Genomic DNA, 55455 nt, shown 5'->3' on the forward strand with positions numbered 1-55455 from the left:
TGTGAGATGCGAATGCTTGGTCGCTTCACACCTCACCCGGAGGTCTTCGTCATGGTCCAGCAACCACGCCGTACCTAACGTCCGTGGTCAGTACAGCTAGCCCGGGTCAGCCGCCGAGGATCGCGGTGAGCGCCTTGCGGTGCCGGGTGTACGCCGCGCGGCCGGCGCGGGTGATCCGGTACGACGTGGTGCCCCCGCGTCCGCGACCCTCCTTGGTGACCGCCACGTAGCCGGCCTTCTCCAGCGCCGACATCTGCTTGGACAGGTCGGAGTCGCTGACCTGCAGGTGCTCGCGCAGGAACGGGAAGGTCACCGTGCTGGCCGTCGAGAGGACCGCCATGGCGGCCAGCCGCTTCGGGGCGTGGATGACCGGGTCGAGCTCGTCGAGGCCGCTGGTCACGAGAGCCGTTCCCGCACACGCGCCGCGGCGGCGCCGTACGACTTCTCGTGCAGCCACAGCCCGGTGGTCGCCAGCACGAACATCAGTGCCGAGGCCCAGCCCCAGCCGGCGGCGTGGCCGGTCGTCCACACGGCGCCGAAGATCAGCGCCGCGCCCACGAAGTACAGCGCGAACATCGGCCCCATCCCGCGCGGGGCGCGACGCAGCATCGACGGCATCGCGCCGCGGTAGCCGGCATACCACGCGCAGAAGGTCCCGAGCGCCCCGATGAGCACCACGAGCAGCACGAGCGCGCTCGGCAGGTGGTCCTCGGTCAGTCCCTGCATGCCGGTGATCCCGGCGAACCACGCACCGGCGGCCGGGAAGTACCACGCCGGCGTCGGCGGGTAGTCGACGTACGGCGCCGCCTCGGCCCGCTCGAGCTCGCGCAGCAGGTCCTGGTCCGGGTTCGTTTCCATGGTGGAAAGTTATCCGATCACTTTCCGGATTGGCAAGTGTCTGGTCCGCTCGGACCGCCCGCGCGGGTGGTGCGTGAGTGTCGGGGGAGCGGGGTACTGTCGCGGCACCAGCGAGATCGGGACCGAGGGAGGCGCGGCATGGGCAGGACGCACCTGGGTTGGCCGGTGCTCCGCCAGCTGCTCGGCTCCGACCCGCTCGGCCGCGGCGTCGCCGCCCGCTCGCGGCAGACCGACGCCACCACCGCCCGCACCGAGACCGCGGACCGGGTCGCGAAGAGCGTCTGCCCCTACTGCGCCGTCGGCTGTGCGCAGAAGATCTTCGTCAAGGACGAGCAGGTCGTCCAGATCGAGGGCGACCCCGACAGTCCGGTCAACCGCGGCCGCCTGTGCCCCAAGGGCGCGGCCAGCAAGAACCTCGTCACCAGCGAGCTGCGCCAGACCAAGGTCCGCTACCGCCGGCCGTACGGCACGGAGTGGGAGGACCTCGAGCTCGACGTCGCGATGGAGATGATCGCCGACCGGGTCGTCAAGGCGCGCAACGACACCTGGCAGGACCTCGACGACCAGGACCGCAAGGTCCGGCGGACGATGGGCATCGCCAGCCTCGGAGGGGCGACCCTCGACAACGAGGAGAACTACCTCATCAAGAAGCTCTTCACCGCGATGGGCGCCATCCAGATCGAGAACCAGGCGCGGATATGACACTCCGCCACGGTCCCCGGTCTGGGGACCTCGTTCGGGCGCGGCGGCGCCACAGGATTCCTCCAGGACCTGTCCAACGCTGACTGCATCGTCATCCAGGGCTCGAACATGGCCGAGGCCCACCCCGTGGGCTTCCAGTGGGTCATGGAGGCGAAGGCCCGCGGGGCGAAGGTCATCCACGTCGACCCGCGGTTCACCCGCACCAGCGCGCTCGCGGACACCTTCGTGCCGCTGCGCGTGGGCAGCGACATCGCGTTCCTCGGCGGGATCATCAACTACGTCCTGGCCAACGAGCTGGACTTCCGCGAGTACGTCGTGGCGTACACCAACGCCGCGACCATCGTCAGCGACGAGTTCGGCGACACCGACGACCTCGACGGGCTGTTCTCCGGCTTCGACCCCGAGACGCGCACCTACGACCCGGAGTCCTGGCAGTACGCCACGCAGGAGGACGACGGCCAGGAGCGCCAGGACCACCGGATGCAGCGGGAGACCGCCGCGGGCATGCAGCACGAGACGCACGGGATGAGCGTCGACGGCGACGTGCAGCGCGACGAGACCCTGCAGCACCCCAACTGCGTCTACCAGGTCCTCAAGCGGCACTTCTCGCGCTACACCCCTGAGGTCGTGGCGAGCACGTGCGGCGTCAGCGAGGAGCAGTTCCTCGAGGTCTGCAAGACGTGGACCGAGAACTCCACCCGTGACCGCACCACCGCGCTGGTCTACAGCGTCGGCTGGACCCAGCACAGCGTCGGCGTGCAGTACATCCGCACCGGCGCGATCCTCCAGCTGCTGCTGGGCAACATGGGCCGCCCCGGCGGCGGGATCATGGCGCTGCGCGGCCACGCGAGCATCCAGGGCTCCACCGACATCCCGACCCTGTTCAACCTGCTCCCCGGCTACCTGCCGATGCCGAACGCCGAGGAGCACCAGTCCCTCGACCAGTGGGTCGACGCGGTGCGCCACCCCGGCGCGAAGGGCTTCTGGTCCAAGGCCGGCGCGTACGGCGTCAGCATGCTCAAGGCCTGGTGGGGCGAGCACGCGACGGCCGAGAACGACTTCTGCTTCGACTACATGCCGCGGATCACCGGCGACCACGGCACCTACCGCACCGTGCTCGACATGATCGACGGCAAGGTCAAGGGCTACTTCCTGCTCGGGCAGAACCCCGCCGTCGGCTCCGCGCACGGCAAGGCCCAGCGCCTGGGCATGGCGAACCTCGACTGGCTGGTCGTGCGCGACCTGTTCGAGATCGAGAGCGCGTCGTTCTGGAAGGACTCGCCCGAGGTCGCGACCGGCGAGATCGTGCCCGAGGAGTGCCGCACCGAGGTCTTCCTCATGCCGGCCGCCTCCCACGTGGAGAAGGAGGGCACCTTCACCCAGACCCACCGGATGCTGCAGTGGCGGGAGAAGGCCGTCGAGCCGCCGGGCGACTGCCGCAGCGAGCTGTGGTTCTTCTTCCACCTCGGCCGGATGATCCGGGAGCGGCTGGCCGGCTCGACCGAGGAGCGGGACCGCCCGCTGCTGGAGCTCACCTGGGACTACCCGCTGCTCGGAGAGACCCAGGACCCCGACGCCGAGGCGGTTCTCAAGGAGATCAACGGCTTCGAGGTCGCCACCGGTCGCCCGCTCTCGACCTTCACCGAGATGACCGACGACGGGTCGACCGCCGGCGGCTGCTGGATCTACACCGGCGTGATGAAGGACGGCGTCAACCAGGCTGCCCGCCGCAAGCCCGGCCGCGAGCAGGACTGGGTCGCGGCCGAGTGGGGCTGGACCTGGCCGGCGAACCGGCGCACGCTCTACAACCGCGCCTCGGCCGACCCCGAGGGCCGCCCGTGGAGCGAGCGCAAGGCCTACGTGTGGTGGGACGAGGAGCAGCAGCGCTGGACCGGCCACGACGTGCCGGACTTCGAGGTGACCAAGCCGCCGACGTACCGACCCGAGCAGGGAGCGGACGGCATCGAGGGCATCGCCGGCGACGACCCGTTCATCATGCAGGGCGACGGGAAGGGCAGCCTCTACGTGCCGCAGGGGCTCATCGACGGGCCGATGCCGACGCACTACGAGCCGGTCGAGTCGCCGTTCCGCAACCCGATCTACGGCCAGCAGGCGAACCCCACGCGCAAGGAGTACCCGCGCCAGGACAACCGCCTGAACCCGAGCCCGCCCGAGGACGGCAGCGAGGTCTTCCCCTACGTCTTCACCACCAGCCGGCTGACCGAGCACCACACGGCGGGCGGCATGAGCCGGTACGTCGCGCGGCTCGCCGAGCTGCAGCCGGAGATGTTCGTCGAGGTCAGCCCGGAGCTGGCCGCGGAGCGCGGGCTGGAGAACGGCGGCTGGTGCCACGTGGTGACCGCGCGCGCGGCGATCGAGGCGCGGGTGCTGGTGACCGAGCGGCTGAGCCCGCTGCGGGTCGAGGGGCGCACCGTGCACCAGGTGTGGCTGCCCTACCACTGGGGCACGGGTGGCCTGGTGACCGGCGACTCGGCCAACGACCTGTTCGGCATCTCGCTGGACCCCAACGTCCTGATCCAGGAGAGCAAGGTGGGCACCTGTGACGTCCTTCCGGGCCGTCGCCCGACCGGCCGAGCGGTGGTGGACCTCGTGACGTCCTACCAGCGGCGCGCGGGCGTCCACGACGACCACACCGTCCCGATCGTCACGACCGGACCGGGGGCGGCCGGCGACGACGAGGGCGACCCGACCGGCGGCGGGGGAGGCGCACAGTGAGCTGGACGATCAGCGAGAACTCCTTCTGGGGGCCGCTCGACCCGGCGGCCGACGCCGGCTACCCCGAGGACCGGCCCAAGCGGAAGGGCTTCTTCACCGACACCAGCATCTGCATCGGGTGCAAGGCGTGCGAGGTCGCCTGCAAGGAGTGGAACGACGTCCCGTCGGACCACTTCGACATGACGGGCACGTCCTACGACAACAGCCACTCCCTCAACGCCAACCAGTGGCGCCACGTCGCCTTCATCGAGCAGCCCAAGCGGCTGGTCACCGAGGGTGCCGGGCAGGACACCGGGCTGCGCGGGACCGTCGACCTGGGGATGCCGACCGTGCCGCCGACCGGCGCCCCCGAGCAGCTGGCCAACGGAGCCGACGACCGGCCCGACTTCCGCTGGCTGATGTCCTCCGACGTTTGCAAGCACTGCACCCACGCGGCGTGCCTGGACGTGTGCCCGACGGGCTCGCTGTTCCGCACGGAGTTCGGCACGGTCGTGGTGCAGGACGACATCTGCAACGGCTGCGGCTACTGCGTGCCCGCCTGCCCGTACGGCGTCATCGAGCGGCGCAAGGCCCCCGACGGGGCCAAGAACGTCGGCATCGCCCAGAAGTGCACGCTGTGCTACGACCGGCTCGACGCGGGCAAGACGCCGGCGTGCGCGCAGGCCTGCCCGACCCAGTCGATCCAGTACGGCGACGTCGAGGAGCTGCGCGAGCGGGCCAACAAGCGGGTGGAGCAGCTCCACGACGCCGGGATCATGGACGCCCGGCTCTACGGCAACGACCCCGAGGACGGCGTCGGCGGCACCGGCGCGTTCTTCCTGCTCCTCGACGAGCCGGAGGTCTACGGCTTCCCGCCGGACCCGGTGGTGACCACCAAGGACCTGCCGGACATGTACAAGCGCGCGATCGCGGCCGCGGGCACGCTGCTCGCGGGCGCGGCGCTCGCCTTCGTCGGGAGGCGCGGATGACCACCGGCCGCCCGACCGGGCCCGAGGGCGACCCGACCGAGGACGCGCACACCCACGACCAGGTCAACGCCGCGAGCGACCCGCTCGGCGCCGAGGGCGACAACGCCGTCGGCCGCGAGGGCCCGCAGGGGGTGCGGTCGCAGACGACCGCCACGGTCGGCACGCGCGGCGGTGCGCGCGGCAGCGGTGAGGGCGGCTCCGGTCGCCGACGGGGTGGTCGCCGCGGCGGTGGTCGCGGCGGCGACCGGTCGATGGTGCCGGAGGCGGAGTTCACCTCCTACTACGGCCGGCCGATCGTCAAGCCGTCGCCGTGGGAGGCCGACATCCCGGCGTACCTCTTCGCCGGCGGGCTCGCCGCCGGCTCCTCGCTCCTCGCCGCCGGGGCGGACCTGACCGGGCGGCCGGTCATGCGGCGCTCGGGGCGGCTGGTCTCGATCGGCGCCCTCGGGTTCTCCATGGTGGCGCTGGTGCACGACCTCGGCACGCCGAGCCGGTTCTACAACATGCTGCGCGTGGCGAAGCCGACGTCGCCGATGTCGATGGGCACATGGATCCTGTCGGGCTACGGCGCGTTCGCCGGCGCCGCGACGGCGGCCGAGGTGGCGCGGATGCTGCCGCCGCGGTGGGGCTCCTCGGGGCCGCTGCGCCGGCCGCTGGCCATGCTGCCGTACGTCGACCGGCCGGCCGGGGTGCTGGCGGCGGTCATCGCGCCCGCGGTCGCGTCGTACACCGCCGTGCTGCTCTCCGACACCGCCACCCCGTCCTGGCACTCGGCCTACCGCGAGCTGCCGTTCGTCTTCGTGGGTTCCGCCGCGGCCGCGTCGTCGGGGATGGCGATGATCACCGCCCCGGTCGCCGAGGCCGGTCCGGCCCGCCGGCTCGCCGTCGCGGGCGCCGCGCTCGAGCTGGTCATGGAGCACCGCATGGAGCAGACGATGGGCGTCACCGCCGAGCCTCTGCACCACGGCACGGCCGGCCGGCTCATGCGGGCGGCCAAGGCGCTCACGGCCGCCGGAGCCGCCGGGTCGCTGCTGGCCGGGCGCAGCCGCACCCTCTCGGTGCTCTCGGGTGCCGCGCTGCTGGCCGGGTCGGCCTGCACGCGCTTCGGCGTCTTCGAGGCCGGCCAGGCCTCGGCCAAGGACCCGAAGTACACCGTCGTCCCGCAGCGCCAACGGCTCGAGGAGCACGGGCCCACCCGCCACCCCGGCTGATCTGCACGGACCGGGTGCGCGCCGCCACTGTCAAGGGTCAAATGTCGACCCGGTGGCGCTGTGGTGCCCAGGGATCGGGCACCGTAGGACCATGACGCTGACTCGGGACGACCTCACGACCGCCCCTCCGGCGACCACCGATGGGCCGTCGACCGCGACGCCGCGCGCGGCCGTCGAGAAGACGTACCCCGGAGGGCTGACCGCAGCCCAGGTCGAGGAGATCGGCCGCGAGCTCGACGCGATCCGCCAGGAGGTCCTCGACGACCGCGGCGAGGTCGACGCGGCGTACATCCGGCGGGTCATCCGCGCGCAGCGCGCGCTCGAGCTCGGCAGCCGCGTCGTGCTCCTCGCCGCCGGCCGCAACAAGCTCGCCTGGGTGGTCGGCACGGTCGGCCTGACCACCGCCAAGGCGCTGGACAACATGGAGATCGGCCACAACGTCCTGCACGGCCAGTGGGACTGGATGCGCGACCCGAAGATCCACTCCTCGACCTGGGACTGGGACCACGCCTCCCCGCCGGCGCAGTGGAAGCGGGCGCACAACGAGGTCCACCACCGCTACACCAACATCCTCGGCCAGGACAACGACCTGGGCTACGGCATCCTCCGCGTCGACGAGTCGCAGCAGTGGCGCCCGCGCCACCTGGTGCAGCCGCTGTGGAACTTCGTGACCGCGTGCATCTTCGAGTACGGCATCGCGATGTACGACCTCGACTTCGGCGAGCACCTGCGCGCGAAGAAGAAGATGCCCCCCGAGAAGCGCGACGAGGTCGTCGCCGCGCTGCACAAGGTCCGCAAGCAGGTCACCAAGGACTTCGTGGTCCACCCGATCCTCAGCGGTCCCGGCTGGCGCGCCACGCTGGCGGCCAACGCCGTCGCCGTCCTCGGGCGCAACATCTGGAGCCACTCGGTCATCATGTGCGGCCACTTCCCCGAGGGCGTCGAGACCTTCGAGGAGCCCGAGCTCGACGAGTCCGAGACCCGCGCGCAGTGGTACCTGCGCCAGATGCTCGGCTCGGCGAACATCTCCGGCTCCAAGTTCATGCACCTGATGACCGGCAACCTCTCCCACCAGATCGAGCACCACTGCTTCCCCGACCTGCCCAGCCGCCGGTACGGCGAGATCGCGCCGCGGATGCGGGCGGTCTTCGACAGGTACGGCCTGACCTACAACGCCCGGCCGCTCCCGCAGCAGGTCGCCAGCGCCTGGCACAAGGTCGTCCGGCTCTCGCTGCCCAACGGCTGGCTGGCCGAGACCAACCGGCGCAACCTCGGCCGGCAGCTGCGCAAGCTGGCCCGTCCCGAGCCGGCGGCGCTCACCGCCTGACCCCGGGGCAGCACGGCCGGCACTTTCCGCTGCCGAAGTGCTGAACGAACCGGCCTCCGCGGGGTCGCGGCACGCTCAGCCACGGCCGTCGGAGGGCCGTTGGTTCAGTACTTCGGCGGCCTCACCGGTCCTGGTGGACGCCCTCGCGCGCGACCGTGCCGGGCACGACCACCTCGGCGTCGACGCCCAGGACGAGGTCGCCGGAGGCCGGGTCCCGCGGGCGGTACGCCGCGAGGGCGGCCAGCACGCGGCCGCCCCGCTCGCCGGTGACGGGGTCGGTGTCGACCACGGCGCACCGCGGCACGGTCGAGGTGACCCGCACGCGCGCCGGGCCCAGCTGCACCTCCGAGCCGACCCAGCCGTCCTCGGCGTGCGGCTCCTCGGACTCCACCACGAACGTCGGCCGGAACCGCGCGGCCAGCTCCTCGACCGGCAGGCCGACCCGCTCGGCGAGGGCCCGCAGGGTGCCGGTCGAGACGATCGTGACGGCGCCGGCGTACACCACCCCGCCGCGCGGTGCGGCCGCCAGCCGCACCGGCTTCCCGAGGTGGGAGGAGAGCAGCTCGGCGTGCGGGCCGTCGAGCAGGTCGAGGGCCACCGAGCGGCCCCAGTAGTCACAGGTCACGGTGGCACCGGAGGCCGCGACGGGTCCCCCGGCGGTCTTCCCGGAGGGCAGGGCCAGGGACAGCCCGTCGGGGGAGGGGACGGCCGAGACGGCCACCAGCGACGGGTGCTGCACGGTGCGCAGCACCTGCTGCCGGTCGACGTCGACGACGCACCAGGAGCGGTCGCCGACGGGTCCGGCTCGGTCGAGCCGGACCGCGTCGTACGACTGGTGGCGGGTGCCCTTGACCGGTGCGAAGCCGGCCCGGACCACCCGCGGCGCGGCGACCGTCAGGGCAGCGGGTCCACTTCGGCGTGGTCCCCGACCGTCGCCGCGAGCGTGCGCAGGTGGAACGTCGCGTCGCCGAGGAGGTGGTCGAGGGCGGTGAGCCGGCTGGTGTAGGCGCCGATGGAGTACTCCGCGGTCATGCCGATGCCGCCGTGGAGCTGGATCGCCTCCTGGCCGATGTGCCGACCGGCCCGCGCCACCTGCAGCGACGCGCGCCCGGCCGCCTCGGCGACCTCCGCGGGCGAGCCCGCCGCCACGACCATCGTCGCCCAGACGGCCAGGGACTTGGCCAGCTCCAGCGAGATGTACATGTCGGCGGCCCGGAAGGTGAGCGCCTGGAAGGTGTTGAGGGTGACCCCGAACTGCTTGCGCGAGGTGAGGTACGCCGAGGTGGTCCGCAGCGCGGTCTCCATCGCGCCGACCGCCTCGTTGCACGCCATCACGCGGGCGATGTCGGTGACGGTGGCGATGGAGGCCGCCGCGTCCGAGCCGGGCTCTCCGAGCGGGGTGGCGGGCGTGCCCGTGAAGGTGACCTTGGCCGCCCGGCCGCCGTCGTGCGTGGCGTACCCCGTGCGGGTGAGCCCGTCGGCGTCCCCGGGCACCAGGAACAGCCCGGTCCCTCCGTTCGGCAGCAGCGCGCTGACGACCAGCACGTCGGCGCGGGCGCCCTGGGGGACCGGCTCCTTGGTGCCGGTCAGCGTCCAGGCGCCGCCGTCCTCGGCCGCGGTGACCGCGGTCGCGTCGTTGGTCCAGCGCCGGCCGGGCTCGGCGAGGGCCGGCGCCAGCAGGCTCTCGCCGGCGCTCAGCGCGCCGAGCACCTCGGCCCGCTGCTCCGCGGTCCCGACCGCGCTGACCAGCCCGCCGGCCCACACCACGGAGGTGAGGTAGGGCTCGGGGGCGACGACGCGGCCGAGCTCCTCGGCCACGATCGAGATCTCGACCGGGCCGGCGCCGACGCCGCCGTCGTCCTCGCTGAAGGGCAGGCCGAGCAGGCCCATCTCGGCCATCCGGCCCCACTGCGCCTCGTCGAAGCCGGGGTCCGTCGCGACCGTCTGCCGCCGCTGCTCGTAGTCGGAGTAGGCCTTGCCGACCAGGCCGCGGACGGCCTCGCGCAGCGCCTGCTGCTCCTCGTCGTAGGTGAAGTCCATGAGAAGTCCCTTCCCGTCCCGCTCAGAGTCCGAGGATCGTCTTGGCGATGATCTGGCGCTGCACCTCGTTGGAGCCGCCGTAGATCGAGGCCTTGCGGAGGTTGAGGTACGCCGGGGTGGCGCGGCGCGACCACCACGGCAGGTCCGAGTCGTCCCCGGCGCCGGTGGCCAGCGAGGCCGGCCCGGCGAGGTCGACGACCAGCTCGGAGACCGCCTGCTGCAGCTCGGTGCCCTTGAGCTTGAGCACCGACGAGGCCGGGTGGGGCTTGCCGTCGGCGGAGTGGGCGACCACGCGGAGCGCGGTCAGCTCCAGGGCGAGCAGCTCGTTCTCGAGCTCGGCGATGCGGCTGCTGGTGAGCGGGTCGTCGAGCTGGCCGGTCTCGCGGGCCCAGTCCTTGGCCTGCGCCAGCACCCGCTTCGTGCCACCCACCGGGGCGACGCCGACGCGCTCGTTGCCGAGGAGGAACTTGGCCTGCGTCCAGCCGGAGTTCAGCTCGCCGACGAGGTTCTCGGCCGGGACGCGGACGTCCTCGAACCACACCTCGTTGACCTCGTGGCCGCCGTCGATCAGCTCGATCGGGCGGACGGTGAGACCCGGCGAGGTCATGTCGATGAGGAGCATCGAGATGCCCGCCTGCTTCTTCACGTCCGGGTCGGTGCGGACCAGGGTGAAGATCCAGTCGCCGTACTGGCCCAGCGTCGTCCACGTCTTCTGGCCGTTGACGACGAACTCGTCGCCGTCGCGGACCGCGGTCGTGCGCAGCGAGGCCAGGTCGGAGCCGGCGTCGGGCTCGGAGAAGCCCTGGGACCACCAGATGTCGAGGTTCGCCGTCGCCGGCAGGAACCGCTCCTTGATCTCCTGGGACCCGAAGTGGGCGATCACCGGCCCGATCATCGAGGCGTTGAAGGCCAGCGGAGCGGGCACGTCGGCGCGCTGCATCTCCTCGTGCCAGATGTGGCGGCGCAGCGGGGACCAGTCCTTGCCTCCCCACTCGACCGGCCAGTTCGGGACCGCGAGGCCGTGGGCGTTGAGCACCCGCTGGCTCTCGACGATCTGGTCCTTGGTCAGCTCGCGGCGGTTCGCGACGGCGTCGCGGATCTCCTGCGGGACCTCGGTGGTGAAGAACGTCCGCATCTCGTCGCGGAACGCGGCGTCCTCGGCGGACAGCTCCAGCTGCATCGGCAACCCTCCCGGCTCGGCGGCGCGGCCGTCTCGCCGCGCGGGTGCCACCGTAGTCCTGCGGCCCGAGCGGACGCTCGGGGCGGGCACCGGCAGGCCGCGGCGTGCGGCAGGGTCAGCCGACGTCGACCATCCACTGCACGCCGTACCGGTCCTTGAGCTGGCCGAACACGTCGCCCCACATCTGCTTCTCCAGCGGGACGTGCACCTCCCCGCCCTCCGCGAGTCCCTCGAACCAGCCGCGCAGGCGCGCCTCGTCGTCGCCGCTGAGGGTCAGCGACACGGTGGCGTCGCCGGGGGTGAGCGTGGTGCCGGGCGGGAGGTCGGAGGCCATGAACATCAGGCCGTCCTCGGTGCGCAGCATCGAGTGCATGACACCGTCGGCGGCCGAGCCCTCCGTGCCGTACTCGCCGAAGGTGCTGATGGTCAGCTCCCCGCCGAGGACCGACCGGTAGAAGGTCATCGCCTCGCGGGTGGTGCCGTCGAAGTGCAGGTAGGGGCTGAGCTGGACGGGCATGGCGGCCTCCGGTGGGGGTCGAGCGGGCGGGGGTGGTGGTGGGTACGCCGGCTCCGACCCCCGGGCCGCGCCGGAATCATCGGTCCGGGCGCGTCGTGCCGCCCGAATCGCGCAATTGAACGATCGCGGTGGCCCGGAGGCGGCGCCCGGGGATTTCGCGCGGTCGGTCAGGATGGGCTCCATGGCTTCCCGCATGGACTCCCGCACCCTCGGACGCACCGGCCGCGACGTCTCGGTCGTCGGTCTCGGCACCTGGCAGCTCGGCGCCGACTGGGGCGAGGTGAGCGAGGACGACGCGCGGGCCGTGCTCGAGGCGTCGGTGGCCGACGGGGTCACCTTCTTCGACACCGCCGACGTCTACGGCGACGGGCGCAGCGAGCAGGTGATCGGCTCCTTCCTCCGCGACCACGACGGCATCACCGTGGCCACCAAGATGGGGCGCCGCGTCGACCAGGTCCCGGAGAACTACCGGCTGGACGCCTTCCGCGAGTGGACCGACCGCTCGCGCCGCAACCTCGGCGTGGACACCCTCGACCTGGTCCAGCTGCACTGCCCGCCGAGCGCCACGATCGACGACGACGCGACGTACGACGCGCTCGACACCCTGGTCGCCGACGGTGCGATCGCGGCGTACGGCGTCTCGGTCGAGACCGCCGACCAGGCGCTGTCGGCGATCGCCCGCCCGAACCTGGCCAGCGTGCAGATCATCCTCAACGCCTTCCGGCTCAAGCCCCTGGACCGCGTGCTCCCCGCCGCGCAGGAGGCCGGCGTCGGGATCATCGCGCGGGTGCCGCTCGCCTCCGGGCTGCTGTCGGGCAAGTACGACGAGGACACCACCTTCGACGAGGACGACCACCGCACCTACAACCGCGACGGCAGCGCCTTCGACCGTGGCGAGACCTTCTCCGGCGTCGACTTCGCGACCGGCGTGGCCGCCGCGCGCGAGTTCACCGCGCTCGTCGCCGAGCACGGCCCCGAGGGAGCCACCGCCGCCCAGGTCGCGCTCGCGTGGGTCTGGCAGCAGCCCGGCGTCACCACCGTCATCCCGGGTGCGCGCAACCCCGAGCAGGCCCGCGCCAACGCCGCGGCCGGCACGCTCCCGCCGCTGTCGCAGGACCTCCTCGACGGGGTTTGCCGGATCTACGACACCCACTTCCGTGAGGCGGTCCACCACCAGTGGTGAGGCTGCTCCTCCTGCCCCTGCTGCTCTGCGGGCTCCTCGGCCTGACCGCGGCCTGCGCCGAGGACGCCAGCGAGGTGCAGCGCCTCATCGAGGAGCGCGGCGCGGCCGTGCTCGACGTGCGCACCCCCGACGAGTACGCCGCCGGCCACGTCGAGGGGGCGGTCAACATCGACCTCGCCGCCGACGACTTCCGCGACCGGGTCGCCCAGCTCCCGCGCGGGCGCTACTACGTCGTCTACTGCGAGTCGGGGGAGCGGTCGACCCAGGCCATCGAGGTGATGCGCGGCCTCGGCTTCGGCAGCGTCGTCAACGGCGGCGGCTACGACTCGCTCGTCGACCTCGGCATCCCCACCGAGTGATGGACGCCCCGCCGCTGACCCCGTCGCCGACCCCGCCGCTGACCCGGTCGGTCGCCGCCCGCTGCGACTACTTCGACACCGGCCGGTGCCGCTCGTGCGCGCTGCTCGACCAGCCGTACGACGCGCAGCTCGCCGACAAGCAGCGGGAGGTCGAGGCGCTCCTGCCGGCGCCGGCGGCGGGGTGGTCCGAGCCCGTGGCGTCGCCGCCGGTCGAGTTCCGCAACAAGGCCAAGATGGTCGTCGGGGGCACCGCGACGGAGCCCACGCTGGGCATCCTCGACGCGGCCTTCGCGGGCGTGGACCTGCGGGAGTGCCGGCTCCACACGCGGGGTCTCCACGACGCCCTGCCGGTGCTGGCCGACTTCGTGCGGCAGGCCGACCTGGCGCCGTACGACGTGGTGCAGCGGCGCGGCGAGCTCAAGCACCTGCTGGTGACCGAGTCACCGGCCGGTGAGCTGATGGTGCGGTTCGTGTGCCGGTCCCAGGAGCCGGTCGCACGGCTGCGCAAGCACCTGCCCTCGCTGCTCGGGCGGCTGCCGGTCGCGGTCGCCACGGTGAACCTCCAGCCCGCGCACAAGGCGGTGCTCGAGGGCGAGCGGGAGATCGTGCTGACCCCGGCCGCCACGCTCGCGATGCCGCTCGGCGCGGTGACCCTGCACCTGCGCCCGCGCAGCTTCTTCCAGACCAACACCGCCATGGCCACCGCGTTGTACGGCGAGGCGGTCGCGTGGACCACGGACCTCGCGCCGCGCTCGGTGTGGGACCTCTACTCCGGCGTCGGCGGGTTCGCCCTCCACCTGGCCGCGCCGGGCCGCGCGGTCACCGGGGTGGAGATCTCCCAGGAGGCGGTCCGCTCGGCCGAGCACAGCGCCGCGGCGGCCGGCCTGGCCGACGTCCGGTTCCTGCCCGGCGACGCCACGACGTACGCGGTCAACGCCGCACCGGAGGCCGTGCCGGACCTCGTCGTGGTCAACCCTCCCCGGCGCGGCATCGGGGACCAGCTGGCCGGGTGGCTGGAGGGCTCCGGCGTGCCGCACGTGCTCTACTCCAGCTGCAACGCCCGGACCCTCGCCGCCGACCTGGCCGCGATGCCGTCGTACGCCCCGGTGCGCGGCCGGCTGCTGGACATGTTCCCGCACACCCGGCACTACGAGGTCCTGGTCCTGCTCGGCCGCCGGTGACGCACGCCTCGCGCAGCGCGGGTCCGCGAGACCCGTCGTGCGGCGGTGGGGAGGGGTCCGTAGATTGGGTCGACGTGGCCGAGGACTACTGCGAGCTGTGCGACCTCCCGCTGAGCCAGTGCGTGCACGGGCGTCCCGAGCCGAAGCCGGTGGAGCCCGAGAAGGCGCCGCCCGCCTCGCGGGTGCGGACCCGGACGACCACGCCGCGCGTGCCCGGCACGCCGGTGAGGAAGAGCGCCCCACGCAAGTGGACCTCGCCCGACGAGCTGAAGGCGCCGATCGTCGCGCTGCTCCAGGAGAGCGGCGGGGAGCTGCCGGCCGACGAGGTCTTCCCGACCCTCGACGAGCGGCTCGGCGAGGCGCTGCGGCCGGGCGACCGGGAGCCCTCGCCCACCGGTGAGCCCCGCTGGCAGCTCGCGGCGCGCAAGGCCCGGCGGGCGCTGCAGGACGAGGGCGTCCTCGAGCCGGGGACGCCGGGCGTCTGGCGGCTCAGCGCAGCCGACTGAGCCGCGCCGGCGCGCTGGCGCGATGCCGCGCCGGTCAGCCGAGCGAGCTGAGGTCGGGCGGCACGTCGACGGCGTGCTCCTCGAGGATCTCGATCCGCACCACCTCGAGCGCGCGCTCGTTGGTCGCGGCCAGCACGACGGGGGCGGCCGCGCCCGCCCGGTAGGACTGCAGCCAGCGGCCGGCCACCACGCACCACGGGTCGCCCGGGTGCAGGCCCGGGAAGTGCCACTCCGGCCGCGGCGTGGACAGGTCGTTGCCGACCGAGCGCTGGTGGTCCAGGAACTCGGCGGTCATCACCGCGCACACGGCGTGCAGACCCACGTCGTCGGAGCCGCACGAGCAGAGCCCGTCGCGGTAGAAACCCGTCAACGGGTCGGTCCCGCACGGCACCAGCTCCCCGCCCAGCACGTTCCGCTCACCCATGGCAGCAGCCTAGGGGCGGTGGGCGCCGGAGGGGCGCGGAAAATCCGTCGACACCCCGCTGGGGCGCGCACGACGATGACGTCCGTGACCACGACCTCCGAGCGACCGCACCGGCGCGCCGGCTGGCGTGCGCTGACCCCGGAGCAGAAGCAGGCGCGCCTCCGTCACCTCCGCGAGCGCCAGCAGCGCCAGGTCGAGCTCGAGATCCGCCGGCTGGGCACGCTGGTCTGAGGGCACCCGGGTCGGGCACCGTCCGCGCATGTGCTTCTCGCTCGAGGCCGACCTGGTCGCCGGCGCCCTCGTCCTGCCGGTGGGGGTCCTGGCACTGCGTGAGGTGCGGGCGCCGCGGGAGCTGCCGCTGGCGGCGTTGCCGCTGCTTCTCGCCGCCCACCAGCTGACCGAGGCCGTCGTCTGGGCAGGGGTCGAGGGCCGGGTCCCCGACCAGGCCGCGCACGTGGCCGCCGTGGCGTACGTCGTCGTGGCGCTCCCGCTGCTCCCGACGCTCGTGCCGGCGGCCGTCCTCCTGGTCGCGCGCTCCGGACGCAGGCGGTGGGTGGCGCCGTTCCTCGCGCTCGGCGCCGTCGTCACCGCCCACCTCGCCCGGTTGGTCGTCGAGAACGGCGTCCGGGTGGAGGCCCACCCGCACGCGCTGGTCTACCGGATCGGGCTGCACGACCCCGAGCTGTGGACGGGCCTCTACGTGCTCGCGACGATGGGCGCCTGCCTGGTGGCCGGCCACCGCCTCGTCGTGGCCTTCGGGGTGGTGAACCTCGTCGGGCTCACCGTCGTGGCGCTCGCCTACCGCGACGCCTTCGCCTCGTTCTGGTGCCTCTACGCCGCCCTCTCCTCCCTCCTCGTGCTCGCCCACCTCGTGCACAGCCGCCCGGGCCCCGGCGCCTCGGCCGGCGCGCGACCCGGCGCCCGCACGGCCGCCGCGTGAGCGGCACCAGGCTGGTCCCGACGCTCGCGCCGCGCCCGCCCCGCGCGCCGGCCGCCGCGGTCCTCGTCCTGCACGGCGGTGACGCCCGCCCCGGCGACCCGCTGGTCAGCCCGTGGCAGCTCTCGGTGCTGCGGATGGTGCCGGTCGCGGCGCGCACCGCCCGGGCCGGGCGCGGCCGCCTCGCCGTCCACCGCGTCCTCAACGCGACCCGGGGCTGGGGCACCGACCGGACGCCGGTCGACGACGCCCGCTGGGCGATGGCACGCGTCCGGGAGCGGTACGGCGACCTGCCGATCGGCCTCGTGGGCCACTCCCTCGGCGGCCGGGCGGCGCTGCTGGCCGGCCAGGAGCCGGGGGTGGCGGCGGTGGTCGCGCTCAACCCGTGGCTGCACCCCACCGACGATGCGGACCTCGCCGGGCGCCGAGTCCTCGTGGTGCACGGCACCGAGGACCGGGTCGCGCCGCCGGAGCGGGCGCGCACGGTCGTGCAGCGGCTGCGCCGGCGGGCCGACGTCGAGTGGCTGGAGGTCCCCGGAGCCGGCCACGCGATGCTGCGGCACGCCGCCGTCTTCGAGCGGGCCGCCGCCGACGCGTTGACCGCGGCGCTGCTCCCGCCCGACGTACGGTGAGCCGCATGAGCCACCTGCTGGTCGTCATGGGCGTCTCCGGTTCGGGCAAGTCCACGGTGGGGGCCGCGCTCGCGCAGCGGCTGCGGGTGCCGTTCGCGGACGCCGACGACTTCCACCCCGAGGCCAACATCGCCAAGATGTCGCGCGGCGAGGCCCTGGACGACTCCGACCGGTGGCCGTGGCTCGAGGTGATCGGCGACTGGCTCGCCGACCACCCCGACGGCGGGGTGATGAGCTGCTCGGCGCTCCGGCGCAAGTACCGCGACCAGCTCCGGCACCACGCGCCGGCCACCACCTTCGTGCTCCTCGAGGGGGCGCGCGAGGTGATCGAGCGTCGTCAGGCCTCGCGGCCGGGGCACTTCATGCCGGCCTCGCTGCTGACCTCGCAGTACGCCACGCTCGAGCCGCTGGAGCCGGACGAGGACGGCATCGTCATCGACGTCGACCAGGGCGTGGACGCGATCGTGCAGGCGTACGTGGACGCGGCCTGGGGAAGAGAACGCCGATGACCCCCACCGTCACCGCCGCCACCGCCGACCTGGTGGTGCTCGCCGCCGACGAGCTGGCCGAACCGGTCGCCGCCGGGTGGCAGCTGGTCACCGCCGCCCTGGTGGCGATCGCGCTGCTGGTCGTGCTGATCACCGTCGTCAAGCTCAACCCGTTCCTCGCGCTGATCCTCGGCGCCTTCACCGTCGGCATCGTGGCGGGGGAGAACATCCTCGACGTCCTGGAGTCCTTCACCACCGGCTTCGGGGACACGACCGCGGGCGTGGGCATCCTGATCGCGCTCGGTGCGATGTTCGCCAAGCTGCTCGCCGACTCCGGCGGCGCCGACCAGATCGTCGACACGATCGTCGGGCGGAGCGGGCCCCGGTCGCTGCCGTGGGCGATGGCCGCGGTGGGCGCGCTCATCGGCCTGCCGATGTTCTTCGAGATCGGCCTGGTGCTGCTCATGCCGGTGATCTACCTCGTGGCGCGCCGCGCACAGGTCTCGCTGATCACGGTCGGGATCCCGGCCCTGGCGGGCCTCTCGGCCATGCACGGGCTGGTGCCGCCGCACCCCGGCCCGCTGACCGCCATCGACTACCTCGGCGCCGACCTGGGCGTCACGCTGGCGCTGGGCGTGCTGGTCGCGGTGCCGACCGTGATCGTCTCGGGCCCGCTGTTCGGCTCCCTGGCCGGCCGGTGGGTGGTGCTCGCCCCGCCGGACCGCTTCGACGTGCGCGACGACGAGGAACGGGGCACGGCGGGGGACCGCCGCCCGACGTTCGCGGTCACGCTGCTCACCGTGCTGACGCCGGTCGCCCTGATGCTCGCCAAGGCGCTGGCCGACATCTTCATCGAGGACGAGGACCAGCTCCTGCGGCAGGTCCTCGACGTGCTCGGCGAGCCCCTCGTCGCCCTGCTGCTCGCCACGCTGCTCGCGATGGTCACCTTCGGCACGGCCCTCGGCACGCCGATGAAGGACGTCGGGAAGATCGTGGAGTCCTCGCTGCCGCCCATCGCCGGGATCATCCTCATCGTCGCGGCCGGCGGCGGCTTCAAGCAGGTGCTGGTCGACACCGGCATCGGCACGCTGCTCGCGGACTGGGCCCGCGACGGCAACATCCCCGTGCTGCTGCTGGCGTGGGTGCTCGCGGTGCTCATCCGGCTGGCGACGGGATCCGCGACCGTCGCCACGATCACGGCGAGCTCGCTGATGATCGGCCTGGTCGACGGCCTCTCGACGGGCGAGACCTCGCTCGTCGTGCTCGCCGTCGGTGCCGGCTCGGTGTTCTTCTCCCACGTCAACGACGCCGGGTTCTGGCTGGTCAAGGAGTACTTCGGGATGAGCGTCGGGCAGACGATCAGGACCTGGTCGCTGATGGAGACCGTCCTGTCGGTCTCCGGCCTCGTGTTCGTGCTGCTGCTCTCGCTGGTGATCTAGCCCGGAGTCCGGACCACCCGCCGGGCCGGGTGTCTGCGACACCGGACGCGGGTACCAGCCGGTCATGTCGATCCTGACCCTGGCCACGCGCACCGCCTCGGTGATCCGGCCGCAGGCCGTGCCGGTGCACGGGAGGCTCTTCCGCCGCGGCCTCGAGGAGCCGGTGGGGCACGCGTACTTCGACCAGCCGGGCACCGACGACGTGGTGGTCACCGAGTCCCGGGAGGCCACCCTGCGTGGCCCGCAGGCGCTCGTGCACGGGCTGACGATCCACGTCCCGCTCGTCGGGGGCCCGGACCTCGACCTCGTGCTGGCCGCGACCACCTGGAGCCGGGTCAGCCGCCGGGTACGGCACGGGGAGCCCGGCCTGGAGTGGACGATGACCGGCGTGCTCGCCGCGCCGGGCGAGACCGACGACGGGGAGCCGCTGCTCGTCGCGGCCCGGATGGTCGGCGGGAACACCGCCGAGCTGGCCGTCGCCCGCCAGGGTCGACCGTGGCAGGAGCTCGGGTGCCTGATCATCAGCAACCGGGTGGCGGCCTGAACCCCCAGCCGCCCCCGTCCGCAGCCGGGTCGGAGTCCGCACCCGAGGCCGAGGCGCGGCTGCGGGCCGAGCACGCGCTGGTGGCCCGCCGGCTCGAGGCGCTGCAGGGGGACTACTCGGGCATGGTCGAGGCGTCCCGAGACACCAACGCCGACGACGAGCACGACCCCGAGGGCGCGACGATCGCCTTCGAGCGCTCGCAGCTCGACACGCTCGTGCGGCAGGCCTCCGGTCGCCTCGCGGAGATCGAGGCGGCGCTGGCCCGGCTCGGCGAGGGCGCGTACGGCGTGTGCGAGGGCTGCGGCCGCCCCATCCCGCCCGAGCGGCTCGAGGTCCGGCCCGACGCCCGCCGCTGCGTCGCCTGCGGGTGAGCCCGATGAGCGCCATCGATCCCGCCGCACCGGCACGGCTCGAGCTCGTGCTGATGGCCGACACGCACCTGCCCAAGCGGGCCAAGGACCTGCCCGCCGAGCTCTGGGCCGCGGTCGAGGCCGCCGACGTGGTGGTCCACGCCGGCGACTGGGTCGACGAGGCCACGCTGGACCGGCTCGAGGAGCGCTCGCGCCGGCTCGTCGCGTGCTGGGGCAACAACGACGGGCCGGGGCTGCGGGCCCGGCTCCCCGAGGTCGCGCGGGTCGAGCTCGGCGGCGTCCGGCTCGGAGTCGTCCACGAGACCGGTGGCCGGGCCGGCCGCGAGGCGCGAGCCGACGCGGCGTACCCCGACCTCGACGTGCTCGTCTTCGGCCACAGCCACATCCCCTGGGACACCACGACGCCCGGAGGGCTCCGCCTGCTGAACCCCGGCTCGCCGACCGACCGGCGGCGCCAGCCGCACTGCACCTACCTCACCGCCCACGTGGCGGACGGCGTCCTCGGCGACGTCGTCCTCCACCGACTCCCTCCCCGGAGGCCCTCGTGACCACGCCCAGCCCGCTCGCCGTGCTCCCCGCCCGCGTCGGTGGTGCCGTCATCGCCACCGCCGTCCGCGGCCTCGCCGCGGCCCGCCCCGCCGAGAAGCCGATGCACCCGGTGGGCCGGGTGCTCCGCGGACGGCTCGAGCGGCACGGTCTCGAGCCGGGGATCGGCGTGCCGTTCGTCGACGACGCGGGTTCCGACGACGTCGTGGCCCGGGAGTCCAAGGGGATCGGGCTGCCGCCGGGCCTCCCCGACATCCACGGGCTGGCCGTCAAGGTGCCGCTGGGCGGTGCGGGCGTCGACGACCTCCTCGCCGACCCGGTCGAGGGCGGCACGCAGCACGCGGACCTGTTGCTGTCGACCAACGGCTGGGGGCCGGTGGCCCGGTTCCTCGTGCTCCCGTCGGCCGGCATGACCACGCGACCGCTGACCACCCTGTTCCCCTACCGGGGCCCCCGCGGGGCGGTGCTCATCGGTGCGCGGTACGTCGCCGAGCACCACGCGCAGCTCGCGGTGGCGGGCCTGCGGTCGGACTGGCAGGTGTTCGCCGACCTCCACCTCGAGGCGCCCGAGCCGGGGACCGAGCAGGCCGACGACCCGGACCTGGAGTTCGACGCGGTGCTCAACGAGCTGCCGGGCCTGCCGAACTACGAGTGGGTGCGACGGGTGCGCGCCCCGTCGTACGCGATCGCCCGCCGCTCCCGCCGCTAGAGCGACCAGCCGTAGCGGCTGGTCGGCACCAGGTCGAGGTCGCGGTCGGCGCCGAACCGGCCGACGCTGGCCATCATCCGCTCCATCCGCGACCGCAGCTCGTCGGCGTCCCCGCCGCTGCCGTAGAACGCGTGCAGGTCGCCCACCGCGGCCATGGGGAACAGCTCCTCCACGATCGCGCTGACGTACGTCGCGTCCTCGGTGACCGGGCGGAGGACGAGGTTCTGGACGTACCCGAAGGTCCCCTGCGTCTCGATCGCCACCGGCGTGTGGTCCACCAGCCACCGGTGCCGCCACTCGTCGACGTCGAGCTCGGCCGGTCGCCGCAGCACCGCGACGTTGGCGAGGGCCTCGGCCCGGCGGCCGTCGGCCACCTCCGGCGGCGCCAGCGGGAGCCGCTCCTCGACCTCCCAGCCGTCGAGCGTCGCGCCCGCGACGGCGGCGGCCAGGACGTCGACCACCGCGGCGGTCCCGCCGGCGGCCCACACCGACACCACGGCCCGCACCGGTGCGGCTGGGCCGGGGATCCGCAGGGCGGCCGCCACGGGCTCGTCGTCGAGGTTCACCTGCAGCCGGCTCACGCCGGCCGCGGCGAGCTGGCCGCGCAGGCCGTCCTCGAGCAGCTCGGCGAGCGGGGCGTCCTCGCCCCGCACCAGGAACATCAGCTTCGTCAGGTCGGGCACCGTGGTCACCGCCGGACCGTAGCCAGCCTCACGCCCCCGCGGGAAGGGCCGGCTCGTCCACCGGGAGGGGGAGCACGTCGACGTCGGTGGCGAGGTGGACCACCTCGGACCGGAGACCGGCCACCTGCGCCGCGGCCAGGAGCGTCCGTGCCCAGGCCCGGTCGTCGTCGTCGGCGAGGCCCGCACCAGGCCGGCGAGCAGCTCACCCAGCCGGTCGGCGCCGCCCGGCGGAGGCGGGCCGCCGCAGTCCTCGATCTCGGTCAGGTGCGGGAGGGGCCGGTCGTCGGAGCCGACCAGCATCAGCCAGGTGCTGGTCCGCGTCCAGCCGAGCGGGCGCATCAGGGAGCGCGCCACGCCTGCTCGACGTCGGCCTGGGTCACGATCACGGGTGCGAAGGTCATGACGGCCACCCTGCTGCGCGCCGCCGACCGGGGAGGCGGTCCTCCCCAGGACCAGGGGAGGAGGCCGGCCGACGGCGCCCTGTGGACGGATGGTGGGCCGGTCAGGCGACCGAGCGGTAGAGCTCGAGGGTCCGCTCGGCGATCGCGTCCCAGCCGAAGGCGGCCTGTGCCCGTGCCCGCCCGGCCCGGCCCATGGTCGCGGCGCGGTCGGGATCGGTGACGACCTCGGTGAGCGCGGCCGCGAGGTCGGCGACGTACCGCTCGGGGTCGACGGGGGTGCCGGTCCCGTCGGTGGCCTGCTCGATCGGCACGAGCAGCCCTGTCTCGCCGTGCACGACGACCTCCGGGATGCCGCCGGTCGCGGTCGCCACGACGGCTGTCTCGCAGGCCATCGCCTCGAGGTTGACGATGCCGAGTGGCTCGTAGACCGAGGGGCAGGCGAACACCGTCGCGGCGGAGAGCAGCGCGACGACGTCCGCGCGGGGCAGCATGTCGCGGATCCACACCACGCCGGTGCGCGCGGCCTGCAGGTCGTCGACCAGGGCGACGACCTCGGCCTCGATGGCGGGGGTGTCCGGCGCGCCGGCGCAGAGCACGACCTGGACGTCGGGCGGGAGCTGGGCGACGGCGCGGAGGAACCAGGGCAGCCCCTTCTGCCGGGTGATCCGCCCGACGAAGACCACCGAGGGGCGGTCCGGGTCGACGCCGAGCGCACGCACCCGGTCCGGGTCGTCGACCGGCGACCAGAGCGCGGTGTCGATGCCGTTGTGGACGACGTGCACGCGGCCGGGGTCGACGGCGGGGTACGCCGCCAGCACGTCGTCCCGCATGGCGCGGGAGACCGCGACGACCGCCGCCGCGGACTCGTACGCCGTCCGCTCGGCCCAGCCGGACACGGCGTACCCGCCGCCGAGCTGCTCGGCCTTCCACGGGCGCAGCGGCTCCAGCGAGTGGGCGGTGACGACGTGCGGGACGCCGTGCAGCAGACCGGCCAGGTGGCCCGCGAGGTTGGCGTACCAGGTGTGGGAGTGCACCAGGTCGGCACCGGCGCACGCGTCGGCGATGGCGAGGTCGACGCCGAGGGTCCGCAGCGCGGCGTTGGCCCCGGCGAGCTCGGCCGGCTCGGCGTACGACGCCGTCCCCGGCTCGTCCCGCGGGGCCCCGAAGGCGTGGACCCGGGCGGTGACGTCGTCGCGGCGGCGCAGTGCCCGGACCAGCTCGGCGACGTGCACGCCGGCCCCGCCGTAGATCTCGGGCGGGTACTCCTTGGTCAGCACGTCGACTCGCATCCCCCGAACCTAGCGTCGTGGGGGAGCCGGTGGTCCCCGCGCACGGCTACGGTGAGCGGCATGAGCGCGCCGCCTGCTGCCAAGGCCCGTCCCAAGGTCCTCGCGATCGTCCTGGCCGGCGGCGAGGGCAAGCGGTTGATGCCGCTCACGGCCGACCGGGCGAAGCCGGCCGTGCCGTTCGCGGGGATCTACCGGCTCATCGACTTCGCGCTGTCGAACGTCGTCAACTCCGGCTACCTCAAGGTCGTCGTGCTGACGCAGTACAAGTCCCACAGCCTCGACCGGCACGTCACCCAGACCTGGCGGATGTCGACGATGCTCGGCAACTACGTCACCCCGGTGCCGGCCCAGCAGCGCGTCGGCAAGCACTGGTACCTCGGCAGCGGCGACGCGATCTTCCAGTCGCTGAACCTGATCAAGGACGAGAAGCCCGACATCGTCGTGGTGGTCGGTGCCGACCACGTCTACCGGATGGACTTCTCCCAGATGGTGGCCCAGCACGTCGAGAGCGGCGCCGCCTGCACGGTCGCGGCGATCCGCCAGCCGATCGGGCTGGCCGACCAGTTCGGGGTGATCGAGGTCGACCCGGCGTCCCCCTCGCGGATCCGGGACTTCCGCGAGAAGCCGGGCGACCCCGTCGGGCTGCCCGACTCCCCGGGCGAGGTGCTGGCCTCGATGGGCAACTACGTCTTCGACGCCGACGCCCTGGTCGAGGCGGTGACCCGCGACGCCACCACGACCGGCTCGCAGCACGACATGGGCGGCGACATCGTGCCCGCCTTCGTGCGCCGCGCGCAGGCCGGCGTCTACGACTACAAGGACAACGTGGTGCCCGGCGCGACCGACCGGGACCGCGGCTACTGGCGAGACGTCGGCACCATCGGCTCCTTCTACGCCGCCCACATGGACGTCGTGTCGCCGCTCCCGGTGTTCAACCTCTACAACTTCGAGTGGCCGATCTACACCTCCTACGGCCCGCAGCCGCCCGCGAAGGTGGTCCAGGGCGCGGACGGCTCACCGGCCCGCGTCGACGAGGCGGTGCTCTCCCCGGGCACGGTCGTCAGCGGCGGCACCGTCACCCGCTCCGTGCTGTCCCCGGCGGTCGGCGTCGGGGCCGGCGCGACCGTCGAGGGGTCGGTGCTGATGCAGGGGGTCCGGGTGGGTGCCGGCGCGGTGGTGCGCAACGCGATCCTCGACAAGAACGTCGTCGTGCCGGCCGGCGCCCGGCTCGGGGTCGACGCCGAGGAGGACCGGGCCCGCGGCTTCCACGTCGAGGACGGGCTCGTGGTCCTCGGCAAGGACCAGGCGTTCCCCGGCTGAGCCGGCAGCGGCCTCAGCCGGTGAGGACGCCCGCGGCCCGCGCGGGCGCGGCGTACGCCTCGGCCAGCGACGCGACGGTCTCGTGGGCGTTGAGGCCGCTCGGGTTGGGCACGACCCACAGCTCGGCGTCGGCCATCGGCTCCGGCTGCCGGCCCGGGACCGCCTTGGGCAGGCCGAAGGCCGCCCGGTACGCCGTGATGCCGGCGACCGCCACGACGCGCGGCCGGGCACGGCGCACCGTCTCGACCAGCTGGACGCCGCCCGCGCGGTACTCCTCGGCGGTGAGCTCGGAGGCCTTGGCCGTGGCGCGCCGGACGACGTTGGTGATGCCGATGCCGCGGGCGCGCAGGTGGTCGCGGTCGTCTTCGGTCATGCCGGCGGCCGGGTCGATCGGGCGCTCGATGACACCGGCGCGCAGCAGCGCGGGGTAGAAGCGGTTCCCCGGGTGGGCGAAATGGGTCTGCGTCGCGGCCGTCCACAGCCCGGGGTTGATGCCGACGAAGAGCAGCCGCAGCGCGGGCCCGTCCGGCCCGGGCAGCAGGTCGGGGACCTCGCGGTCCCGGAAGGACTCCAGCTCGGCGCGGGTGAAGCTGCGGGCGGACGGCACAGCGGCAGGATGCCAGCGGCCGCCCCCCGCTCGTGAGGTGGCCCGGGAACGGCGTGGGCCTCCCCGGCGTCCCACCGACGTGCGCCCGCTGCCCCGGCCCCTCCACGCGACCTCCGCCGCGACGGTCCTCGCTGCCGTCCTGCTGTCCGGTTGCGGCGGGGCGGAGGAGGCGCCGGACCCGGCCGCCACCACCACCGCCGGGGGTGTGGCGCCGCCGCGGGTCGAGCTGGTCACCGGTGCCGGCGCGGGCGGGTCGGTGGGCGACGTGGCGGTGCCGGTGACCGAGCCGGAGGCGCTGGAGGACTTCGTGGCCGGGCTCGAGCCGGCGTACGCCGCGCGGCTGCGCGAGCGGGTGGGCGAGCTGCGGTCGGGAGGGACCGAGGAGCGGCTCCCGACGGTCCTCGCGCAGGTCGTCGCGGTCGGCTGCGAGCCGGCGACGTCGGCGCGGCTGGTGGGCGGCGCCTTCGAGGTCGTCGTGCCCTGGTCGACCGTCGAGTGCCGGGTGGCGGTCACGACCGTCGCGCTGGCGGTCGCGCCGGACGCCCGGCCGGCTCAGCCGCGCGGCGGGGTGTAGCGGACCTGCAGCGCGTTGGCGACCTGGCGCAGGTGGCCGTCCGAGGGGGTGTTGACCACCCCGAGGCCGCCCGTGGCGCGGCGGGTGACCATGGTGGTGGAGCCGCCGCCGTCGAAGTTCAGCGCCTCGTCGGCGCCCAGGTCGATCATGGTGGCGGCCAGCTCCACCATCGTCGCGCCGCGGCTGACCTCCTGCCGGCCGTCGACGACCAGCACGAGCACCTCGCCGGTGTCCCGGTCGATCCCGATGGCGGTGCGGGGGTGCATCTCCCGGTCGTCGACCACCTCGACGACGCCGTCGCGGACCAGCACCTTGTTGCCGCTGATCGCCATCCGGGGACCGCCCTGGAGCCACCACCGGACGTCGACCCGGGAGCCCTTGCGGAGCTTCCCGAGCGCCCGGGCGCCCGCGCCCCGGCCGACGAGCAGCGTGCCGCGGATCCTCTCGCCCGCGGACAGCCGTGCCCGGGTGCGCACGACCCTCCCGCCGCGCACGAGCACCATGCGCACGCCCCGCCGCTGGCCGCTGGTGACCCGGTAGCCGGACGTGGTGCCCCACGCGGAGGTGTAGATGCCGACGCCGCCGGGCTCGACGAAGGGGGAGTTGAGGTTGGTCACCTTCATCCCGGGGCGCTGTCGCACGCCGGCGCGGAGCGCGACCTCGTCGATGTCCGCCCGACCGCGCTTGTCGACCAGGAAGGAAGAGGTCCACCCCGAGCGCCGCCCGTGCAGGACGCCGCGCTCGAGGTCCCGGCCGGTCCCCAGCGGCGCGCCGGTGTCACCGATGTCGAAGAAGTCGCCGTTGACCCCGGCGACCGTCGCGGACCCGGCCAGCAGCGTGGGGAGCGTGGCGGTGCCCGAGACGTTCCGGGCGCCGGCGTAGTCGAGCGACACCCCCGGCACCGACGGGTCGACGGTCAGCAGCGAGAACCGCTGCGGTCCCCGGGCGTCGGCCTCGTCCCAGCGGGTCAGGCTGACGCCGGGAGCCACGTCGGAGCGGACCGGCTCGGAGCGCTGGGCGAACCGCAGCAGACGCTGCGGCACGACCGGGGCGAGCAGGCCTGGCTCCCCGCCGGAGGTGTGCTGCGGCCCGCGCTCGGCGCGCAGGCCCGGACGCTCGGCACGGTCGGCACGCTCGGTACGATCGGCGCCGCCGAGCGGCGTACCGCCAGGTGGGGCGGCCGGGTCGTCGCCGGGCGCGGCGATCGCCGCGGTGGATCCGAGGATGAGGGCGCAGGCGAGGGCGCCGGAGGTCAGGGAGAGTCGGGCGCGCACCCGCGCAAGGCTAGGCCGATCACCGGCCCACCACGGGAAGATGGACGATCGTGTCCTCGATCGTGACCGCACCGGGCAGGCGCGAGCCCATCAGCACGAAGGTGTCGGAGACGGGTGTGGCCAGCAGGTAGAGGTTCTGCCCCGCCGGCACGTCGACCGCCACCGACGGCAGCGCGACCCGTCGCGCCTCGCCGAGCACCGGACGCGGCTCGTCGATCGGCAGCACGTTGTTCTGCACCAGGCGCGCGTCCAGCGGGCTGGTCCCGACCGCGAGCCCGTAGAAGGCGCGGTTCTGCACGCCCAGCGCGGTCATCGTGCCCGTGAGGTACGGCGTGCCGGCGACCCGGATCGGGCCCTGCGCGACCTCGTAGGACAGCGGCGTGCCGACTCCCTCGAGCGTGGCGACGGTGCCGACCTCGACGGCGGTGTTCGCGCGCGGGGTGCGGATCGTCGTGCAGGTGCCGCCGGGGGTGGCCAGGTGCATCCTCCCGAAGCCGCGCAGCGTCGTCCGCCGGCCCTTGAGGACGTGGTCGAGGAAGCGGACGGTGAGCCTCTCGAAGTCGCCACCGGCCAGCTTCCGGCTGCACGGGTCGGTGTCGGCGGTCGTGCCGGCCGGGAGCACGGCGGGCAGGACGTGCCCGCCGTTGTAGCCCACGAAGATGCTGCGGCGGCGGGCCCCCGCCGTCATCGCCTGCTGCCAGTTCCGGAACCCCTGCTCGAGCGGGAACAGCCCGTCGGTGGTGCCCTGGCCCAGCAGCATCGGGATGTCGAGGCGACGCCCCTGGCCCACGTGCCAGCGCGGGCCGTTCCTGCGGAAGAACGACACCATGTCCTCGGTGCCGGGGATGCTGCCGTCGGGCCAGGTGCCGAGGGCAGCGCCCTCGACCAGGGCCTTGTAGACGCGGGGCGGCAGCGCGTCGCTGGGCAGGGAGGCGGCGCTGAGGGCGAGGGCCCACTCGGTGCGGACGACGCCGCTGGGGGCCAGGCTCTGGCTCAGGTCGTGCCAGGTGATCTGCGGGGCGAGCGCGTCGAAGACCGGCGTGCCGCGCGTGCGGAGCAGCTCGAAGGCGCCGACGTACTGGTAGCCACCGCCGTAGCTGCCGCCGATGGCGCCCAGCCGCGGGTCGCCCGGACCGTCCTGCTGGACCCAGGGCAGGCCAGCGGCGAGCCGGACCAGCCGGCGGACGTCGCGGCCCTCGAGGGCGGGGTCCTCGACGTGGGCGTGCCCGCCCGAGGCGCCGAAGCCGCGCTGGTCGAAGGTGAGCACGCCGTAGCCCGCGTCGAGGAACGCCTGCACCTCGCCCCGCGCCGCGCGGCTGCCGCCCCAGCCGTGGCTGTGCAGCACCATCGGGACGGGCCGCCTCGCCGACGCGCCCGCCGGCTTGAAGACGGTCCAGCAGATGTCGACCGGGGTACTTTCGCCAGGCTCCGGGACGCTGCTGACGCAGCCGTCGCGCTGGGTGACGCCGGCCCGGATCGAGGAGTCGGCCGGGGCCACCGGGGCGGCGGCCGGGTCGGCGGCCGGACTGCTCGGCGCGGCGGCCAGGCCGCCGGCGAGGAGGGCGAGGGTGGCGAGGAGCGTGCTGGTGGTACGGCGCATGGGACCCGGTCCTCCGGCTCGGACGTGCTGGCGCTGGATGAACGGTCCAGCGGGGCGGAGGTCACGCCCCGGCGGGGCGCCGGACCGGCCGGCTCAGGCGCAGGGGGCGGCGCCGAGCCGCGCGAGCCCCTGCAGGTCGCCGGCGCCGAACGACGTGCGGCCGAGGTTGTCGGCGTACATCAGCTCCTCGCGGCTCTCGACGTGCGCCAGCCCGACGACGTGCCCGAGCTCGTGGTCGAGGATCGCGGTCTGCAGGTCGAGGGCCCGGGTGTCGGGGTCGTCGTAGGAGTCCCCGTCGGCGGGCAGCTCGGTGAAGACGGCGGTGTCCAGGACGACCATGCCGGTGCTGTAGCTCCAGCGCCCCGGCGTCTCGAGGTACGCCGCGCCACCGACGCCCGCGACGTCCCCGGCCAGCTCCTCGACCTCGTCCTCGTCGGCCCACCCGATGAGGACCGGGGCCGCGCGGCCCAGCGCGCCGATCCGGTCGGTGAAGTTGCGGTCGTCGGTCTCGCCCTCGTAGGAGAACCGCAGCCCGGTCGCGGCGGAGACCGTCGCGACGCTCCGCTCGACCATCGCGCGCCAGTGGGCCGGGGCGCCGGCCGGGTTCACGACGTACTCGACGTCCTCGCAGGGGTTCCAGGAGACCGGCTTGTCCGAGCCCGGCTGGGTCGCGGCGAAGCGGTAGGCGCCCGGCCCGGCCGGGACCGTCACCGCCTCGGCGCGGCGCTCCTCGGTGCCGAGCAGCTCGCGCAGGCGGGCCCCGTTGCTGCCCGGGTCGCGCAGCAGCACGAGGCCGGCGAGGACGAGCGCGACCAGGACGCCCGGGAGGACCGGGCCGTGCCGGCGCCGCTCCCGGTGGTCCACACCCGCACGGTGACCGCTGGGGATGCGCCGCAATCCCCGCGGCCGTGGGGCGGGGCCTCTAGGGTCGGCGCGTGCGGCCGTGGAACACCTTCGTCGAGGGCGACAACCTCGACGTGCTCCGGGCGATGGCGGCGGCCGGCGAGCGGGTGGACCTGGTCTGCACGGACCCGCCGTACAACACCGGCAACGACTTCGCCTACCGCGACGACTTCCGCGACTCCGGTGGCCGACCGGGGAGCCGGCACGACGCGTGGGTGGCGATGATGCGCCCGCGGCTGGAGGCCTGCCGGGACCTGCTGCGCGAGACCGGCGCCCTCTTCGTGAGCATCGACGACAACGAGGCGCCCCGGCTGCGGCTGCTGCTCGACGAGGTGATGGGCGAGCAGAACTTCCTCGCCCAGGTCGTGGTCAACCTCAACCCCAAGGGCCGGCAGCTCGGGCGCGGGTTCGCCACGAGCCACGAGTACCTGCTGGCCTACGCCCGCGACGCGCGGCGGACCGTGCTGGACGCGAGCAGCGCCGAGACGGTCGACGAGCGCGACTTCCCGTTGCTCGACGAGGCGTCCGGCCGGCGCTACCGGCACCTGCCGCTGCGCAACACCAACAAGAAGTTCAACCCGGTCACCGCGCCGACCCTGCACTTCCCGGTCTGGGGCGACCCCGTGAGCGGGCAGGTGGCGACCGAGCCGTTCGCGGGTGCCGTCGAGGTCGGTCCCGTCTTCGGCGACGGGCGGCCGGCCGTGTGGCGCTGGAGCCGCCCGCGGATCCAGGAGCGCCCCGGCGACCTGGTGTGCCGGGTGGTCAAGGGCCGTGCCGGGGAGCGGGTCGACGTCTTCCAGCGCGACTGGCTGGACCGCGACACCCCCGGCGGTCGCCGCAAGAAGCTCCCGACCATCTGGCTGGCCGAGGAGGTCGGGTCGACCGACACCGCGGTCGCCGAGCTCAAGGAGCTGGTCGGGCACGTCTTCGAGTCGCCCAAGCCGACCGGCCTGGTCCGCCGCGTGCTCGGGACGATGCCCGACGACGCGGTGGTCCTCGACCCGTTCGCCGGCAGCGGCACCACCGGCCACGCGGTCGCGCTGGCGAACGCCGCCGACGGGGGCAGCCGCGCCTGCGTCTCGGTGAACTCCGCCGAGCCCACCCGGCCCGGCTCGAACGCCGACCTCGCCGGCCTGCGCACGGTCGCCGACATCACCCGGGCGCGGCTGCGTGCCGTGGACGCGCTGCTCGGCGGCGGGCTGGTGGAGCGGGTCGGCTGGTGACCCGGCTCGGTCGGGGACCGCTCAGTCGACGCCGGCGGCCTTCTCCAGCGCGGCCACCTCGTCGTCGAGGTGGACGAGCAGCCGCTGCAGGTGCGGCACGGTGCGACGACAGCCGGTCAGTCCGAAGGCCAGCTTGTCGTCGTACGACGTGCAGGTGATGTTGAGCGCCATCCCGTCGATGGGGATCGACAGCGGGTAGGTCCCGTCGAGGCGGGCGCCGTTCCAGTAGCGCGTGGAGCGCGGGCCGGGGACGTTGCTGATGATCACGTTGTACGGCGGCCGCACGATGCCCTGCAGCCGCAGCGCCGGGGTGAGGATCGCCGGGGCCTGGCCGAGCGCGCTCATCGCGACGATCTGCACCGGCGTCATCGACGACAGCGCCTCCTTGCCGTCGCGCATCGACCGGTGGATCAGGTCGAGGCGCCGGGCGGGGTCGTCCTGGTTCGTGGCGAGCTGCACCATGACCGCGCCGACCGCGTTGCCGCCGTCGGGATTGGCGACCTGCGACTGCTTGGCGTTGAGCCCGACCGGGACCATCGCGACCAGGGAGGAGTCCGGCAGCGCGTCGAGCTCGCGCAGGTAGCTGCGGAGCGCGCCGCTGCACATCGCGAGGACGACGTCGTTGAGCGTGGTGCCGGTCGCCCTGCCGACCGCGCGCAGCCGCTCCATCGGCCAGTCCTGGGCGGCGAACCGGCGCGAGCCGGTGATCCGCTGGTTGAAGATCGTGCGCGGCGCGTAGAGCGACAGCGCGGAGGTCTCGTTGCGCAGCCCCTTGGTGAGGGTCCGGACCAGCGCGCCGGGCAGGCCGGCGGCCTCGGCGGTGATGCCGAGCGCGGTGCGCAGCGCCTGGACCGGGACCTCGGCGAGGTCGACCGGCGAGCGGTCGCGGGTGCGCGGCTCGCTGCCCGAGCGCGGCCGGGCGTCCCACGGGGCGCGCATGCCGCGCTCCTCGGGGTCCTCGCTCAGCACGCTCTGCAGCAGGCGCATCGCCGAGACGCCGTCGACGAGGGAGTGGTGCACCTTGGTGTAGAGCGCGACCCGGTCGTCGTCGAGCCCCTCGATGACGTGGGCCTCCCACAGCGGCCGCTCCCGGGCCAGCCGGGTGCCGTGCAGCCGCCCGCACAGGTCGAGCAGCTCGCGGATGCGGCCGGGCTGGGGGAGGGCGCTGTGCCGGACGTGGTGGTCGATGTCGAACTGCTCGTCCTGCTTCCACACCAGCTGGCCGGCCGTGCGCAGCGACCGGTAGGGCCGCTTGAGGAACAGCGGCGACAGCTCGTCGGCGTCGCGCATGCACTGGTACATCTCGCGGGTGTAGTCGGGCCCCGCCCCGGCCGGGTTCTCGAACAGCTGCAGGCCGCCGACGTGCATGGGCATGCTGCGGTTCTCGGCCATCAGGAAGGCCAGCGAGGTGGGATCGATCGGAGTGACCACGGAGGGCCTTTCGGTCGCGACGGGGAGCACCGGCCGCACGAGCACGGTCGGGGGTGAGTGTGGCTCGCGGTGACGTCCGCCACAAGGGCGGGGCGCCGTGGGTCCGCTCCGGCCCAGGTGCCGTCCACAGGGCGGGCCCGCCGGCGGGTGCTCCCCAGCGGCGGCCGGACGCCCGCTGCCCGGCGCGCCGCGTCCCTAGCGTCCTTCCCGTCACCGGAACCAGCCGGTGCGCGAGACCTCGGGAGAAGACATGGACAAGCGGTTCGGCAACGGCCTGGCGACGGGTGCGGCGGCGGTCGGGGTGGTGGCCGGCCTCGTCGTCGGCGGGTGGACCGGAGGGGCGGCGGTCGCCGACGGGGGCACGGATCGGGGCGCGGTGGCCCCCGGGCAGGTCGCCGGGAAGCCCTACAAGCCGGTTCCCCACACGATCGTCGAGGTCACCGGGGACAAGGTCAACGGCTTCGAGATCCTCCGGTACGACGGCAGCGAGCAGTTCCCGCCGACGGACTCCGAGGCGCACGCCGAGTGCCGGGAGTACGACACCGAGGTGGCTCGGGTGCGCTGCCGCAGCGAGGTCCGCACCTGGTACCGCGACCTCGCGGACATGAAGCGGGCGATCAACTACGCGCAGTCGCTCGCCTCGCCGTCGTGACCGGTCGGCGTCCCGCCGGGGCTCTGGCACGATCGGCCGCATGCACGAGCCCGGCCCGGTCGACCGCCTCCGCGAACGCGGCCGGACCTCGATGCGGGCCCGGCTCGGCCGGCTGTCGGCCAAGCGATGGCAGATCGGGCAGTGCGCGGTCGCGGCGGGCGTGGCCTGGTTCGTGGCTGCCGACCTGCTCGGGCACCCCACGCCGTTCTTCGCGCCGGTCGCCGCGGTGGTCAGCCTCGGCACGTCCTACGGCCAGCGCCTGCGCCGGGTCGCCGAGGTCACCGTCGGCGTGGCCGTCGGCGTGCTCGTCGGGGACCTGCTCACGCTGCAGATCGGCACCGGCGGGTGGCAGCTGACCCTGGTGGTCGTGCTGGCGATGTCGACCGCCTTCCTGCTCGACGGGGGGCAGCTGGTGGTCACCCAGGCCGCCGTGCAGTCGATCGTCGTCTCCACGCTGGTGCCCGATCCCGGCGCCGGCCTGGTGCGGTGGACCGATGCGTTGGTGGGCGGTGCCGTGGCGCTGCTCGCGGCCACCGTCGTGCCCTCGGCGCCCCTGCGGCGACCGCGGGAGCAGGCGGCGCTGGTGGTCCGGAAGATCGCCACGCTGCTGCGCGCCGCGGGGGAGGTGATGACCGACGGGGCGTCGGACCGCGGCATGGCGCTGCTGGCCGACGCCCGCACGACCGACCGGCTGATCCGCGAGCTGCAGGCCGCCGCCGACGAGGGCATGGCGGTCGTGACGTCCTCGCCGTTCCGGGTGCGGCACCGGGGGAACCTGCGACGGATGGCCGACCTGGTCGAGCCGCTGGACCGGGGGCTGCGCAGCACCCGGGTGCTGGTGCGCCAGGTGGCGGTGCTGGCCTACCACCGCCGGCCGGTCCCCTCCTCCTACGCGCTGCTGGCCCTGGACCTCGCCGACGCCGCGGACGCGGTGGCCGAGGAGCTGGAGGCCGACCGCACGCCGGCCGCGGCCCGGTCGGCACTGCTCGCCGTCGGGGACGCCTCCGGGCGGGTCGAGCGGGCCGCCGAGATGAACGCCGAGGTCGTGCTCGTCCAGCTCCGGTCGGTCGTGGTCGACCTGCTGCTCATCACCGGCATGGACCAGCTGGAGTCCACCAACGCTCTGCCGCCGCCGCCGCGATGACCCACCCCGAGGACACGCCGGGAGCGGCCGCCGACCCACGGGCCGGCTGGGTGCTGCACGTCGACCTCGACCAGTTCATCGCCGCCGTCGAGGTGCTGCGGCGGCCCGAGCTCGCCGGGCGGCCGGTCGTGGTGGGCGGTCGCGGCGACCCGACCGAGCGCGGGGTCGTCTCGACCGCGTCGTACGAGGCGCGCGAGCACGGGGTCGGCTCGGGCATGCCGCTGCGCGCGGCCGCGCGCAGGTGCCCCGACGCGGTGTTCCTGCCGGTGGACCGACCGGCGTACGACGAGGCCTCGGCGGAGGTGATGGCGACGCTGCGGGCCACGACCTGGGACGGCGCGCCCGTGGTCGTCGAGGTGCTCGGCTGGGACGAGGCGTTCCTCGCCGTCGACCCGGCCGCGGAGGGGGTGGGGGGAGGGACCCCCACCAGCCCGGAGGACCTCGCCGCACGGATCCGGGCCGCGGTGCTCGAGCGCACCGGCCTGCACTGCTCGGTGGGCATCGGCGACAACAAGCTGCGCGCCAAGATCGCGACGGACCTCGGCAAGCCGCGCGGGACGTACCGCCTGACGGCGGAGAGCTGGTCGGAGGTGATGGGCGACCGGCCGACCGACGCGCTGTGGGGGATCGGCCGGCGCACGGCCAAGCGGCTGGCCGCGCTCGGCATCGACACCGTCGCCCAGCTCTCCGCCGCCGACCCCGCGCTGCTGGCCGCGGAGCTCGGGCCGACGATGGGTCCCTGGTACCGCCGGCTCGGGCGCGGGGTCGACACCAGCCCGGTCGACCCGACGCCGTACGTCCCACGGGCGCACGGCCGCGAGGAGACGTTCCAGGCCGACCTGGAGGACTGGTCGGAGGTCGAGCAGGCGGTACGTCGCCTGGCGCGGGCGGCGACGGCGGACATCGACGCCGAGGGTCGGCTGGCGGCGCGCGTGGGCATCAAGGTGCGCTTCCGGCCCTTCCTCACCACCTCCCGCAGCCGGACCCTGCCGGCGCCGACGAACGACCCGGAGGTGCTGGCCGACGCGGCGGCCGGCCTGCTCGACCGGGTCGAGCGGGACCGGCCGGTCCGGCTGCTGGGGGTGCGGCTGGAGATGGTCCCGCCCGAGGGCGGGTACGCCCGCTAGCGCCCCAGGCCCTGGCGCAGCTCGCCGACCACCGAGTCGACGACCGCCACGAGGTCGCCGGAGGACTCCTCCGCGACGGCCCGCTGCCGCTGGTAGGACGCCCCGCGCCCGGGGACGTCGGCGACCGACGCCAGCTCCGCGGAGCACCCGAGCCGCTCGGCGACCGGCTCGAGCCGCGCCACGAGGTCGACCAGGTCGTCGGTGACGAGCCGCTCGTTGGAGTCCGCGTCGAGGATGACGATGGCGTCGAGGCCGTACCGCGCGGCCCGCCACTTGTTCTCCTGCACGTGCCACGGCGGCATCGTCGGCAGCTGCTCGCCGGCGGCCGCCCGGGTGTCGAGGTCGACGACCAGGCACTGGCAGAGGGCGACGATGGCGGCGAGGTCCTCGAAGGAGGAGACGCCGTCGCACACCCGGTTCTCCAGGGTGCCCAGGTGGGGTGCGGGCCGCACGTCCCACCGGATCTCGCTGAGCTCGTCGATCACACCGGTGTGCAGCTGGTCCCCGGCGAAGGACTCGAACTCCGACCAATGCTGGAACTGGAAGGGCAGCCCCGCGGTCGGCAGCTGCTGGAACATCAGCGCGCGGTTCGAGGCGTAGCCGGTGTCGACGCCCGCCCAGATCGGCGACGACGCCGAGAGCGCCTGCAGGTGCGGGTAGTGGTTGAGCAGGGAGGACAACACCGGCATCACGCGCTCCTGCTCGGGCAGGCCGACGTGGACGTGCACGCCCCAGATCAGCATCTGCCGGCCCCACCACTGGGTGCGGTTGATCAGCTCCTCGTAGCGGTGACCCTCGGTCAGCTGCTGCGCGGTCCAGGACGCGAACGGGTGGGTGCCGCCGCCGTACAGGTCGACACCCAGCTCGTCGGCGACGGGCACCACCGCCTCGAGGGCGTGCCGGAGCTCGGTCACCGCCTCGTCGACGGTCCGGCAGACCCCGGTCACGACCTCGACGGTGTTGCGGAGCAGCTCCTTGTGCAGCTGCTCGGGGCTGGCCATCCGCGGCCGGGCGGCGTCGATCAGCTCCGAGGCGGCGTTGACCAGGTCGCGGGAGCCGCGGTCGACCAGCGCGAGCTCCCACTCCACCCCGATGGTGGGCTCGGGCGAGGGCCGGAAGTCGATCCGCACGGCACCAGCGAAGCACACCGGCGGGCGCCGGGCGCCGGCGCGCTCCCCGCCGGCGCTCAGAGCCGGGCCAGCCACCCCTGGGCGGTGCCGTCGTACGGCGCGGCGCCGGCCTCGGCGAGCGCGCGGACCCGCTCGCAGGAGGCGACGGCCAGGTCGCAGACCTCCGGCGGGTAGCCCAGCGTCACCCGGTGCTCGGCGAACTCGTCCTCGTCGTCGACCCACACCCGTCCGGTCGGACCGCGCAGCACGTCGAGGTCGAGGTCGACCGCCCGCAGGACGGTGCCGTCCCAGACCGGCGGCGTCGTCATGTCGACGTAGGCGTCGAGCGGTCCGCCCTCCCCGTGAAAGGTCGCCAGCCACGCGCGGCCCAGCTCGGGACCGGCCGGCGGGACCAGCACGACCTGGTCGGTGGGGGCGACGTACGACGCCCCGGGCCGTGACATCGGGGTGCCGGCGCGCAGCCCCAACCAGTCGCCGTGGACGTCCGTGCCGAGCACGACGGCCTCGAAGGTCCAGTGCGGCACAGCGCCCCACTTGGTCATCGTCACAGCGACCCGGGAGCCGGCCGGGGGAGCCTCCGAGAGCGACATGGGCCCTGTCTAGCATCGGCGCCATGTCGGCGTCGGAGGAGTCCTCGGTCCGCACGATCACCCAGACCCTGGACCTCTCGCTGCGCATCGGCGAGCTGCTCCTGGCCTCCGGTGCGGGGGCCGCCGACGTGACCGCGACGATGCAGGCCGTGGCCCGCAGCCTGGGCCTGCGCAACGTCGACGTGGACATCACCTTCACCTCGATGTCGATCAGCCACCAGCCGGTCAGCGACGAGCCCGCGATCGTGCAGCTGCGCTACGTCAAGCAGCGCGCGATCGACTACGAGCACCTCACCCGCGTGGACCACCTGGTCCGGGCGCTGCTGCGCCAGGACCTCGACCTCAAGGAGGCGCGCTCCGAGCTGGGCCGGATCACCTCCTCGGGCCACGACCGGCCGCGGTGGGCGATCACCGTCGGCTGGGGCCTGATGTGCGGCGGCGTCGGCCTCCAGCTCGGCGGCGACATCGCCGTGGTGGTGATCGCGCTGTTCGCGGCGATGGCGATCGACCGGCTGCAGCTGCGGATGTCGCGTCGCCGCTACCCGGTCTTCTACCAGCAGGTCGCGGGCGGCGGCCTGGCCACGGTCATCGCCCTGCTGGCGGCGGCGACCCCGCTCGCGCTCGACCCCTCGCTCGTCGTGACGGCGAACATCGTCATGCTGCTGGCCGGCATCGGCTTCTTCGGGGCGCTGCAGGACGCGCTCACCGGCTTCTACATCACCGCGGGCGCCCGGCTCACCGAGGCGATCCTCGCGACGTCGGGGATCATCGCGGGCGTCAGCGGCGGCATCAGCCTCGCCTACGCGGTCGGCGTCGAGGTGCCCCAGCTCGACCCGGGCAGCGGCACGCTCTCCGGGGTCGGGCTGATGATCCTCGGCTCCGCGCTCGCCGCCGGGGCCTTCGCGTTCGCCTCCTACGCGCCGCGGCGCAGCCTGGCGCCGATCGCGCTCGTGTCCGCGGTGGCGATGGCGATCTCGCAGTCGGTGGCGGCGCCCGGGATCGGGCGGGCCTGGTCGGTCGCGCTGGCGGCGCTGTTCGTGGGGCTCGTGGGCTACACCGTCGGCGGCCGGCTGCGGGTCCCGCCGCTGGTCGTGGTCGTCTCCGCGGTGGTGCCGATGCTGCCCGGCCTCTCGATCTACCGCGGGCTCACCCTGCTGGCCGAGGGCGGCGGGTCGACGAGCGCCGGGCTGCTGGCGATGGTCACCGCCGGCTCGGTCGCGATGGCGCTGTCGGCCGGCGTGATCCTCGGCGAGTACGTCGCGCAGCCGGTCAAGCGGGAGGCGGCCCGGCTGGAGAGCCGGCTGGCCGGCCCCCGGCTGGTGGGTCCGCTGCGGACCCGCCCCGACGGGTCGCAGCGCACCCGGCGCAGCGCCCGCCGCCGGGCCGAGACCTCCGTCTAGCGGAAGTCCGGCCCGGCGGTCCGCCGCTCAGACGACGGTGGTCTTCGCCGGCAGGACCTTCTTCGAGACCCGCGCGACGACGTCCTGGTAGCGGGCCCCGGTGAGCTTGCCGAACCAGTGCAGCGCGTGCGCGTCGCTGCCCACCAGGACGCGCGACTTGTCCCCGAGCACACCGGCGATGATCACCTCGGCGGCCTTCTCCGGGGTCGTCTTGGCCAGCTTCTTGTCGAAGAACGACGCGGTCTTGGCCTGGTCCTCGCGCGAGGAGACCCGGGCGTTCCGCGCGATCGCGGTCTTGATGCCGCCCGGGTGGACGACGGTGACGCCGACCCGGTGGCCGGCGGAGAGCATCTCGATGCGCAGCGCCTCCGACATCCCGCGCACGGCGTACTTCGTCGCGTTGTAGATCGACTGGCCCGGCATCGAGACCAGCCCGAACAGCGAGGACAGGTTGACCACGTGGCCGTCGCCGGAGGCGATCAGGTGCGGGAGGAACGCCTTGGTGCCGTGCAGCACGCCCCAGAAGTTGATGCCGACGATCCACTCGATGTCGGGGTAGTCCAGGTCGACCAGGTCCCCGGCCAGCGCGACGCCGGCGTTGTTGACCACCACGTTGACCCGGCCGAACTGGTCGGCCACGGACGCGGCGTACGCCGTCATCGCGTCGCGGTCCGCGACGTCGAGGCGGTCGGTGCGGACCTCGCGGGCGCCGGCGGCGCGCGCCTGGTCGGCGGTCTCGGCCAGCCCGGCCTCGTCGACGTCCGACAGCGCGAGCAGCGACCCGCGGCGGGCGCAGTCGAGGGCGAGGGCCCGGCCGATGCCGGAGCCGGCTCCGGTGATCACGACCACCTTGTTCTCGAGCGTCTTCATGCGGGTACGTCCTCCGTCTGGTGGGGGGTGGGTGGGGTGGTGCCGGTGGGTAGGGGAGCGGGCTCGCCGCGCACGGCGTACGCCGCGGCGTCGAACTCGCGGAGCGCGGCGCGGAAGCCGAACGTCGTCCGCGGCCACAGCGTCGTGTTGCGGCCGTGCTCGTCGAGGTACCAGCTCGAGCAGCCGCCGCGGTGCCACACGGTGCGCTTCATCCGTTGCTGGAGCCGGTCGTTCCAGCGTGCGGCGACGTCCTCGCGCGGCTCGAGCGCGGCGTACCGGTTGAGGCGCATGGTGCGCAGCGCCTGCCGGACGTACTGCACCTGGGACTCGATCATGAAGACCATCGAGGAGTGCCCGAGGCCGGTGTTCGGGCCGACCAGGAGGAAGAGGTTGGGGAACTCCGGCACCGTCGTGCCCTTGTACGCCGCCATGCCGGACTCCCGCCAGCGCTCGGCCAGCGTGCGGCCGCGCCGGCCGACCAGGTGCTCGGTGATCGGCAGCTCGGTGGTGTGGAAGCCGGTGGCCACGATGATGACGTCGACCTCGCGCTCGGTGCCGTCGGCGGTGACGACGGAGGTGGGCGTGACCCGGGCGATCCGGTCGGTCACCAGGTCGACGTTGCCGGCCGCGAGCGCGGGGTAGTAGGCGTTGCTGATCAGCACCCGCTTGCAGCCGAGCGCGAAGTGCGGGGTGACCCTCTCCCGCAGGTCGGGGTCGCCGATGCCGCGGGCGATGTTGGCCTCGGCGAGCTTGCGGGCCGGGTACGCGATGCCCGGCTCGAGGGTGAACGCCGGCACGTAGGTCTCCCGGCCCCAGTAGACCGCCGTCCGGTAGGCCCGCTGCAGGCCGGGCACGCGGCGCAGGGCGGCGCGCTCGAGCGCGGAGTAGCGCCGATCGTTGCGGGGGATCACCCACGGTGCGGTGCGCTGGTAGACGTCGAGGCGGGCGGCCACGCGCTGGACCTCCGGCACGATCTGGATGGCCGAGGCGCCGGTGCCGATCACCGCCACCCGCTTGCCGGCCAGGTCGACGTCGTGGTCCCAGCGCGCCGAGTGGAACAGGTGCCCGCGGAAGTCCCCGATGCCCTCGATGTCGGGGAGCTTGGGCTCCGAGAGGCCGCCGGCGCCGACGACGAGGCTGCCCGCGGACCAGGTGCCGGTGGAGGTCCGCACCGTCCACCGGGCGGCGGCGTCGTCCCAGGTGGCGTCCTCGACGCGGGTCCCGAACCGGAACCGGTCGAGGGTGCCGGACTCCCGGGCCACCCGCCGCAGGTAGGCCTGGATCTCCGGCTGCGGGGAGAACGACGAGGTCCAGTCGGGGTTCGGCGCGAAGGAGAAGGAGTAGAGCTGGCTCGGGACGTCGCAGGCGGCGCCGGGGTAGGTGTTGTCGCGCCAGGTGCCGCCGACGTCGTCGCCCTTCTCGATGACGACGAAGTCGTGCTCGCCGTCCTCCTGCAGCTTGATGGCGGCGCAGAGGCCCGCGAAGCCGGCGCCGATCACGAGGTGGTCGACGTGCCGGACCGTCGGGTCGGCCTGCTCGGCCTGCGCGGCCGGGTGGGCTGGGTCGGTGGCGGTGGTGCTCATGCTCCCGACGCTATTGGCACTATTGAACGAGCGTCAATAGGATGGGGGTCGTGACGCCACCCACACGCACCCGCCTCGCGCCCGAGGAGCGGCGGACCCAGCTGCTCGACCTCGGCGTGCGGCTGCTGGCGACCCGGTCGCTCGACGAGCTGTCGATCGACGTGCTGGCCGAGGAGGCCGGGATCAGCCGGGGCCTGCTCTACCACTACTTCGGCGGCAAGCAGGCCTTCCACGAGGCCGTCGTCCGCCACGCCGCCGACGACCTCATCGCGCAGACCGCGCCGCCCGAGGGCGGCGAGCCGCTCGAGCGGCTGCTCGCGTCGGTCACGGCGTACGTCGACTACGTCGTCGCCAACCACGCCGGCTACCAGTCGCTGGTCAAGGCGGCCGCGAGCGGCAACGACGTGCTGCGCGAGATCTACGAGGACGCCCGCTCCGCGCTCACCGGACGGATCTTCACCGAGGACCCCTGGGGCGACGTCGTGCCCGACACCCCGGTCAACCGGCTGCTCGTCCGCGGCTGGTCGGCCATGGTCGAGGAGCTGGTCCTCGCCTGGGTGGCCGACCCCGCCGACGTGCCCCGCGAGCGGCTGCTCGAGCTCGCCGCCGTTTCCCTGCCCGCCCTCGTGGAGTCGGCCGGCTCCTGACGGGCGGCCCAGGCCCTTGCGGGCTGTAACGCGCCGTCCGCGCATCTACCGCGCCGGTGGAACGGCGCGGCAGATGGTCGGACAGCGCGTTGCAAGCCGCGACTGGCCGCCTCAGGTGCCGAGCGGCCCCGAGGAGATGACGTCGGCGAGCTGGTCGAGGCCCCACTCGAGGTCCTCGCGGCTGACGACGAGCGGCGGCGCGAGGCGGATCGTGGAGCCGTGGGTGTCCTTGGCCAGCACGCCGCGGGCCATCAGCGCCTCGCAGACCTCGCGGCCGGTGCCGATGGTGGGGTCGATGTCGACGCCGGCCCACAGCCCCCGGACGCGTACGTCGACGACGCCGCGGCCGACGAGCGACTCGAGCCGCTCGCGGAGCACGACGCCGAGCTCGGTGGCCCGTGCCTGGTGCTCACCGGTGGCGAGCATCTCAACGACGGCGTGCCCGACCGCGCAGGCGAGCGGGTTGCCGCCGAAGGTGGAACCGTGCTGGCCGGGCCGGAGCACGCCGAGCACGTCGCGGTCGGCCACGACGGCCGAGACCGGGACGATGCCGCCGCCCAGGGCCTTGCCCAGGACGTAGATGTCCGGCACGACGCCCTCGTGGTCGCAGGCGAACGTCTTGCCGGTCCGGCCGAGGCCGGCCTGGATCTCGTCGGCCGCCATCAGCACGTTGGTGCGGGTGCACAGCTCGCGCAGCCCGCTGAGGAACCCCTCGGGCGGCAGCACGACGCCGCCCTCGCCCTGGATCGGCTCGACGAGCACCGCGACGGTGTCGTCGTCGATCGCGGCCTCGACCGCGGCGAGGTCGCCGTACGGCACCTGCACGAAGCCGGGGGCGAAGGGCCCGAAGCCGTCGTGGGCGTCGGGGTCGTCGGAGAAGCCGACGATGGTGGTGGTCCGGCCGTGGAAGTTGCCGGTGAAGACGATGATCTTGGCCTGGCCCGGGGTCACGCCCTTGACCTCGTAGCCCCACTTGCGCGCGACCTTGATGGCGGTCTCGACGGCCTCGGCGCCGGTGTTCATCGGCAGCACGAGCTCCTTGCCGCACAGGTCGCCGAGCGCGGCGCAGAAGTCGGCGAACCGGTCGTGGACGAACGCGCGGCTGGTGAGCGTGAGCCGGTCGAGCTGCTCGTGCGCGACCCGGAGCAGGCCGGGGTGGCTGTGGCCGAAGTTGAGCGCGGAGTAGCCGGCGAGCAGGTCGAGGTAGCGCTTGCCGTCGACGTCGGTCATCCACGCGCCCTCGGCGTGCTCGACGACCACCGGCAGGGGGTGGTAGTTGTGCGCGGTCCGCTCCTCCGCGCGCTGGAACGGCGTGCGGGCGGTCTCGGTCAGGGTGGTCATCGTGCCTCCTTCGGGTCGTACACCAGATTGTCAGACAATCTGACGAACGTCCGCATCGGCGGGGCCCGGGTCGTTCGGCCCGGGCCGTGGCAGGTCGACCTCGATGGTGGTGCGGCCCGGACGGCTGGCCAAACCGACGTGGCCGCCGTGGGCCCCAACGATGGCCCGGACCAGCGCCAGCCCCAGGCCCGCCCCGCCCCCGGAGGAGCCGTCGCGGGAGCGGGAGGAGTCGCCGCGGGCGAACCGCTCGAACGCGGAGTCGACCAGCCCGGGAGGGAAGCCCGGACCGTCGTCGGCGACCACGAACCCGTGGTCCGTGCCGCGCACCGTCACCGTGGTCCCCGGCGGGGTGTGCTTGCGGGCGTTGGTGAGCAGGTTCGTCACGACCTGGTGCAGCCGCAGCTCGTCGCCGAGCACCTCGACCGACTCCTCGGGGAGCTCCAGGCGCCAGCGGTGGTCGGGTGCCACGACCCGCGCGTCCTCGGTGGCCTCGAGCAGCAGGCGGGTCAGGTCGACCGGCTCCCGGGCGAGCGGGCGGCCGGCGTCGAGACGGGCCAGCAGCAGGAGGTCCTCGACGAGCGCGGTCATCCGCGCCGACTCCTCCTCCACCTTGGCCAGCGCGGCCGTCCCAGTCGCGGTGTCGTCGGGGTGCCGGCGGGCCAGCTCGGTGTAGCCGGCGATCGTCGCCAGCGGCGTCCGCAGCTCGTGGGAGGCGTCGGCGACGAACTGGCGCACCTGCTGCTCGCTGCGGTGCCGCTCGCGCAGCGCCGTCTCGACGTGGGACAGCAGGCTGTCCAGCGCCGCCCCCACCTGCCCGACCTCGGTGCGCTCGTCGGTGAGGTGGGCGGGGACCCGCTCGGCCAGGTCGATCTCGCCGCTGGCCAGCGGCAGGTCGGCGACGGTGTGCGCGGTCGCGGCGACCTCGCGCAGCGGCCGCAGCTGGCGGCGTACGACGAGCAGGGCGGCAGCGCCGCCGGCGAGCAGCGCGGCCAGCACCAGCACCGCCTCCCAGACGACGAGGTTGCCCACCGCGTCGTCGACGTCCTCGGTTGGGAGACCGGCGGCGACCGACCCGTCGTCGCTCATCAGCACCCGGTAGCCGCCCAGTCCGGCCAGGTCGACGTCGTGCGGCTCGCCGTCCTGCGGCACCGCGTCGAGCTGCTCGGACGCGTCCTCGCTGAGGTCCTCGACCACGACGCGACCGTCGTCGCCCTGGGTCGGGACGGTGCCCTGCCACGGCGGCGCGACGTCGGCGTACCGCCAGGCGAGCACCGTCCCGATCTCGTCGCCGGGTCCGCGCAGCTCTCCGTCGTCGCGGAGCGGTCCGTTCGGGAAGGGCATCGCGCGCCGGTCGTGCTGCGCCCGGTCGAGCGCCCGCGCGACGTCCTGGTCGAGCTGGCCGGTCAGGTAGGACCGCACGGCGAAGGTCGTGGCGGTCCCCACCAGCAGCGAGACGAGCAGCACGATCGCCGTGGTCGTGAGCACCAGCCGAGCGGTCAGCGACCGCAGCCGGGTCATCAGGGGGCCGGCTTCAGCACGTAGCCCGCGCCGCGCAGGGTGTGGATCATCGGGGCGCGGCCGGCGTCGATCTTCTTGCGCAGGTAGGAGATGTAGAGCTCGACGACGTTGGCCTGGCCACCGAAGTCGTAGTTCCAGACGCGGTCGAGGATCTGGGCCTTGGACAGCACGCGGCGCGGGTTGCGCATCAGGAAGCGCAGCAGCTCGAACTCCGTGGCGGTCAGCGTGATCTCCTCGCCCCCGCGGGACACCTCGTGGCTGTCCTCGTCCAGGGTCAGGTCCCCGACGGTGAGCACCGAGGACGTCGCCGCCTGCCGGGCGCCCGCGCGTCGCACCAGGCCGCGCAGCCGGGCGACCACCTCCTCGAGCGAGAACGGCTTGGTGACGTAGTCGTCGCCGCCGGCGGTCAGCCCGGCGACCCGGTCCTCGACGGCGTCGCGGGCGGTGAGGAAGACGACGGGGAGGTCGGGAGCGGTCACCCGCATCCGGCGCAGCACCTCCAGGCCGTCGAGGTCGGGCAGCATGATGTCGAGGACGACGGCGTCCGGGCGCTGCTCGCGGGCGGTGCTGACGGCCTTCGAGCCGGTGTGCGCCACCTCGACCTGCCACCCCTCGTAGCGCAGCGCCATCGCGACCAGCTCGGCCAGGTTGACCTCGTCGTCGACGACGAGGACGCGCAGCGGGGAGCCGTCGGGCCGGGTGAGGGCGGGGGCGGCAGCGGGGCCGGCGGGACGAGCAGCATCCATGGGACCCACCGTGCCGACGCTACCTGTGAGCCTGCTGTGAAGGCCCGCAGCGCAGGGTGTGGAGCGGATATGGCGGCAGCAGCCCGGGTATCGGGCGGCCATGAAGAACCCACGTCCCGGGGACGTCGTCGTGATCACCGGAGCCTCCAGCGGGATCGGCCGCGCCACGGCGCTCGCCGCGGCCGCCGAGGGGGCCCACCTCGTGCTGGCGGCACGGGGGGTCGGCTCGCTCGACCTCGTGGCCGCCGAGTGCGACGACGCCGGGGCCGCCTCGACGACGGTCGTGCCGACCGACGTCGGCGACGACGCCGCGGTCGCTGCCCTCGTCGAGGCGGTGCTGGCCCGCCACGGGCGCATCGACGTCTTCGTCAGCTCCGCCGGCGTGGTCGCCTACGGCCGCACCGAGGAGGTGCCGCAGGAGGTCTTCGACGGCGTGCTGCGCACCAACCTGCTGGGCGCCGCCAACGTCGCGCGCCACGTCGTGCCCGTCCTCCGCGGCCAGGACTCCGGCACACTCACGCTCGTCGGCTCGGTCATCGGCCACATCGCGGTGCCGGGGATGACGGCGTACGCGGTGAGCAAGTGGGGTGTGCGGTCGCTGGCCCGCCAGCTGAAGCTGGAGAACGCCGACAAGAAGGGCGTGACCATCTCCTACGTCGCGCCGGGCGGCGTGGACACCCCGATCTACCAGCAGGCCGCCAACTACGACGGCTTCGAGGGCCGCCCGCCGCCGCCGGTCGCCAGCCCGGAGCGCGTCGCGACGCAGGTCCTGTCCCGGATCGGCCGCGAGGGCGCCCGGGCACAGCTGCTGGTGAGCAACGAGGTGATCCGCTTCGGGTTCAGCGCGGTGCCGTTCGTGTACGACGCGATCATCGGGCCGTTCTTCCGGTACGGCGCCATCGACCGGCTCCGGCCGACCGGGCCGACCACCGGGAACGTGCTCGCCCCGCGCCAGAGCGGCAACAAGCTGCACGGCGACCAGGGCAACGCGATCGCGGGCATCGCGCGCAACGTCCTTGGCCAGCTGCGCAGGTGACCCGGTGACCGAGACCTACGACGCCGTCGTCATCGGGGCCGGCCCCAACGGGCTGGTCGCCGCCAACCACCTGCTCGACCAGGGCTGGTCGGTCCTCGTCCTCGAGGCGCAGCCGGACGTGGGCGGGGCGGTCCGCAGCGACCGCGAGCTGCACCCCGACTACGTCCACGACACCTTCAGCGCGTTCTACCCGCTGGCGGCCGGGTCGCCGACGATCCGGTCCTTCCGCCTCGAGGAGCACGGCCTGCGCTGGGTGCACAGCCCGGCGGTGCTCGGCCACTGCCTGCCCTCGGGGGAGTGGGCGACGCTGCACCGCGACCGCACGGTCACCGCGTCGCTGATGGAGGCCCAGCACCCTGGCGACGGCGACGCCTGGCTCCGGCTCTGCGACACCTGGGACACCATCGGCGACCAGGTGGTCGGCGCGCTGCTGACCCCCTTCCCGCCCGTGCGGCCCGCGGTCGGTGCGCTCGCCCGCCTGCCCAAGGTCGGCGGCCTGTCGTTCGTGCGCGAGATGCTCACGCCGGTCATCGACATCGGTCGGCACCGCTTCGGCGGGTTCGCCCCGCGCATCCTGCTGGCCGGCAACGCCGGCCACTCCGACATCCCGTTGAGCGCGCCCGGGTCGGGCCTGATGGGCATCCTGCTGACGATGCTGGGGCAGACCGTCGGCTACCCGGTCCCCGAGGGCGGCGCCGGCATGCTCACCCAGGCGATGGCCACGCGGGTCCGTGCGCTCGGCGGCACCATCCGCTGCGACGCCGAGGTGGTCAAGGTCGAGGTCGAGAGCGGCCGGGCGGTCGCCGTACGCACCCACGACGGCGAGCGGTACGCCGCGCAGCACGCGGTCGTCGCCGACGTCGCGGCGCCGCACCTCTACGGCGGGCTCGTCGCCGCCGAGGACCTCCCCGCCAGCACGATGCGCAAGATGGAGTCCTTCGAGATGGACCCCGGCACCGTGAAGGTCGACTGGGCGCTGGACGGCCCGGTGCCGTGGAAGACCGAGCCGCCGCACGCGCCGGGCACCTTCCACGTCGCGGACTCCGTCGAGCAGATGGCCGAGGCGCTGCACCACGTCAACAGCCGCACCGTCCCGGCCCGGCCGTTCATGCTGGCCGGCCAGATGACCACCGCCGACCCGACCCGCTCCCCGGCGGGCACGGAGTCGCTGTGGGCCTACACGCACGTGCCGCAGGACATCGCCCGCGACCTCGGCGAGGACCCGGTGCGCGGCACCTGGGACCGCGACGACTGCGAGCGGTTCGCCGACCGGATGCAGGCCCGGATCGAGGAGCTCGCGCCCGGGTTCGGCGACAAGGTCGTCGGCCGGCGCGTCCTCGGCCCCCGGGAGATGCAGGCACGCGACGCCAACCTGATCGGGGGTGCGCTCAACGGCGGCACCTCCCAGCTGCACCAGGAGCTGGTCTTCCGCCCCGTGCCGGGCCTGGGCCGCTCTGAGACGCCGGTCAAGGGGCTCTACCTCGGCTCGGCCTCGGCCCACCCCGGTGGCGGCGTGCACGGGGCCTGCGGCATGAACGCCGCCCGCGCCGCCGTCGTCCACCGCCGGGTCCGCCGGGTGGTCCGCGGCCGCTGACCGGCGTACGCCTCCGCCACGACCACAGGGTCGTGTGCCCCTCGCCGCGCCGCAGCGCGTCGGGAGGCACACGACCCTGTTCGTCGTGGGTGGTGCCGCGGAGGTCAGCCCTCGGTCAGGCCGGTCTCGTCGCCGGAGCCGGCCTCGGCGGCCAGGCCGTCGCCGTCGGCCTGCTCGTCGAGCTGCTCCTGGACCTCGGCGATCTCCTGCTGCTCGGGGTTGCGCTGGTCGCCGGTCTCGTTGCTGCTCTCACTCATCTGGTCCTCCTGGGGTGGTCGGGGTGGACGCACGAAGCGGCGGTGCCCCGCAGGGCACCGCCGCTCGCGTGTCGGGGTGGGTTCAGCCCTGGGCGTCGGACTTGACCGACTCCGCAGAGGACTGACTCTCCTCCTTGACCTTCTGGGCCGACTCGGTCGCCGACTGCTTGACCTCCTGGGCCGCCTGGGCGGCCTGGTCCTTCACGTCGGCGGCGAGCGACTGGCCGGCGCCGCGGGCCTCCTCGAGGAGGGGTTGGCCCTTCTCCTTGGCCGTCTCGATGGTCTGGTGGGCGAGGTCGGCCTCGGCCTTGCTGGCCGGGATCAGCGAGGCGATGACCAGGCCGGCACCGAAGGCGACGAGGCCGGCCGCGAGCGGCGAGCCCTGCACCTGGGAGCTCGCCGTGCCGACCGCCGAGGAGGCGGCGCCGCGGACGTCGGGGGCCGACATGCCCGAGGTGCTCGGCATGGAGTCGCCGGCGCTGCTGGCCTTGTCCTTGACGGTGTCGCGGACGTCGGTCGCGGTGCCCATGATCCGGTCACGGACGCCGAGCACCTTGCTGCGCGCGGCCTCCTTGCGCCGCTCCACGATCGCGGAGGGGCTCACCCGGTCCTGCAACGCGTCGAGGTCACCGGCCATGCGGGCCCGGGTGTCCTCGATCTGGCTGTTCAGCTCTTCTGTGCTCTGGCCCATTGGGCGTCCTCCTTCAGGGTCTGCTGCGTCTGCGGCAGCTGGGGGTTGCTCTCCTTGAGGGCCTTGCGGCCGGTCAGCGCCAGGACACCGGCGACGATCGCCCACACCGCCGTGGCGATGAGAGCGGCGACCTCGATGGGCATCCAGTTGTCGAGCAGGAACACCAGGGTCAGGGTGAGGAAGAGGAGCGTGAAGTAACCGGCGAGGCCGGCACCGCCGAGCAGGCCGGCACCCTTGCCGGCCTTGGCGAACTCCTCCTTCATCTCGACCTTGGCCAGGTCCATCTCCTGCTTGATCAGGGTCGTCAGGTCGTTGGTGACGTCGCTGACGATCTCGCCGAGGCTGCGGCCGTCGGCCGGCTGGCCGGGTTCACGGCCCTCCACCGGCGTGGAGCCGCTCGGCTGACCCTTGGGCTGGGCGCCCGGGTCGTGCAGCGGCTGGTGAGTGGGTTGGGTCACCGCAGGTCCTCCGAGCTCAGGCCGCCACCGCTGTAGCCGGTCTCGTTGCCGGACAGCTCGTCACGGGGCGGCTGGGTGGGCTGCCCCGGGGTCGAGGTCGGCATCGGCGGGTTGGTGGTGGCGGTGCCGACCGGCTCGGTCGACGTCGTGCCGGTCACCCCCACGTCGGTGCCCAGGGAGCCCGTGCCGGTCGACAGGGGAGCGACCGGGGTGGTGGGCGTGCTGCCGTAGGTCGGCGTGGTGCCGTAGGTCGGCGTGCTGGGTGCGGCGGTGGCGCCGGCGATGCCGTCACCGGCCCCGCGGACCAGCCGGCCGGCGACCACGCCGGCCGCGAGGGCGCCGAGCAGGAAGGTGCCCGGACGCTGCCGCGCGAAGCGGCGTACGTCGTCGAGCAGCTCGGTCGGCTCGCGTCCGTCGAGACGGCTGCCGAACGAACGGACCTGCTGGGCCGCCTGGCGGGTGAGGTCGGTGGCGAGACCGCCCGGGGCCTGCTCGGCCATCCCGTCGAGGTCGTCACCGAGGGTGCTGAGGGTGGTGACCAGCCGGTCGCGCTGGGTGCGCGCCTGGTCCTGGGCCTGGGTGGTGACCTGGCCGAGCGTGTCGTTCACGACGTTGCGGGCCTGCTCGGCCGCCTGGCCGGCGACCTGCTTCGCCTCGCCCGCCGCGGTCCCGGCGACGTGGCGCCCCTCCTCGGCGGCGGTCGACGCGGCCTGCTGGGCACGATCGGTCGCGCTGGTGTCGGTCGTCATCTGTGTCCTCCCGGATGGGGTTGGTGTGCCCCGTTCCGGTGACCCTCGCGCGTCGATTCATCCTCACCCCTGGGTGGGAGCACAGCGCGCGCACAGGCTCCGGGCCCAGCCTGGGGGCCATGAAGGAGAACGTGGAGAAGAACGTGGAGAAGGACGTGGACGAGAACCCGCCGGAGACTCCCGTGGAGGAGATCCGACGCGGACGCGGGGCGGCGGCCCGCGCACGACTGCGGGCGCTGGGCCGGCGCACCGTGGGCACGTGGGTCCTGGTCGTCGTCGCCCTCGCCGCGCTCCTCGTGGGTGGTGCCGGCGGGGCGCTGGTGCACGCGGCCGTCGACGACGGTGGTCGGCACGGTCGCCCGGACCTCGCGGACGTGCGCGAGCACGGGCCCGACCGCGGTGACCGCGACGCCCCGGGCGGGCCGCCGCCCGGTGCACCGGAGGGGACGGCACCGGAGGAGGACGTGCAGCCCGACGCCGTGCCGGACGGCACCAGCGGCGACGCCACCTGACCCGCTCGCGGGGGCCTCAGCCCAGGCGGCGCAGCCGCGGCCAGAGGTCGGACCAGCCGCCGAGGGGGCCCCGGCAGACCAGCACGGGACGGTCCTGCTCGTCGTTGTCGAGGCCCACGCCGTTGTCGACCAGCGCCACCTGCTCCGTCGAGGCGCACCACTCCTCGACGCGCGCGGCCGGCCAGCCGACGACCACCGCCGTCGCGTCGTCGTCGGCCGGCGGCCCGAGGTCCCACAGCGAGTTGTGCCCGCTGTGCACCGGGACCTCGGGCAGCCAGCGGGCGACCGCGCCGGCCTCGCCGTAGTTCCCGGTCACCACGACCGCACCGGGGCCCGCGGCGTCCAGGCCCGCCTCGACGGCGTCGACGAACGCCGGCCAGCCGACGGTCTCGCCGGCGTCGTAGTTCACCGCGACCACCGGGGTCCCGGCCAGCCGGTCGGCCGGCAGGACCGGCAGGAAGAGCACCGCCCCCACGACCGCGCCGAGCGCCGTCCCCGCCACCAGGGCGGTGCGTCGCACCCGCGCCCGGCCGCGTCCGACCCAGGCCACGACCGCGACCGCGCCGGCGCCGACGAGGGGCGCGTACGCCGCCGCGAGGTAGTACGCCTTGCCGCCGGTCACGGTCACGACGACGGCCAGCACGCCCCACGACAGGAGCAGGAACCGTCGGTCGCGCAGCTGCGGCGACCGGGCGAGACGCACCGCGCCGACGACGACGAGCACCACGCCGACCGGCGGGCCGACCAGGCCCGGTTGCGTCGCCCACAGCTCGACCAGCCCGGTGCTCGTGCCGGAGCCGCCTGCGGCGATCGCCTCGGCCAGCTCCAGCTGCGGCCAGCCGTGGGCCCGCTGCCAGAGCAGGTTCGGGGCCCCCAGGGCCAGGGCGACCAGCCCGCCGGCGTACAGGTGCACCGAGCGGAAGGGGTGGCGCGGCCCGGCCACCAGGAGGCCGACCACCAGCGACGCCGCGAGGAGCAGCGGCAGCGACTTGACCTGCAGGCCGACCCCGAGCACCAGGCCGGCCGCCCACCACCAGCGCGGGTCCTCGAGCGCGCGCAGCACCACCAGCACGAGGGCCACCTGGACGAGGAGGTCGTACGTCGAGGTCGACACGAGGTGCCCGACCGCGAGGGTGACCGGGGCGAGCCCCATCACCACCGCCGCCAGCACCTGCGCCCCCGTTCCGCCGCCCAGCCGGCGGGCGAGCAGCCCGGTGAGCCAGGCGACCGCACCCGCGGCGAGCGCGGACGGGAGCCGGAAGAGCCACAGCCGGCCGCCGGTCACCGCGTCCCACGCGTGGGCGAGCACGGGGACGAGCGGCGGCTGGTCGACGTACCCCCAGTCGGGGTGACCGCCGACGAGGACGAAGTACAGCTCGTCGCGGTGCGGCCCGTAGCGGTCGGCGGTGAGCAGCAGGAGCGCGGAGACGCCGGCCGCGACGAGCGCGAGGTGACGGGTCGCCGGACCCGGCAGGTCCACGGCTCGCGCTGGGGGCACGGCGCGACCCTAGGCCGACCGGCGGCCCGCTGTCGTGGGTTCCCGGAGCCGGGTCAGGCGCGCAGCAGGTCCCGCACGGCGAGCGAGGCGAAGACCATCGCCGACCCGAGCGGCGCCCCGGGCCCGGGGTAGACGCTGCCGAAGAGGGAGGCGGCGGAGTTGCCCGTGGCGTACAGGCCGGGCACCGGCGTGCCGTCCTCGCGCAGCACCCGGGCGGCGGCGTCGGTGACCAGGCCGCCCTTGGTGCCGAGGTCGGAGAGGACCACCCGGGCGGCGAGGTACGGCGGCCGGTCGCACGGCGTCAGCGCCTTGTTGGGACCGGTGCCGCCGGCGAAGAACGTGTCGTACTCGTCCTCCCCGCGGCCGAAGTCCTCGTCGACCCCGGACTCGCAGAAGCCGTTGAAGCGCGCGACCGTCGCGGTCAGCGCGTCGACCGGGAGGCCGGTCGCCTCCGCCAGGCCCTCGAGGGTGTCCGCGCGGACCCACGTCCCCGCGGCGAAGTGCGCGTCGTGGTCGCCCTCGGGGATCGCGATCGCCGGCAGCCGGCCGTCCTCGCGTGAGTCGAAGACGAACCAGGAGGGGATGCGCTCGGGGGCCTCGGCCATGACCCGGCCGAACCGGTCGTAGGGCAGGCACTCGTTGCCGTAGCGGTGGCCGGTCTGGTCGACGATGAGCCCGCTGCGGAACCCGAGCGTGAACGCGCCGGTGCCGTCGGGCTGCTCGAGCCCGGGGCAGAACCAGCCGAGGCCCGAGTAGTCGCTCGCGGCGCCGATCGACTCGGCCGCGGCGATCGGCTCGCCGGTGTTGGTGCCGGTCGGCGCCATCGTCCACGCGGCGGATCCCGGCACGCCGTGCTCCTCCCGGGCCGCGGCGTTGCCCTCGAAGCCGCCGGCCGCCAGGAGCACGCCGCGGCGCGCCCGGATCTGCACCGGCCCCTCGGGGCTCATGCCGACCACGCCGACGACGCGCCCGGTGCCCTGCTCGCCGTCGGTCAGCAGCCCGGTCACGGGCAGGCCGGTGGACACCGCACCACCCTCGCGGACGAGCATCGCCGCCAGCCGCGCGACGAGGGCCTGGCCGCCGGTCAGCGTGCGGCGGCCGGGCTGGCCCGCGCGGTCGCGCTCGACGGGAGGCCGCACCCACGCCGCGACCTGCTCGGGGAGGTCGTCGCGGCGGATGCCGGACGGTTGGATCGAGCGGCCCGACGGCACCCGGCCGGGGGCGTCGTAGTACTCCGCGAACGGGGTCCACTCGAACTCCATGAGCTCGTCGGACTCCAGCTCCGCGACCAGCTCCGGGGCGTGGGCGAGGAACGCCTCGACCCGGTCCTGGTCAGGGTCCTCGAGGATCGCGCCGAGGTAGGCCCGCGCGCCGTCGGTGGAGTCGGGCAGGCCGGCGCGCTGCTGCACGTCGCTGCCGGGCAGCCAGCAGGCGCCGCCGGAGTACGCCGAGGTCCCGCCGAGGAAGCCGGTCTTCTCGACCACGACGACCGAGAGGCCGGCGCGCGCCGCCAGGACCGCCCCGGTCAGGGCGCCACCGCCCGACCCGACCACGACGACGTCGTACTCCTGGCTGTCCTCACCGGTGCCGATCACCGGGCGATCGTCGCGGTAGAACGTGTTCTACGCAACGGGCCGTCCCAGCCGCGTGGCGATCTCGGGTGCGGGGGCCACCACCGGGCTGGGATGATGGAGCGGTTGTGGAGATCACCTACCCGCCGGAGCTGCCGGTCACCCAGCGCCGCGACGACATCGCGGCCGCGATCCGGGACCACCAGGTCGTGATCGTGGCCGGCGAGACCGGCTCCGGCAAGACCACCCAGCTGCCCAAGATCTGCCTCGAGCTCGGCCGGGGCCGCGGTCCCGGCGAGGGCGGCGGGCTCATCGGGCACACCCAGCCACGGCGGATCGCCGCCCGGTCGGTCGCCGAGCGCATCGCCGGCGAGCTCGGCACCGAGCTCGGCGGGCCCGAGAGCCCGGTGGGCTACCAGGTCCGGTTCACCGACCGGACCTCGAAGGCGACCCGGGTCAAGCTGATGACCGACGGCATCCTGCTCGCCGAGCTGCAGCGCGACCGGATGCTGCGCAGGTACGACACGATCATCATCGACGAGGCGCACGAGCGCAGCCTCAACATCGACTTCCTGCTCGGCTACCTCAAGCGGCTGCTGCCCCGGCGCCCCGACCTCAAGCTGGTCATCACCAGCGCCACCATCGACCCCGAGCGGTTCGCCGAGCACTTCTCCGACGGCCGCGGGCGACCCGCACCGATCATCGAGGTCTCGGGCCGCACCTACCCGGTCGAGGTCCGCTACCGGCCGCTGCTGGAGCTGCCGGAGAACGACGACGAGGGCGAGCCGATCGTCCGCGACCAGACCGAGGCGGTCGTCGACGCGGTCAAGGAGCTCTCCGCCGAGGGACCCGGCGACATCCTGGTGTTCCTCCCCGGGGAGCGGGAGATCCGCGACACCGCCGACGCGCTCTCCGAGCTCGCCGGCTCCACCCGCGGCGGCGGCACCGAGGTCGTCCCCCTCTACAGCCGGCTCTCCGCCGCCGAGCAGCACCGCGTCTTCGCGCCGCACACCGGCCGCCGGGTCGTCCTGGCCACCAACGTCGCGGAGACCTCGCTGACCGTCCCGGGGATCCGGTACGTCGTCGACACCGGCGTCGCGCGGATCTCGCGCTACTCCCTGCGCACGAAGGTCCAGCGGCTGCCCATCGAGCCGATCAGCCAGGCCTCGGCCAACCAGCGCTCCGGCCGCTGCGGCCGCGTCGCCGCGGGCATCGCGATCCGGCTGTACTCCGAGGAGGACTTCACCGGGCGCCCGGAGTTCACCGACCCCGAGATCCTGCGGACCAACCTGGCCAGCGTCATCCTCCAGATGGCGAGCCTCGGCCTCGGCGACCTCGGCCGGTTCCCGTTCGTCGAGCCGCCGGACCGCCGCAACATCACCGCCGGCGTGCAGCTGCTCGAGGAGCTCGGCGCCCTGGCCGTGCAGGCCGGCACCGAGGACGAGGGCCGGGCCGGCCAGCGGCTGACCCGGCTCGGCCGCCGCCTGGCCCGGCTGCCCATCGACCCGCGCCTGGCGCGGATGGTCCTGGAGGCCGAGCGGCTCGGCTGCGTGCGCGAGGTGGTCGTGATCGCGGCCGCGCTGTCGCTGCAGGACCCGCGCGAGCGGCCCGGCCCCGACCACCCCGCCGAGCAGGCCCGGGCCGACCAGCTGCACGCCCGGTTCAAGGTCGAGGGCAGCGACTTCCTCACCTGGCTCGAGCTGTGGCGCTACCTCAAGCAGCAGCAGAAGGACCTCAGCAGCAGCGCGTTCCGTCGGCTGTGCCGTGCCGAGCACCTCAACTACCTGCGCGTCCGCGAGTGGCAGGACTTCGAGTCCCAGCTGCGGCAGGTGTGCAAGGAGATGAAGATCGACGTGGGCCACCCCGCCGACGTCCCCGACGCCGACGGGATCCACCAGGCGCTGCTCTCCGGTCTGCTCTCCCACATCGGCCTGCTCGAGGAGCGGGACAAGAAGGAGAAGGCGGGGGAGCGCCGGCGGGGTCCGCGCGAGTACCTCGGCGCCCGCGGCGCGCGGTTCGCGATCTTCCCCGGCAGCGGGCTGGCGCGGAAGAACCCGACGTACCTCATGGCCGGCGAGCTCGTCGAGACCAGCCGGCTGTGGGCCCGGCAGAACGCCGCGATCAAGCCCGAGTGGGCCGAGCGGCTGGCCGGCGACCTGGTCAAGCGCACCTGGAGCG

56 protein-coding genes (1 of these 56 only partly in view) are annotated in these 55455 nt (G+C 74.3%); 29 read left to right on the forward strand and 27 right to left on the reverse strand.

Features of this window, described 5'->3' with window-relative positions:
* Window positions 1-106: 106 nt before the first annotated feature.
* Window positions 107-400: a transcriptional regulator gene (locus AB0N29_RS00005; RefSeq protein ID WP_302269758.1), complete on the reverse strand. Its 294-nt coding sequence runs from the start codon at window positions 398-400 to the stop codon at window positions 107-109.
* Entirely contained in the window at window positions 397-858 is a 462-nt protein-coding gene (locus AB0N29_RS00010; RefSeq protein WP_364863084.1) for a hypothetical protein, read from the reverse strand. Before AB0N29_RS00010 ends, AB0N29_RS00005 begins: the two co-directional genes overlap by 4 nt.
* Window positions 859-996: 138 nt before the next feature.
* Here AB0N29_RS00010 and fdh point away from each other — a divergent pair, with 138 nt between their 5' ends.
* The 4 genes from fdh to AB0N29_RS00030 all read left to right on the forward strand — a co-directional run bounded on the left by fdh (window position 997) and on the right by AB0N29_RS00030 (window position 7802).
* A complete protein-coding gene (fdh, locus tag AB0N29_RS00015; RefSeq protein WP_364863086.1) occupies window positions 997-4296 on the forward strand; it encodes a formate dehydrogenase in 3300 nt (1099 codons plus the stop codon).
* Complete coding sequence (locus tag AB0N29_RS00020; RefSeq protein WP_302269761.1) at window positions 4293-5264, forward strand: 4Fe-4S dicluster domain-containing protein; 972 nt, start codon at window positions 4293-4295, stop codon at window positions 5262-5264. The genes fdh and AB0N29_RS00020 overlap by 4 nt, the downstream gene beginning before the upstream one ends.
* Window positions 5261-6475: an NrfD/PsrC family molybdoenzyme membrane anchor subunit gene (gene nrfD, locus AB0N29_RS00025; RefSeq protein WP_364863089.1), complete on the forward strand. Its 1215-nt coding sequence runs from the start codon at window positions 5261-5263 to the stop codon at window positions 6473-6475. The genes AB0N29_RS00020 and nrfD overlap by 4 nt, the downstream gene beginning before the upstream one ends.
* 91 nt (window positions 6476-6566) lie before the next feature.
* Window positions 6567-7802, forward strand: coding sequence for an acyl-CoA desaturase (locus AB0N29_RS00030; protein WP_302269763.1), 1236 nt, complete (start codon window positions 6567-6569; stop codon window positions 7800-7802).
* Between the two features lie 121 nt (window positions 7803-7923).
* On the opposite strand, the gene AB0N29_RS00035 is transcribed toward AB0N29_RS00030, so the two are convergent.
* The 4 genes from AB0N29_RS00035 to AB0N29_RS00050 form a co-directional block, all read right to left on the reverse strand.
* A complete protein-coding gene (locus AB0N29_RS00035) occupies window positions 7924-8679 on the reverse strand; it encodes an MOSC N-terminal beta barrel domain-containing protein (RefSeq protein ID WP_364863091.1) in 756 nt (251 codons plus the stop codon).
* 17 nt (window positions 8680-8696) lie between these two features.
* Window positions 8697-9842: an acyl-CoA dehydrogenase gene (locus AB0N29_RS00040; RefSeq protein WP_364863093.1), complete on the reverse strand. Its 1146-nt coding sequence runs from the start codon at window positions 9840-9842 to the stop codon at window positions 8697-8699.
* Window positions 9843-9864: 22 nt separating this feature from the next.
* A complete protein-coding gene (locus tag AB0N29_RS00045) occupies window positions 9865-11022 on the reverse strand; it encodes an acyl-CoA dehydrogenase family protein (protein WP_364863095.1) in 1158 nt (385 codons plus the stop codon).
* Between the two features lie 115 nt (window positions 11023-11137).
* Window positions 11138-11539 (reverse strand): VOC family protein, encoded by a 402-nt coding sequence (locus AB0N29_RS00050; RefSeq protein WP_364863097.1) that lies wholly within the window; start codon window positions 11537-11539, stop codon window positions 11138-11140.
* A gap of 181 nt (window positions 11540-11720) precedes the next feature.
* Here AB0N29_RS00050 and AB0N29_RS00055 point away from each other — a divergent pair, with 181 nt between their 5' ends.
* The 4 genes from AB0N29_RS00055 to AB0N29_RS00070 all read left to right on the forward strand — a co-directional run bounded on the left by AB0N29_RS00055 (window position 11721) and on the right by AB0N29_RS00070 (window position 14768).
* On the forward strand, window positions 11721-12722 hold the full coding sequence (locus AB0N29_RS00055; RefSeq protein WP_364863099.1) for an aldo/keto reductase: 1002 nt from the start codon (window positions 11721-11723) through the stop codon (window positions 12720-12722).
* Window positions 12719-13081 carry a rhodanese-like domain-containing protein gene (locus tag AB0N29_RS00060; protein ID WP_364863101.1) on the forward strand — a complete coding sequence of 121 codons (363 nt, stop codon included), beginning with the start codon at window positions 12719-12721 and terminating at the stop codon, window positions 13079-13081. Before AB0N29_RS00055 ends, AB0N29_RS00060 begins: the two co-directional genes overlap by 4 nt.
* Window positions 13081-14262: a 23S rRNA (uracil(747)-C(5))-methyltransferase RlmC gene (gene rlmC / locus AB0N29_RS00065; protein WP_364863103.1), complete on the forward strand. Its 1182-nt coding sequence runs from the start codon at window positions 13081-13083 to the stop codon at window positions 14260-14262. Before AB0N29_RS00060 ends, rlmC begins: the two co-directional genes overlap by 1 nt.
* Before the next feature lie 74 nt (window positions 14263-14336).
* Window positions 14337-14768 (forward strand): hypothetical protein, encoded by a 432-nt coding sequence (locus AB0N29_RS00070; RefSeq protein ID WP_364863105.1) that lies wholly within the window; start codon window positions 14337-14339, stop codon window positions 14766-14768.
* A gap of 34 nt (window positions 14769-14802) precedes the next feature.
* On the opposite strand, the gene AB0N29_RS00075 is transcribed toward AB0N29_RS00070, so the two are convergent.
* Window positions 14803-15192 carry a DUF2237 domain-containing protein gene (locus AB0N29_RS00075; protein ID WP_364863107.1) on the reverse strand — a complete coding sequence of 130 codons (390 nt, stop codon included), beginning with the start codon at window positions 15190-15192 and terminating at the stop codon, window positions 14803-14805.
* Window positions 15193-15276: 84 nt separating this feature from the next.
* Here AB0N29_RS00075 and AB0N29_RS00080 point away from each other — a divergent pair, with 84 nt between their 5' ends.
* The 9 genes from AB0N29_RS00080 (at window position 15277) to AB0N29_RS00120 (ending at window position 20858) form a co-directional block, all read left to right on the forward strand.
* A complete protein-coding gene (locus AB0N29_RS00080) occupies window positions 15277-15423 on the forward strand; it encodes a hypothetical protein (RefSeq protein ID WP_302269774.1) in 147 nt (48 codons plus the stop codon).
* 28 nt (window positions 15424-15451) lie between these two features.
* The gene (locus AB0N29_RS00085) at window positions 15452-16132 is read left to right on the forward strand and encodes a DUF6629 family protein (RefSeq protein ID WP_302269775.1); all 681 of its coding nucleotides are present in this window, start codon (window positions 15452-15454) and stop codon (window positions 16130-16132) included.
* Window positions 16129-16761, forward strand: coding sequence for an alpha/beta fold hydrolase (locus tag AB0N29_RS00090; protein WP_364863109.1), 633 nt, complete (start codon window positions 16129-16131; stop codon window positions 16759-16761). The genes AB0N29_RS00085 and AB0N29_RS00090 overlap by 4 nt, the downstream gene beginning before the upstream one ends.
* Before the next feature lie 5 nt (window positions 16762-16766).
* Complete coding sequence (locus tag AB0N29_RS00095) at window positions 16767-17270, forward strand: gluconokinase (RefSeq protein ID WP_364863111.1); 504 nt, start codon at window positions 16767-16769, stop codon at window positions 17268-17270.
* On the forward strand, window positions 17267-18688 hold the full coding sequence (locus AB0N29_RS00100) for a gluconate:H+ symporter (protein WP_364863113.1): 1422 nt from the start codon (window positions 17267-17269) through the stop codon (window positions 18686-18688). Before AB0N29_RS00095 ends, AB0N29_RS00100 begins: the two co-directional genes overlap by 4 nt.
* 64 nt (window positions 18689-18752) lie before the next feature.
* Entirely contained in the window at window positions 18753-19232 is a 480-nt protein-coding gene (locus AB0N29_RS00105; RefSeq protein ID WP_364863115.1) for a hypothetical protein, read from the forward strand.
* Entirely contained in the window at window positions 19199-19603 is a 405-nt protein-coding gene (locus tag AB0N29_RS00110; RefSeq protein ID WP_302269780.1) for a TraR/DksA C4-type zinc finger protein, read from the forward strand. The genes AB0N29_RS00105 and AB0N29_RS00110 overlap by 34 nt, the downstream gene beginning before the upstream one ends.
* Window positions 19604-19608: 5 nt before the next feature.
* Complete coding sequence (locus AB0N29_RS00115; RefSeq protein ID WP_364863118.1) at window positions 19609-20151, forward strand: YfcE family phosphodiesterase; 543 nt, start codon at window positions 19609-19611, stop codon at window positions 20149-20151.
* Entirely contained in the window at window positions 20148-20858 is a 711-nt protein-coding gene (locus AB0N29_RS00120) for a hypothetical protein (protein WP_364863120.1), read from the forward strand. Before AB0N29_RS00115 ends, AB0N29_RS00120 begins: the two co-directional genes overlap by 4 nt.
* On the opposite strand, the gene AB0N29_RS00125 is transcribed toward AB0N29_RS00120, so the two are convergent.
* Window positions 20855-21550: a hypothetical protein gene (locus AB0N29_RS00125; protein ID WP_364863122.1), complete on the reverse strand. Its 696-nt coding sequence runs from the start codon at window positions 21548-21550 to the stop codon at window positions 20855-20857. The two genes, AB0N29_RS00120 and AB0N29_RS00125, sit on opposite strands and share 4 nt — an antisense overlap.
* Window positions 21551-22043: 493 nt before the next feature.
* On the reverse strand, window positions 22044-23231 hold the full coding sequence (glgA, locus tag AB0N29_RS00130; protein ID WP_302269785.1) for a glycogen synthase: 1188 nt from the start codon (window positions 23229-23231) through the stop codon (window positions 22044-22046).
* A gap of 60 nt (window positions 23232-23291) precedes the next feature.
* Between glgA and glgC the strand changes: the two genes are divergently transcribed.
* Window positions 23292-24551, forward strand: coding sequence for a glucose-1-phosphate adenylyltransferase (gene glgC / locus AB0N29_RS00135; protein ID WP_302269786.1), 1260 nt, complete (start codon window positions 23292-23294; stop codon window positions 24549-24551).
* 13 nt (window positions 24552-24564) lie between these two features.
* Here the strand turns inward: glgC and AB0N29_RS00140 are convergent, their stop codons facing one another.
* Window positions 24565-25158 (reverse strand): mismatch-specific DNA-glycosylase, encoded by a 594-nt coding sequence (locus AB0N29_RS00140; protein WP_364863125.1) that lies wholly within the window; start codon window positions 25156-25158, stop codon window positions 24565-24567.
* 79 nt (window positions 25159-25237) lie between these two features.
* Between AB0N29_RS00140 and AB0N29_RS00145 the strand changes: the two genes are divergently transcribed.
* Window positions 25238-25732, forward strand: a complete 495-nt coding sequence (locus AB0N29_RS00145; protein WP_364863127.1) for a hypothetical protein — start codon at window positions 25238-25240, stop codon at window positions 25730-25732.
* On the opposite strand, the gene AB0N29_RS00150 is transcribed toward AB0N29_RS00145, so the two are convergent.
* The 3 genes from AB0N29_RS00150 to AB0N29_RS00160 all read right to left on the reverse strand — a co-directional run bounded on the left by AB0N29_RS00150 (window position 25711) and on the right by AB0N29_RS00160 (window position 29470).
* Window positions 25711-27006, reverse strand: a complete 1296-nt coding sequence (locus AB0N29_RS00150; RefSeq protein ID WP_364863129.1) for a phosphodiester glycosidase family protein — start codon at window positions 27004-27006, stop codon at window positions 25711-25713. The two genes, AB0N29_RS00145 and AB0N29_RS00150, sit on opposite strands and share 22 nt — an antisense overlap.
* Window positions 27007-27025: 19 nt before the next feature.
* Window positions 27026-28606, reverse strand: coding sequence for a CocE/NonD family hydrolase (locus AB0N29_RS00155; RefSeq protein WP_364863131.1), 1581 nt, complete (start codon window positions 28604-28606; stop codon window positions 27026-27028).
* A gap of 93 nt (window positions 28607-28699) precedes the next feature.
* A complete protein-coding gene (locus AB0N29_RS00160; RefSeq protein WP_364863133.1) occupies window positions 28700-29470 on the reverse strand; it encodes a matrixin family metalloprotease in 771 nt (256 codons plus the stop codon).
* A 71-nt stretch (window positions 29471-29541) separates the two neighbouring features.
* Between AB0N29_RS00160 and AB0N29_RS00165 the strand changes: the two genes are divergently transcribed.
* A complete protein-coding gene (locus tag AB0N29_RS00165) occupies window positions 29542-30732 on the forward strand; it encodes a site-specific DNA-methyltransferase (protein WP_364863135.1) in 1191 nt (396 codons plus the stop codon).
* Window positions 30733-30753: 21 nt separating this feature from the next.
* Here AB0N29_RS00165 and AB0N29_RS00170 read toward each other — a convergent pair whose 3' ends face one another.
* Complete coding sequence (locus AB0N29_RS00170; RefSeq protein ID WP_364863137.1) at window positions 30754-32163, reverse strand: wax ester/triacylglycerol synthase family O-acyltransferase; 1410 nt, start codon at window positions 32161-32163, stop codon at window positions 30754-30756.
* Between the two features lie 250 nt (window positions 32164-32413).
* On the opposite strand from AB0N29_RS00170, the gene AB0N29_RS00175 reads away from it, so the two are divergent.
* Genes AB0N29_RS00175 through AB0N29_RS00185 form a run of 3 tightly spaced genes read left to right on the forward strand, consistent with a single transcriptional unit; the run spans window position 32414 to window position 35086 of the window.
* Window positions 32414-32815 (forward strand): hypothetical protein, encoded by a 402-nt coding sequence (locus tag AB0N29_RS00175; RefSeq protein ID WP_364863139.1) that lies wholly within the window; start codon window positions 32414-32416, stop codon window positions 32813-32815.
* Window positions 32816-32855: 40 nt separating this feature from the next.
* Window positions 32856-33959, forward strand: a complete 1104-nt coding sequence (locus tag AB0N29_RS00180; RefSeq protein ID WP_364863140.1) for an FUSC family protein — start codon at window positions 32856-32858, stop codon at window positions 33957-33959.
* Window positions 33956-35086 carry a DNA polymerase IV gene (locus AB0N29_RS00185; RefSeq protein WP_364863141.1) on the forward strand — a complete coding sequence of 377 codons (1131 nt, stop codon included), beginning with the start codon at window positions 33956-33958 and terminating at the stop codon, window positions 35084-35086. The genes AB0N29_RS00180 and AB0N29_RS00185 overlap by 4 nt, the downstream gene beginning before the upstream one ends.
* On the opposite strand, the gene AB0N29_RS00190 is transcribed toward AB0N29_RS00185, so the two are convergent.
* Together AB0N29_RS00190 and AB0N29_RS00195 are read right to left on the reverse strand one after the other, a co-directional pair.
* Entirely contained in the window at window positions 35083-36216 is a 1134-nt protein-coding gene (locus AB0N29_RS00190; protein WP_302269801.1) for a glutamate--cysteine ligase, read from the reverse strand. The two genes, AB0N29_RS00185 and AB0N29_RS00190, sit on opposite strands and share 4 nt — an antisense overlap.
* A gap of 56 nt (window positions 36217-36272) precedes the next feature.
* Window positions 36273-36806: a DUF402 domain-containing protein gene (locus AB0N29_RS00195; protein ID WP_364863143.1), complete on the reverse strand. Its 534-nt coding sequence runs from the start codon at window positions 36804-36806 to the stop codon at window positions 36273-36275.
* A gap of 23 nt (window positions 36807-36829) precedes the next feature.
* Between AB0N29_RS00195 and AB0N29_RS00200 the strand changes: the two genes are divergently transcribed.
* On the forward strand, window positions 36830-38206 hold the full coding sequence (locus tag AB0N29_RS00200; protein ID WP_302269803.1) for a threonine/serine exporter family protein: 1377 nt from the start codon (window positions 36830-36832) through the stop codon (window positions 38204-38206).
* A gap of 27 nt (window positions 38207-38233) precedes the next feature.
* Here AB0N29_RS00200 and AB0N29_RS00205 read toward each other — a convergent pair whose 3' ends face one another.
* Complete coding sequence (locus tag AB0N29_RS00205) at window positions 38234-39076, reverse strand: SDR family NAD(P)-dependent oxidoreductase (protein ID WP_302269804.1); 843 nt, start codon at window positions 39074-39076, stop codon at window positions 38234-38236.
* Window positions 39073-40659 (reverse strand): NAD(P)/FAD-dependent oxidoreductase, encoded by a 1587-nt coding sequence (locus tag AB0N29_RS00210; RefSeq protein WP_364863145.1) that lies wholly within the window; start codon window positions 40657-40659, stop codon window positions 39073-39075. The genes AB0N29_RS00205 and AB0N29_RS00210 overlap by 4 nt, the downstream gene beginning before the upstream one ends.
* 41 nt (window positions 40660-40700) lie before the next feature.
* Here AB0N29_RS00210 and AB0N29_RS00215 point away from each other — a divergent pair, with 41 nt between their 5' ends.
* Window positions 40701-41306, forward strand: coding sequence for a TetR/AcrR family transcriptional regulator (locus AB0N29_RS00215; RefSeq protein WP_302269806.1), 606 nt, complete (start codon window positions 40701-40703; stop codon window positions 41304-41306).
* Between the two features lie 111 nt (window positions 41307-41417).
* Here the strand turns inward: AB0N29_RS00215 and rocD are convergent, their stop codons facing one another.
* From rocD to AB0N29_RS00230, 3 genes are read right to left on the reverse strand one after another with little or no spacing between them, the layout of a single operon-like run.
* Complete coding sequence (gene rocD / locus AB0N29_RS00220; RefSeq protein ID WP_364863147.1) at window positions 41418-42647, reverse strand: ornithine--oxo-acid transaminase; 1230 nt, start codon at window positions 42645-42647, stop codon at window positions 41418-41420.
* Window positions 42648-42677: 30 nt separating this feature from the next.
* Window positions 42678-44165, reverse strand: a complete 1488-nt coding sequence (locus AB0N29_RS00225; protein ID WP_364863149.1) for a HAMP domain-containing sensor histidine kinase — start codon at window positions 44163-44165, stop codon at window positions 42678-42680.
* Window positions 44165-44911: a response regulator transcription factor gene (locus tag AB0N29_RS00230; protein WP_364863151.1), complete on the reverse strand. Its 747-nt coding sequence runs from the start codon at window positions 44909-44911 to the stop codon at window positions 44165-44167. Before AB0N29_RS00230 ends, AB0N29_RS00225 begins: the two co-directional genes overlap by 1 nt.
* 100 nt (window positions 44912-45011) lie before the next feature.
* On the opposite strand from AB0N29_RS00230, the gene AB0N29_RS00235 reads away from it, so the two are divergent.
* The gene (locus tag AB0N29_RS00235; RefSeq protein ID WP_364863153.1) at window positions 45012-45947 is read left to right on the forward strand and encodes an SDR family NAD(P)-dependent oxidoreductase; all 936 of its coding nucleotides are present in this window, start codon (window positions 45012-45014) and stop codon (window positions 45945-45947) included.
* A gap of 4 nt (window positions 45948-45951) precedes the next feature.
* On the forward strand, window positions 45952-47541 hold the full coding sequence (locus AB0N29_RS00240) for an NAD(P)/FAD-dependent oxidoreductase (RefSeq protein ID WP_364863155.1): 1590 nt from the start codon (window positions 45952-45954) through the stop codon (window positions 47539-47541).
* 104 nt (window positions 47542-47645) lie between these two features.
* On the opposite strand, the gene AB0N29_RS00245 is transcribed toward AB0N29_RS00240, so the two are convergent.
* The 4 genes from AB0N29_RS00245 to AB0N29_RS00260 form a co-directional block, all read right to left on the reverse strand.
* Window positions 47646-47798: a hypothetical protein gene (locus AB0N29_RS00245; protein ID WP_302269812.1), complete on the reverse strand. Its 153-nt coding sequence runs from the start codon at window positions 47796-47798 to the stop codon at window positions 47646-47648.
* Window positions 47799-47880: 82 nt separating this feature from the next.
* Window positions 47881-48489 carry a DUF3618 domain-containing protein gene (locus AB0N29_RS00250; RefSeq protein WP_364863157.1) on the reverse strand — a complete coding sequence of 203 codons (609 nt, stop codon included), beginning with the start codon at window positions 48487-48489 and terminating at the stop codon, window positions 47881-47883.
* Window positions 48465-48947, reverse strand: a complete 483-nt coding sequence (locus AB0N29_RS00255) for a phage holin family protein (RefSeq protein ID WP_302269814.1) — start codon at window positions 48945-48947, stop codon at window positions 48465-48467. Before AB0N29_RS00255 ends, AB0N29_RS00250 begins: the two co-directional genes overlap by 25 nt.
* Window positions 48944-49696 (reverse strand): hypothetical protein, encoded by a 753-nt coding sequence (locus tag AB0N29_RS00260; protein WP_364863160.1) that lies wholly within the window; start codon window positions 49694-49696, stop codon window positions 48944-48946. The genes AB0N29_RS00255 and AB0N29_RS00260 overlap by 4 nt, the downstream gene beginning before the upstream one ends.
* A 119-nt stretch (window positions 49697-49815) precedes the next feature.
* Here AB0N29_RS00260 and AB0N29_RS00265 point away from each other — a divergent pair, with 119 nt between their 5' ends.
* Complete coding sequence (locus tag AB0N29_RS00265; protein WP_364863162.1) at window positions 49816-50208, forward strand: hypothetical protein; 393 nt, start codon at window positions 49816-49818, stop codon at window positions 50206-50208.
* A 16-nt stretch (window positions 50209-50224) separates the two neighbouring features.
* Here AB0N29_RS00265 and AB0N29_RS00270 read toward each other — a convergent pair whose 3' ends face one another.
* Window positions 50225-51706 (reverse strand): glycosyltransferase family 39 protein, encoded by a 1482-nt coding sequence (locus AB0N29_RS00270; RefSeq protein ID WP_364863164.1) that lies wholly within the window; start codon window positions 51704-51706, stop codon window positions 50225-50227.
* 53 nt (window positions 51707-51759) lie between these two features.
* The gene (locus AB0N29_RS00275; RefSeq protein WP_364863166.1) at window positions 51760-53301 is read right to left on the reverse strand and encodes an FAD-dependent oxidoreductase; all 1542 of its coding nucleotides are present in this window, start codon (window positions 53299-53301) and stop codon (window positions 51760-51762) included.
* 104 nt (window positions 53302-53405) lie between these two features.
* Here AB0N29_RS00275 and hrpA point away from each other — a divergent pair, with 104 nt between their 5' ends.
* On the forward strand, window positions 53406-55455 hold the 5' portion of the coding sequence (gene hrpA / locus AB0N29_RS00280) for an ATP-dependent RNA helicase HrpA (protein ID WP_364863168.1). It continues 1841 nt past the right edge of the window; only the first 2050 of its 3891 coding nucleotides appear in the window; it begins with the start codon at window positions 53406-53408; the stop codon falls past the right edge of the window.

Source organism: Nocardioides sp. NPDC092400, from assembly GCF_040684155.1.
Taxonomy (GTDB): Bacteria; Actinomycetota; Actinomycetes; order Propionibacteriales; family Nocardioidaceae; genus Nocardioides.

What these genes read in the sequence shown, in the direction of transcription:
- AB0N29_RS00010 (WP_364863084.1), bottom strand. Translation starts at nt 858, where the DNA reads ATGGAAACGAACCCGGACCAGGACCTGCTGCGCGAGCTCGAGCGGGCC.
- nrfD (WP_364863089.1), top strand. Translation starts at nt 5,261, where the DNA reads ATGACCACCGGCCGCCCGACCGGGCCCGAGGGCGACCCGACCGAGGAC.
- AB0N29_RS00030 (WP_302269763.1), top strand. Translation starts at nt 6,567, where the DNA reads ATGACGCTGACTCGGGACGACCTCACGACCGCCCCTCCGGCGACCACC.
- AB0N29_RS00040 (WP_364863093.1), bottom strand. Translation starts at nt 9,842, where the DNA reads ATGGACTTCACCTACGACGAGGAGCAGCAGGCGCTGCGCGAGGCCGTC.
- AB0N29_RS00045 (WP_364863095.1), bottom strand. Translation starts at nt 11,022, where the DNA reads ATGCAGCTGGAGCTGTCCGCCGAGGACGCCGCGTTCCGCGACGAGATG.
- AB0N29_RS00050 (WP_364863097.1), bottom strand. Translation starts at nt 11,539, where the DNA reads ATGCCCGTCCAGCTCAGCCCCTACCTGCACTTCGACGGCACCACCCGC.
- AB0N29_RS00055 (WP_364863099.1), top strand. Translation starts at nt 11,721, where the DNA reads ATGGCTTCCCGCATGGACTCCCGCACCCTCGGACGCACCGGCCGCGAC.
- rlmC (WP_364863103.1), top strand. Translation starts at nt 13,081, where the DNA reads ATGGACGCCCCGCCGCTGACCCCGTCGCCGACCCCGCCGCTGACCCGG.
- AB0N29_RS00075 (WP_364863107.1), bottom strand. Translation starts at nt 15,192, where the DNA reads ATGGGTGAGCGGAACGTGCTGGGCGGGGAGCTGGTGCCGTGCGGGACC.
- AB0N29_RS00085 (WP_302269775.1), top strand. Translation starts at nt 15,452, where the DNA reads ATGTGCTTCTCGCTCGAGGCCGACCTGGTCGCCGGCGCCCTCGTCCTG.
- AB0N29_RS00095 (WP_364863111.1), top strand. Translation starts at nt 16,767, where the DNA reads ATGAGCCACCTGCTGGTCGTCATGGGCGTCTCCGGTTCGGGCAAGTCC.
- AB0N29_RS00100 (WP_364863113.1), top strand. Translation starts at nt 17,267, where the DNA reads ATGACCCCCACCGTCACCGCCGCCACCGCCGACCTGGTGGTGCTCGCC.
- AB0N29_RS00105 (WP_364863115.1), top strand. Translation starts at nt 18,753, where the DNA reads ATGTCGATCCTGACCCTGGCCACGCGCACCGCCTCGGTGATCCGGCCG.
- AB0N29_RS00115 (WP_364863118.1), top strand. Translation starts at nt 19,609, where the DNA reads ATGAGCGCCATCGATCCCGCCGCACCGGCACGGCTCGAGCTCGTGCTG.
- glgA (WP_302269785.1), bottom strand. Translation starts at nt 23,231, where the DNA reads ATGCGAGTCGACGTGCTGACCAAGGAGTACCCGCCCGAGATCTACGGC.
- glgC (WP_302269786.1), top strand. Translation starts at nt 23,292, where the DNA reads ATGAGCGCGCCGCCTGCTGCCAAGGCCCGTCCCAAGGTCCTCGCGATC.
- AB0N29_RS00155 (WP_364863131.1), bottom strand. Translation starts at nt 28,606, where the DNA reads ATGCGCCGTACCACCAGCACGCTCCTCGCCACCCTCGCCCTCCTCGCC.
- AB0N29_RS00175 (WP_364863139.1), top strand. Translation starts at nt 32,414, where the DNA reads ATGGACAAGCGGTTCGGCAACGGCCTGGCGACGGGTGCGGCGGCGGTC.
- AB0N29_RS00180 (WP_364863140.1), top strand. Translation starts at nt 32,856, where the DNA reads ATGCACGAGCCCGGCCCGGTCGACCGCCTCCGCGAACGCGGCCGGACC.
- AB0N29_RS00185 (WP_364863141.1), top strand. Translation starts at nt 33,956, where the DNA reads ATGACCCACCCCGAGGACACGCCGGGAGCGGCCGCCGACCCACGGGCC.
- AB0N29_RS00195 (WP_364863143.1), bottom strand. Translation starts at nt 36,806, where the DNA reads ATGTCGCTCTCGGAGGCTCCCCCGGCCGGCTCCCGGGTCGCTGTGACG.
- AB0N29_RS00200 (WP_302269803.1), top strand. Translation starts at nt 36,830, where the DNA reads ATGTCGGCGTCGGAGGAGTCCTCGGTCCGCACGATCACCCAGACCCTG.
- AB0N29_RS00205 (WP_302269804.1), bottom strand. Translation starts at nt 39,076, where the DNA reads ATGAAGACGCTCGAGAACAAGGTGGTCGTGATCACCGGAGCCGGCTCC.
- AB0N29_RS00210 (WP_364863145.1), bottom strand. Translation starts at nt 40,659, where the DNA reads ATGAGCACCACCGCCACCGACCCAGCCCACCCGGCCGCGCAGGCCGAG.
- AB0N29_RS00215 (WP_302269806.1), top strand. Translation starts at nt 40,701, where the DNA reads ATGGGGGTCGTGACGCCACCCACACGCACCCGCCTCGCGCCCGAGGAG.
- rocD (WP_364863147.1), bottom strand. Translation starts at nt 42,647, where the DNA reads ATGACCACCCTGACCGAGACCGCCCGCACGCCGTTCCAGCGCGCGGAG.
- AB0N29_RS00225 (WP_364863149.1), bottom strand. Translation starts at nt 44,165, where the DNA reads ATGACCCGGCTGCGGTCGCTGACCGCTCGGCTGGTGCTCACGACCACG.
- AB0N29_RS00230 (WP_364863151.1), bottom strand. Translation starts at nt 44,911, where the DNA reads ATGGATGCTGCTCGTCCCGCCGGCCCCGCTGCCGCCCCCGCCCTCACC.
- AB0N29_RS00235 (WP_364863153.1), top strand. Translation starts at nt 45,012, where the DNA reads ATGAAGAACCCACGTCCCGGGGACGTCGTCGTGATCACCGGAGCCTCC.
- AB0N29_RS00245 (WP_302269812.1), bottom strand. Translation starts at nt 47,798, where the DNA reads ATGAGTGAGAGCAGCAACGAGACCGGCGACCAGCGCAACCCCGAGCAG.
- AB0N29_RS00250 (WP_364863157.1), bottom strand. Translation starts at nt 48,489, where the DNA reads ATGGGCCAGAGCACAGAAGAGCTGAACAGCCAGATCGAGGACACCCGG.
- AB0N29_RS00260 (WP_364863160.1), bottom strand. Translation starts at nt 49,696, where the DNA reads ATGACGACCGACACCAGCGCGACCGATCGTGCCCAGCAGGCCGCGTCG.
- AB0N29_RS00265 (WP_364863162.1), top strand. Translation starts at nt 49,816, where the DNA reads ATGAAGGAGAACGTGGAGAAGAACGTGGAGAAGGACGTGGACGAGAAC.